Source organism: Crocosphaera sp. UHCC 0190 (genome assembly GCF_034932065.1).
Classification (GTDB): Bacteria; Cyanobacteriota; Cyanobacteriia; order Cyanobacteriales; family Microcystaceae; genus UHCC-0190.
Window position 1 is genome coordinate 115,344 of sequence record NZ_JAYGHP010000003.1, and the last position, 56,438, is coordinate 171,781.

The window sequence follows — 56,438 nt, forward strand, 5'->3', positions numbered from 1 at the left end:
ATGAGTTTTCTCAGTGGTTCAGCAAATTTTGATTATCTTTCTATCCACTTAGAACAGCTTTCTCTCAATACTCGCTTAATTTTGTTGACCTTACTTTTAGTCGGGTTTGGTATCAAAATTCCCTTAGTTCCTTTACATACTTGGTTGCCTGATGCCTACACAGAAGCATCTCCCGCCGTAACTATATTATTGGGAGGAATTTTAGCCAAATTAGGAACTTATGGTTTAATTCGTTTCGGTTTACAACTATTTCCTGAAGCTTGGTCATTAATAGCCCCTGGTTTAGCCATTATTGGCACTATTAGCGTCCTCTATGGGGCCTTAAGTGCGATCGCCCAAAAAGACATCAAACGCATGGTTGCCTATAGTTCGATCGGACACATGGGTTATATTCTCGTAGCAGCCGCAGCAGGGACAGAATTAAGCATTTTAGGGGCCGTAACCCAAATGATTAGTCATGGCTTAATTTTAGCCCTTCTGTTCTATTTAGTGGGCATTGTGGAACGCAAAGCAGGAACCCGTGACCTGGATATTCTCAATGGGTTAATGAACCCTATTCGCGGCTTACCTCTTACCAGTGCCTTGTTAATTTTAGCAGGGATGGGCAGCGCAGGTATTCCTGGTTTAGTGGGATTTATTGCAGAATACATGGTATTTCAAGGCAGTTTTACGGCTTTTCCTATTCCCACCTTACTTTGCATCATTGCATCAGGTTTAACGGCGGTTTACTTCGTCATTCTTTTAAATCGTACCTGTTTTGGCAAACTGGACAACCAACGGGCCTATTATCCCAAAGTCTTGGCCTCAGAGAATATTCCCGCTTTAATTCTAACTGCAACTATCATCTTTTTAGGAGTTCAACCTAATTATTTAGTCCGTTGGATCGAACCGACAACTAATACAATGGTTGCTCATTTATCGACGATTGAACAGTCGCAAATTGCAGTTAAACCTTAATTATTACGAGCTTAACGGGCTTAATATTATTAAGCCCCTACAACTTTTGTTATATATTTGGTGGGCAATGCCCACCCTACAGGATAATTGACAATGACAAGCACTTTAAACTTTACCAAACTTCCCCCATCTACCCATGAATTTGCTGAGGTAATTCACCGCTTAGAAGCTGGTGGTTCAATGTTACCTGATACCCCAGAGAACTTAATGCAAATTATCGGCATATATAAAGCCTATGCAGTGCCAATGGACTTCTATTGGCGGGATCTTTTATATATTGCTGAACGGGTATTTTTAGACCCCCTTCCCTTCTTTAAATATTTCTTACCTCAAGAGTATTTAGATCTCCATAATCATTATGCTGGAGATGACGCAGATTTGAGAATTTGGCGAGGAGTAGCAACAGCCCATCCTGAATTATTAGAGTTTATGGAAAAGGGCAAAACTGGTAAACTACCAAAACTTTTTCATCATCTTAATCATGACCGCATTAACATGGAATTTGCGGAAGCTTGTATGCGGGCCATGTTATGGCATGGTCGAGATATGGGATGGGGTAAATTTGATGCTTATCTTGATAGTGAGGAATACAAAACAAACGCAGATAGAGCAATTAAAGCCTATTTTAAAAAGAATCCTGCTATGTTAGGACTGTATAAATTATTCCCTGATATGTTCTTGGAACAGGTTCGTCAACTTTCCTATTATTCTAATTTAGGACTATTTTGGGAAGTGATGGCCCCTGTGTTTTTTGAGATGTCAGATATTTATGATGAGGGAGGTTTTAAAGGGGTTCCTGATGCCATGAATTTTCTAGTTAATGGTATTTTTGCTATTGCGGGTCGTCCTATTTATCATCATGTTTATATTGAGGGGAAATGTTACGAAATTATTCCTAAATCTAAGGGGTTTACTTGGTTATATGAGGCAGCGTTACCCTACGTTGAAGCGGTATTTTATCGCACTGCTCCCTTCCGAGGAACTAAGTCTTATAATGCTCAAGCAAAACAAGTTCCTGAACAGCAAAAAGACTTTCATTATGGCATTTTATACGCTGATGTTTTCCCCGTCGGAACTGCCGGAATACCTCCCACATTGTTAATGGATGATATGTATCATTTTTTGCCAGATTACTTGATAGAATACTATCAAAAACATTGTCGTGGGGAAGATGATGTCTTGATCCAATTAGGGATTACTTTTCAGCGATCAATGTATAATGTAACTTCTGCTGTTATTCAAGCATTGAGAACTGCTTTGTTATATCCTTTAGATGATCCTAACCCCAAACATTTGCAGAAAAACCGTCAATTTTTTGAATCACAAATTGATAGATTTAAACGTCCCGAAGCCCGTTTAAGGGATGTTCAAAACCAAGAATACCGTTAACTGTAGGGTGGGCAATGCCCACCTTTTTAAAATTTCATAAAATGATATCGTCTAAAAAAGTGATTAAAATCACAGCCTGATAAAAAATCAAAGAATTATAATATTAGTAGCCTAATTAGGTATAATTGATTCTACATATAACCGACTCTTAATCAGTCAAAATGATGACCAAAACACAAGCAATTGAATTTGCTAAACAATTTAACTGGACAGGTGCTGATGCTGAAAGAGCATTTAATGGTTTGAATTTAACGGAAGCTAATGAACAAGATATTTTAATAGCATTAGCTCAATTTTCAGGACAAGAATTATTAAATCGGCAGCGACTTCAAGCTGCACAAAGAGCCCAAGTTACTAGAAAGAAAAGTGAGATCAAACAAATAGAAACTGAATATCAACAACAAATTGAAGAAAGTCAGCAAAAAATTCAGGAAATGCGAAGTGTTTTTATTCCTGTTATTGCTCGTCTTTACAATATTTCCCAACAATTCGGATTACAAGATCCTTGGATTGAAGCTATGTTAGAAACCTATGAACAACATCATAAAGAAGCTTCATGACGCTTCTAAAATCATGAAAAAAGAACAATATACCACACGAATACAGTTAAAAGGCTATGGTGCTAGTCAATATCAAAGTAGACTAATTACTAAAAAATTGACACCGATAGATATAGAAAAAAGGACTTATATTTATGATTTGTCTGATGTTATTACTTCAATAAAACAATACTTAGAACGTCCTAAAATTCAGTCACAAACTCGCCGAAAACTTGAATCTATTTTAAAAGTTTTATTAGAACGCTTAGGAAATGTTGTGACTGTGCCATTTATTCGAGGAAACGACCCGCAACTAAGCCAAGTGAGTAAACAATTATTTGATAAAATAGCTGATGTTGATCGCTATTTTTCAGAACTTAATGCAAATATAGCCACGATAAAAGGTAAATATACACCATGAATAATAATCCAGAAATTCCCTTAGAAGAATTGACAGAAAAACTATTGAGAACTAATCTAAAACTAGATAAATGGTTAGATAAATCACAAGATAAACTTGATGATCTTCAAGAAAAATATGCTCCCAGAACTGAGTTTAACCGTTGGCGTAATTCTCAAGAAGGGCAAGAATGGAAAAAGCAAAAATATCGTCAACAAAATAAATTATGTCCAATTTGCAAAGAGACTATTACTAATTTAAAAGGTTCTCATATTGACCATATTAAACCACTTGTTCCTTATTCTTATTTAGCTTTAGATACTAATAATATGCAAGTTACTCATGCAGAGTGTAACAAGTCAAAAGGCAGAAAAATTGATTAATTAGGTTATTTTCTTAATCTTCTAACTGATCTAACAATTCTGCTAGATATCCTGCGACTGCTTCATAAAGATTTTGCAGTAATTCCTCAAAATTATCCCCTTGTGTCGCACAACCAGGTAAAGCAGGAACTTCTGCCCAATATCCCCCTTCTTCTGCTTCATGGACAATAATTTGTAGTTTCATTTTTTGAATTATCTGGCAATTAGTTTATAACTTCAGTATATATAAGTATAATAGTTTTTGCCTAAAATATGCCATTAAATCTATTTTTTTGACTTTTATACATTGGACTTTACCTCAATTTAGAAACTATCTTATCTGTTGATTTTAAATTAAAATGTTGAATTTTTTTAGAAGCATTTAAAACTTCAATTCCAATGACATTTCTGGCAGAATCATAGTCTAAAATAATGCCTGGACTCACAGAATCACTTTCTTCAATTTCTGCATCACTCCAACTAATTCTTAATACATCAACCTCACTATCATATTTAGCTTCCATTGTCTAATCTCCAGTATTTTTTGATTTTGCTAGTAACGTAAACAGTCACAATTATGTTATGTTGGACCAAATCATTGATATAAGCCCTTAGTAAATAGGTTTTGTCATTGTTTGCTTTAAATGTACCTTGATAGACTTTTAATCCATCTTCTTCTAAAATTTGTTCAGGATACTCTAAAATGAGTTCTAAAATATGAATAGGAATTCTTCGCTTTTGTAGTTCCCCCTGTGCGTGTTGACTAAGACTAAATTGCATCTTAACTCTTTATATTATATATTATATATTATATTACTCGGCTTGGATATATTCCGGTGATCGCTACTGAATTGAAAAGGGCATAATGGTATTATGCCCCTACATGATTTATATTGGTTTTAACCTGGTTAAACTCTATTTTTACCCCATCAAAATGACATTATCAATCACATGAATAACCCCGTTATCTGCTTCAATATTTTCCATGATAACGGTTGCATTTTTCACTTCAAAGCCATCCGAACAATCAATAGAAATAGGAGAACCTTCAACAGAAGTGACCGTCTCAACTTTTGCTAAATCAGCCTTCATTAATTTACCGGAAACCACATGATAACAGAGGATTCTAGACAGTTGAGGAATATTTTGTAATAAAGTGGTAATAGTGCCTGGAGGTAGTTTAGCAAAAGCTGCATCTGTTGGGGCAAAAACCGTAAAAGGCCCAGGACTTTTTAGGGTATCTACTAAGTTAGCGGCACTCACAGCAGCCACTAAGGTTTTAAAGTTATCATTATTAACGGCAATATCAACGATATCAGGCATATTTTTAAGAGATAAATGTCAACAACGTTTTAAATTATAGCCTAATTATAGCCAGAAAATTTATCAGATCTAAGATTGAAAAAACATTCTTTAGGGTCAATTCATGAATTAACCCTACCAAAACACTCAATATTTAGAGGCGTTGCGTAAGTCCTGACCTTTTACCTTACTGAATAATATCATAACCAAACAAATTGGCATTCACTTCAGTTAAGATAATATCCCCTAAACCATATTCTACCCAACGACGATCAACCATCGCTGCAACATCAGGATCAGACTCTAAGGGTTCTCCCCATTCATGATTAGTTTCAGGATACATTTTTGTAGTTGCATCAATGCCCATTCTTCCCCCTAACCCAACTTTTTCACTAGCAAAATCTAGGGTATCAAAAGGCGTTTCTGGTAAGATAAAAACATCTCTTGAAGGGTCAACTTTAGAACTTATAGCCCAAACAACTTGACGGGGATCACGAATATTAATATCCTTGTCAACTACGATCACAAATTTGGTATAAGTAAACTGAGGTAAGGCACTCCAAAAAGCTAAAGCGGCCCGTCTTGCTTGTCCTGGATAAGCTTTATCAATGGAAATAATCGCTGCTTTATAACTTAATGCTTCCATTGGTAAGAAAAAGTCCGTAATTTCAGAGACTTGTTGTCTTAAAATGGGAGTATAAATGCGGTTTAAAGCAATGGCCATCATCGCTTCTTCTTTGGGAGGACGACCACTAAAAGTAGTTAAATAAAGGGGATCTTTGCGATGAGTAATACAATGAAAACGTACCAAAGGAGAATCTTCTAAACCGCCATAATAACCCATGTGATCCCCAAAGGGGCCATCTGGTAATACTTCACCAGGGGTAATAGTTCCTTCCAAGATAAATTCTGCATCTGCTGGTACTTCTAAATCAAGGGTTTTACACTTGGTTAATTGTACTCCAGACCCCCCATATAAACCCGCAAATAACCATTCTGATAAATCTACCGGAATAGGGGTAGCTGCTGCCATAATAATCAAAGGATCAACACCGAGGGCGATCGCAATTTCTAATTTTTTGCCCTTTTCTGCTGCTTTTCGTAAATGTCTGGCCCCTCCTCTCACGGATAACCAATGCACCGTCATAGTATTATTAGATTGCAACTGTAAGCGATAAACTCCCACATTAGGGGTTCCGGTTTCACAGTCTCTTGTAATTACCAGTCCTAAAGTGATAATTTTGCCCGCATCTCCAGGATAAGGACGAATTAGAGGTAAAGTATTAAGATCAATTTCATCCCCTTCTATGACTATTTGTTGACAGGGAGGAAGAAAACTTTTTCCTGGTTTCGCTTTGACTACATCAAAAAGAACTTTACCAAAATCAATGGCCTGAGAGATCTTTTTCGGGGGTTTGGGTTGTTGCAACATGGCTAATTTTTCCCCCAAAGTTTCTAATTCTTGGGGTTGTTCCATGTTCATGGCCCAACATATTCGTTCAACGGTTCCCATTAAATTGATAGCGACGGGAAACTTGGCCCCTTTGACATTTTCAAAGAGTAAGGCCGGGCCTCCTGCTTGTAACATTCGGTTGGATATTTCGGCAATTTCTAAGTCAGGATCGACTAAACTACTGATGCGTCGTAGTTGTCCCCTTTGTTCGAGTTGTTTGATAAATCCCCGTAAATCTCTGGCCATGATACAAAATGTAAAGTTTGTTATTTACCTATTGTTACTTATTTTGGGGAGGTGTGGGGAGAGAGGGTTTACTGGAGACATGAATTTCATTTATATAAGATTTCAAAGTAGGGGCGAACGGCCGTTCGCCCCTAAAATTATTGGGAAAAAGGATAATATTGTGATGTATCTAATCTCTATTCCAATTCTGTAGGGACATAATACCATTTTGAAACAGTCTCAAAGCATCAGGAATATTTAAGGTTAAAACCTTAAGAACTTTATTAATATTTTGGTAACTATTACTAATTATATATGTTATGCCAAACCCTCCTTCTCCTAATTTCTCAGAGACACGATATAACCCTTCTAATAGTAATTCTGAGCCACAAGTTTGACAATATAAATGATGATTATCTGGATTATCGGGTTGAGTGCAGTTAGGGTTGATACATAGAGACATGACAGAATAGATAGAATCAAAAAATTTACTTCAATCTTAGAGCAATTTCCCTAAATTGTGTATAAATTTATATGTCAAAAATCCTTGCTTTTTCTTGACTTGACATGGTATTATATAGATAATGGAAAAGGTGTGCGCTTATAACCTCTGTTCTAGGGCAATATAAGTTAATAATAGAAACAGTTTCTCTTACTGAAAATGTCTAATATACCTCAATCTAAATTATCCCATCTTAATGAACAAGGAGAGGCCCAAATGGTTGATGTCTCTACCAAAAATGTTACCCGTCGTCAAGCAGTTGCAGGGGGACAAGTACGAATGAAAAAAGCAACTTTTGACGCAATAGAAGCAGGAAATAACCCTAAAGGAGATGTCTTAGGTACTGCCAAATTAGCAGGAATTATGGCGGCAAAACAAACAGCAAATTTGATTCCTTTATGTCATCCTTTACCCCTGCATAAAATAGAAGTAAAGTTAACACCCGATCAAAATTTACCAGGGTATCAAATAGAAGCAACGGTTATCACGAAAGCAGAAACAGGGGTAGAAATGGAAGCATTAACTGCTGTTTCTGTTGCTGCTTTGACACTTTATGATATGGCAAAAGCATTAGAAAAATCGATGCAAATTGAAAATATCCGTTTAATTAGTAAAACAGGGGGAAAATCTGGAGACTATAATAGTTGATCAGCCGTTATAATAGAGTTTGAAATCATTGGTTAAACATCATACCTATCTAAAGAAATGATAACCCATCTATCCTCTCTCTATGACACTGATTTTTATGCTTGGACGCAAACACAAGTTAACTTAATAAAAACACAAGAATGGCACAAATTAGATAGTCTCAATTTAATTGAGGAAATTGAAGCTTTGGGAAGAAAAGAACGCAAAGAATTAAGAAATCGATTAGCTATCTTATTAGGACATTTATTAAAATGGCAATTTCAATCAAACAAACGTAGTAGTAGTTGGTTAAGTACAATTCGAGAACAACGAATTCAAATTAGGCTATTATTGCAAGATAGTCCCAGTTTAAAATCCTATCTAGATGATGTTTTTTTGACTGCCTATGAATTAGGGTTAGCTTTAGCAATTAGAGAAACTCGTTTAGGGGAAAACATTTTTCCCGAAATTTGTCCTTATACTTTAGAACAAGCTGTCAACCCTGAATTTTTTCCTGCACCGACAATATTGGAGTCATAAAAGTGTAATTTATCTGATAAAATAGTAGATGAAACTTGTTTAAATTATCCCTATGCCTCCTCGTTGGCCCCGTAAACCTGATCGCGCTGATCCTGAATTCCGTCGTTTTGATGATCGTATAAATTTTGCCGTCCATGTCGCCATCTTTCTCGCTTGTAATTCTGGTGTGTGGTTTGTCCATAATATTAAACAAGCAGACTGGCTTTGGATTACCTGGTTTTCAGGAATTTGGGCTACCATATTATTAGGGCATTTAATCTATATTGCCGCGATCGCTAACTACTCAGAAAAGTCCCATGGCTAATTCTAATACAACCCAAGCAATTGAAAAACTCGCTGCTGAAATTGGCGAAAATATCTACATAGATGTGGCAAAATGGCATCTTTATTTATCAGATGCTCATTTACATACTACTGTTGCAGAAAAAGTCTATCCCTTGATAGAAAATGAAGAACTAAACGAAGATGCTATTATTAGTATTCTCCGTCAAATTAAGGTATCATTGGGAGCAGGAAGAATCGAGGTTTCTCTTTTGGACTTGTTACCGATGCAATGTCAAGTAAATTTAATTGATTTACTCGAAGATTATCAAAAAAATCGGTAATTAGGCGATGAAATTATCTTCACTAAAATTCTTAAGTTTAGGGTTAATTTTCGTACAAATTGCTATTGTTTCACCCAGAATATTAGCCCAAACTTCATCCCCTAACTCGGCAGAAATTCAAGCAAAAAATGCCCGTCAATGGCGAAAAATGACTGAAGATGAAAAGTCTCAAGCGTTGAATTTTAATCAAGATTTAAACCCTAAAGTAACCAAATAAGCAACCCCAGAAATTAAAATAATTGTCGCCCCAGAAGTAACATTTGCATAGTAAGATATTCCTAATCCTAGAGTAGTGAAAACCATTCCTAAAACACTTGCTAACAACATAATTTGTTTGATATCCCTAAGAAATTGTCCGGCGATCGCAGCAGGGATAGTTAATAAAGCAATCACTAAAATTAATCCAACAACCTGCATCACCATCACCACTGTTAAGGCGATAGCTCCTACCAGTAACAAATATAAACTATCCACAGGAACATTACGAGTCAAGGCAAAAACTGGATCAAAAGAGATGGCTAATAATTCCTTATAAAATAAAACCACAATGACTATAATAATGATATCTAAAACAAAAATAATCTTTAAATTTTCAGGAGAAACCGTTAAAATACTGCCAAATAAATAACTCATTAAATCAGCTTTATAACCAGGAGTTAAATCAATTAAAATAATCCCAATGGCCATCCCAACTGCCCACATAACCCCAATAATACTATCTGCTCTTTGTTGAGTTTTACGGACAACTAAACCCATACCCACAGCAGAAATTAAAGCAAAAATAATCGCCCCAATAATCGGATTAATCTGAAAAAAATAACCTAAACCAATCCCCCCATAAGCAGCGTGGGCAATACCACCACTAATAAAAACAATGCGATTAACAACTACAAAAGTGCCAATAATACCGCAAGCAATACTGACTAATACCCCGGCCAAAAGGGCATTTCTCATAAAATCAAATTGTAGTAATTCAAAGATTTTTTCCAGCATTAATTAACTATAAACTATAAACTATTCATCCTGATGTAAGGGACAAGTATGTTGAGAAAGTACCCGATGAGGAACACCATGAGCAATGAGATCTACAGGACATTGATAGGTTTTTTCAATTGCTTCTGTACTGAGGGGAGGATCACCATGAAAAAAGAGACGATGGTTAAGACATCCTACGGTTTTAACATAGGCAGAAATTGCCCCAATATCATGAGAAATCATCAAAATGGTAATCCATTCATTGAGTTCTTTTAATAACTCATAAATACTGGTTTGTCTTTGGGGGTCAACACTGGCCGTCGGTTCATCTAATAATAATATACGGGGTTCTGATGCTAAGGCACGAGCAATATAAACCCGTTGACGCTGGCCCCCGGAAAGCTCTCCAATGGGGCGATCGCGTAATTTGAGCATTCCTACCTGATCTAAGGTACGATTGACCACATCTTCGTCTTTGGGGGTGTAACGTTGCAATAAACGGCGTTTTCCTAGTCTTCCCATCCGCACCACATCCGCAACCCGCACCGGAAATTCTCGATCCAATTCTAATAATTGAGGAACATAACCGATACAACCTCTCCCTTTGGCAATATTATGACCGAAAATGTTAACAGTTCCTTGATAGGGTTTAATCAGTCCTAATAAGACTTTAAATAGGGTCGTTTTTCCTCCACCATTGGGGCCAATTAATCCTACAAAGTCCCCTTCATATATGGTGAGGTTAATATCTTCTAAAATTGGGGTTTTGTTATATTTTGCCCAAATATGATTGAGTGTGATGGCTTCAGTTTTCATTTAGCAAACCCTAATTAAGAGCTTTTGCAAAGGTTTTAGAAACTTCCAGTAAATTATTAGACCAATCAGGAGCTACGGGACTAATTAATAAGACTTCTCCTCCAATTTCTTTGGCAATTACTTTGGCTGATTGACTACTTAATTCTGGTTGAGCAAAGACAATTTTAATGTTTTCTTTCTTGGCTTCCTTAATTAATTTTCCTAATTCGGCTGCACTGGGTTCTTGTCCCCCAACTTCAATGGGAACTTGGGTTAAATTATATTCTTGGGCAAAGTAACCCCAAGCGGGATGAAAAACAATAAATTTTCGTTGTTTTACGTTGACTAAGTTTTCTTTTATCTTAGCATCTAATTGGTCAATTTCTTGCAGAAAATGATTAAGATTAGTTTCATATTCTGTTTGATTTTTGGGATCGAGTTTAACTAAGGTTTCATAAATATGTTGTGCTTGAATTTTGACTAACCGAGGTGATAACCAAACATGAGGATCAAGGGTCATTTCTGGCTCGTCTTCTGATTTTTCATGGCCATGATTATCATGGTGATCGTGGGGGATCATGCTTAATTTTTCAATCCCTTTTGTCGAATCAACAATTAACAGTTTAGGATTAGTTTGAGTAACTTTATCCAACAAAATTCTCTCAAAAGGAATACCAATACCAATATAAGCTTTTGCCTTACTTAATGCTTGTAATTGTTGGGGTTTTGGTTCATAATTATCCGGTTCAGTCCCTGGTTCAACCATCACATTAATTTTAACGTGATCGCCCCCAATTTTCTTAACAAAATATTCTTGAGGAACCACACTAACAGTAATGTTTAATATCTCCTCATTGGGGACAGTAGCTGTGGTTTCCTTTGGAGGTGTTTGACTGGTAGGGTTATCAGGAGAGCTACACCCCGTTATCAGATTAACCCCTAATAAGAAAGAAAGGACAAGACTGGGTAATTTTTTCATGGCGGTTGCCTCCGTTAATCTTCTGTTGGGGTCAATAATCATCATTATCATTAATTTAAGCAAAAAAGGAACAGATAGGCCTAGGCCTATCTGTTAACAAAGAAAAATTGCGTTAAAACAGCTTAAAATTCCATTTCAGCCGCTTGAACACGCTCGATTTGTTTCTTCTTAATTACTAAGAGGATTTGCGCTAACATAATCCCACCTAAGAAGAGCATTAACCCTTTTATACGGGTAGGACTTTGTAGGACCACTTCCGTATCTTTTTGACCAAAACCGCCCATATTAGGGTTACTGGTTAAAAATTGTCCCGCTTCAACGGTTTCCCCTTCAGAGACAATTAACTCTGGGCCAGCAGGAATGGTTTCTACCACTTCTTGATCATCAGCCGTCGTAATGGTAACACCATAACCACCGCCTTCTTCTTCGCTAATTTGGGTAATAGTTCCCCCTTGAGACGCTTTGAAGGCGTTGTTATTACTCAGTAATCCGGTGGGATAAATTTGACCGCGGCCACGGTTTGCCCCTAAATGAACCGAATACTTACCAAACTTAACATTTTTGTTGGTCGCAGGGTCAGGAGAAAGCACAGGGAAAACAATTTCCTGATATTGATCTCCAGGTAAAGGGCCAACAATCACCACATTCTCTTGATCTTCGCGGTAAGGTTGGAAATAAAGCCCCTCTACTTCTTCCTTCATCTCTTCAGGAATGCGATCAGGAGGCGCAATTTTAAACCCGTCAGGTAACATCAGAACAGCCCCTACATTGAGGCCGCCTTTTGATCCATCCCCTAACACTTGTTGCGCGTCGAGATCGTAGGGAATTTTGACAATTGCTTCAAATACCGTATCAGGCAAAACAGACTGAGGAATTTCTACTTCAGCGGCCTTTTGTGCCAGATGGCAGTTAGCACAAACAATACGTCCTGTTGCTTCTCTGGGGGTTGCTGGGGCTGTTTCTTGGGCCCAGAAAGGATAAGCTGCTGCGGTTTGAGGGAAGGCCAAAGCATTGCCCAGGAAAAGGGCAACAGTAGCAAACGCCAACAGCAGCGATCGCAAGAAACCTTGCTTACTCTTAGACCAAATTGCCGAAAAATCGGATGTTCTCATTGCTCAGTCAAATTATGTAAATCTTAAACAGTAGGATGGACGAGGGAAATTAAGCCCACCAGGGATTTTCGTCGGTGCGGAAGTCGGTTTCTGTCCACTTAGTGAACACAACTTTATCATCCTCAGTTACATCAGCATGGGCCAACTCTAAGGACAAGGGCGCAGGGCCACGAACCACTTTACCTTGGGCATTGTATTGGGAACCGTGACAGGGACAGATAAATTTATCTTCACTGGCATTCCAGGGAACCACACAGCCTAAGTGAGTACAAACTGCGCTGATACCGTAGTTAGCAATGGTGTTGTCCCCTTCAACCACTAGGTAGGTGGGATCACCTTTTAACCCTTGGGCCAAAACGCGATCGCCCACACTATGGCTGGCTAAAAACTTAGTGGCAATGACATCGTTACCGAGGGCATCTTTAGCAGTAACACCACCACCAGCCGCACCACTAGAAGGGGGGATAAAATACTTCACCACGGGATACAAGGCACCGGCGGCGACCCCTGTAATTGTCCCAAAGGTGAGTAAGTTCATGAATTGACGACGGCCCATATCAGGGACATCTGATGAACCAGATACTTGTGTCATAACGATTTATGGATGGATCTAGGTTAGTTTGCAGATTGAGAAATCAATCAAGAGCAATAATTTTGTACGGCTTTAAAAGAATATGATGACAACCGCGTTTTGGACAAGGACAGGGCCAAAAGCGACAGTCTAGATGATGTTCTTTTTAGCACGAGCTTATGAGTCCACCTTAAATTATTGCAGAAATCCGTTAACAATATATAAGGACTTTGCTCATTTTGTTGATCTGACTTTTGGTAGAAGTCTTTAACAGGAAACCACTAACCAGGAAAAGCCTTGATCTTTTGGCTTTTTTAGGAAGAACGCTGGGCTATTAATTTTTGCATGGTTTCTCTAAATTCGGCAATTTGTTCGGGTTGGGGTTCCGTTTGTTGCCAGCTTTCCCGTTGACTGAGATGTTCTATCCAAGTGCTTAATTTTGGGTATGGAGTCAGAGAAACGCCGATCATAGGCAGAAAACCCACCATCGTACCGGCCACAATATCCCCTAATGTGAGGGTCTTTCCTACTATGTAGGGCTGATCGCCTATAGATTTCTCAAAAAAGCTCAAAACCGTAGCAACTTTTTCCTGCGCTTTGGTTTGGGATGATTCATCTAGGGTCGTAAATCCCATACTTTGACGAAGTAAAGGGGTTGTGGCAGGTAATAACTCGTTTAAGGTGATTAAGTTAATCATTTTTACTGTCCCTAATCCTTGGGGATCATTGGGAACCAGGGAAGGGGTGGGATATTTGGCTTCGAGGTAGTCTAAAATTGCCAAGGATTCAAAAAGGCTAAAATCTTCGTCTACTAAGACAGGGATGTGATGGAAGGGGTTTAAGGCTAAAAATTCTGGTGTTAATTGATCGCCGTTGAGTTTCATGGGGACTGACTCAAAATCAAGCCCTTTTTCCAGCAAAGCAATCCAGACACGGCGAGAATTAAAAGAAATGGGTAAATGATAAAGTTTCAGCATGGTTTTGTTATTTGGACTCATTCTTGTTACTCCGTACCTAAACACCATTACAACAAATTGTGATTGACTATTGATAACCTAATTGTCTGTCAACTAATTTCTTTCTCGTTTCCTGTTCCCTGTTGCAAAGGGAGTTGACACTGCGATAACACCCCATTTAAGGGTCATGAAGTATGGTATCGTTGATATTGCCGTAATGCGCGTCAATGATTAATACAAGAAAAAACGCCACAGTCTGCTTTCTGGCAGTCAGTGGACGTTAAATCAATGCTTGAGTTAGGGGAATTTTCATGGGGTTATCTCCCAACCTCCCTTACTAATAGAGACGAAGGAGGGATAACCTAGACAAACCTGAGCAAGCAACAGTCTCCCACGGGTGAACCGCGTGAGTACCAAGACAAAATCAATGATTTTCAGGAGAACAATGGTGAAACGATTCATTCTGATGGCGATCGCTGCTATCTTTTTCTTCTTACAATTTCCCATCAATAATGCCAACGCTTTAGAGTTGACTGAGAAAACTCGGACAATTACGTTAAACGAAGCAGGTAAAAGTGTTACCCTTAGTTCCCAACAGGTGTTTAATGGTGAAAAAATTTTTAATGCCAGTTGCACCAAATGTCACTTACAAGGGAAAACAAAAACTAATAATAATGTTAGTTTGGGATTGTCAGATTTAGGTAAAGCTGAGCCTCCCCGTAACAATTTATTAGCCTTGATTGATTACATGAAATACCCCACCAGTTATGATGGGGAAGATGACTACACTGAATTACACCCCAATGTTAGTCGTCCTGATATCTTTCCTGAGTTGAGAAACCTCACAGAAGATGATGTTTATGATGTTTCTGCTTATATGCTCATCGCACCCAAATTAGATGAAAGATGGGGCGGGACAATTTACTTCTAATTCTTGGAATAGAGGCAATTTGAGTTCACTTTCAAAATAATCTCTCTAGGTAGTCTGGGGGGATTTTTTTTACTTTAAAAATAATTTGGCCATGAAAAAACTGGCAATGGATTTAGCATCAATTAATTCTCCGGCTAAAATGGCTTGTTCAAACTCCTCAAAACTCATTAAAATAACTTCTATATCTTCATCTTCATCCTGTTGTGGAGGATGTTCTAATTTTTCTAAATCTTGCGCTAAAAAACTATAAATATATTCATCAGAATAGCCAGGTGCTAGGGGAAATTTGCCTAAATAATTCCAGGTTTTTGCTCGATATCCTGTTTCTTCTTCTATCTCCCGTTGAATGGTAAGAGACGCATCTTCATTCGGTTCCAGGGTTCCCGCCGGAAACTCCAAAATTCGTCCTTCAATGGCAAAACGATATTGTTTAACTAATACCAGTTTACCATCTTCTGTAATGGGAACTGCTAAGGCCCCCCCAGGATGACGAATACATTCCCAGTCTCCCTCAACCCCATTCGGTAAACGCAAAGTGTGGACATCAAAATTAAATTTTCTACCTCGATAAAAGAGACGTTGTTGTAAATAGTTTGGAGATTCTTTTTCAAAAGACATAAATCTAATTTAGGGGTTAGGTTGATAAAAATTAACTCCTTCACAGTTTACATCTTTCAGGTGTTCTTTGAGCCTTTTTTTTGTGATAGGATGTATCCAAGTTGGGGCAATTTCAACCAGAGGAACTAATACAAATGCTCGGACTAACATCTGAGGATGGGGAATTTGTAGGGTGGGAGTAGTCAACCGTAAATCACCATACAATAATATATCTAAATCAAGAGTTCTCGGCCCCCATTTTTCTCGACGAATACGCCCGAATTTTTTCTCTATCTTGAGTAGGTTTTGCAACAATTTTTCTGGGTTTAACTCAGTTTCCAGGATAGCACAAGCATTCAAATAGTCGGGCTGTGGTGGCCCAATTGGGGCGGTTTTATACCAATGAGAATGAGAGAGTAAGGTGAGGGCAAAATCTTGGGATAAAAGGGTAATTGTTTGTTCTAATATGCTTAACGAATCTCCTAAATTACTACCTAAAGCAATGGCACATTTTGTCATAATTATTAGTTTTAAAATTGTGTTTCTTGTAGGGATAATTCATGAATTATCCCTACTATAATGATTAATTGTCCACCCGTTTCATTCTGTGAAAACATAATTTTTCCCAACCATCCTCAAGTAAAGTATAAAGGACAGGCACCACAATTAAACTTAAGAGAGATGAGGTTATTAACCCCCCAATAATAGCAACGGCCATAGGTTGTCTTAATTCTGCCCCGGCCCCTAATCCAATGGCAATGGGTAACATCCCTAAAATGGTTGAAGCAGTCGTCATAATAATGGGACGCAAACGTACCTCTCCCGTTTCTAAAATTGCTTGACGGCGACTCATTCCTTTTTCCCGTAATTGATTGGTATAATCCATTAAAAGAATGGCATTTTTATCCAATAAACCTAACAGAAAAATCAAGCCAATTAACGAGATCATGCCAAAATCACTTTGAGTAATTAATAAGGCAAACATTGCCCCCACAAGACATAAGGGTAATGATAATAATACCACAAAAGATTCTAAGAAACGGCCAAAGGTGACATATAAAATCACCATCATACAAAGAATTGCCAAAGATAAAGCTATACCAAATTCCTTAAAAATATTGCGAACTTGTGCTGATGCCCCTTGAATATCAAAAGTAACATCTTTAGGTAAAATATCTTCAGTGATTGCTATCACTTTATTTGTAATATCTCCTAACCCAGTTTCTTCCGATAAATTGGCTGTGACATAGATCACTCTTTGCCGTTGAAAATGTTCAACAATGGAATAATTTCCATCTCCAGAAGTCTTAATATCAACTAATCCTGGCAAAGTTTCCAGACGAGTTTTTAAGAGATTTGCTGTTTTTTCTAAACTCTCTAAATTGTCACTCAATAAAGCAACTTTTAAGGGACTATCATCCCCCGTTTCAATGAATAAAATATCCTCAACACTAATACTACCTCCCTTTAATTTAGGTAGCTTTTCTCGCAACTCATCCTGTATTTTACTGGTAGTTAATGTGCGCTCTCCTTTCAATTGAATATAAATCCTACCCTTAAGGGGATTTCCATGATATCCTGCCACCAGGTAAGCAGATTCCACATTAGGATCTTCTAAAGCAATAGTTTCTAATTTTTCCCCAACTCGTCGAGTTTTTCGCAACAAAAAACGTTCAGGAGATTGAGTCAAATCACTAAATAAAGAAGTGCTTGAATCTTCAGTTTCTGGGGCTTCATTGGCAGTTCGTAAACGATTTGGTACTTTCGGAGTAGGTAAGGTATAAATAATATTAAATTCCCCCCGATCCAGTTTAGGAACAAAGCCTTTAGGAATAAAAGGAATTAACCCTACCCCCACAATAAAACTCACCAAAGCAATACCAATAACTAGCTTACGATGACTTAAAGACCAATCTAAAAGACGACGATAGGGACGGGCTAAAAAGAAGGTTTTTTTCGGTTGATCGGCCTTTCTTTTACTGCCTTTTATCCAATAAATTGCTAAAACAGGAGATAAAGTCCGGGCCACTAATAAAGAAATCAGTACCGCAGCAGCTACCGTAACCCCAAAGGGTTTAAAAAAGTGTCCTAAATTGCCTCCAATAAAGGCAATAGGAATAAAAACAGCAGCCAAGGTAAAGGTTGAAGCCATCACCGTTAGGCCAACTTCATCGGTTCCTTTAATCGCTGCTTCACGGGGTGTCATTCCCTCATCAATATGACGGCTAATATTTTCTACATCTACAATCGCATCATCAACAATAATGCCAATAACTAAGGCTAACCCCAACAGAGTAATAGTTTCTAGATTAAATCCGGCGATCGCCATCACAATAAATGTCCCTAACAATGACATGGGAATGGCGAGGGCGGTGATCAAAGTGGCTTGAACATTGCCTAAAAAGGGAAAAATCACTAAAACAGCGAGAACAATGGCCCCAAGTAAGGCTTCTATGGTGGCGTGACTCGCTTCTTCAATATAATTCGCTTGAGTTTCCGCCAGAATTAACTGAACATCCGGCAAACTTTGCCGTAAATTGGCGATCGCCTTTTCTGCCTCCGCCACAATATCCAAAGTATTAGCATCAGCCTGTTTGACGATTTGTATGGCTAAAACATCTGCTTGGTTAAACCGGGCCAAAGTAGGGGGGTTAGTGTTGGGCATATTCCCCTGACTGCTATCTCGAAATAACCCATCCCCTAATAAGTCAACCCGTCTTACCCCTGGTAATGCTTTTAAGGGGGGAATAATTTTTTCTTCGGCAATTTCAGCTAAAATCTCAAAGGGTTGGGTTTGGCTAAGAATGGCATAAGTAACAGCCACAGATTCGTTGATGTTAAAGGGAGTCACTTCAACCTTAATCTCAGGGGGTAAAGTCGTTTGTTTTAAGGACTTTTGCACCACCTGGGTAGATTGATCAACGTTTAAACCTGCGTCAAAGGCAACAGTAATGATGCTTTGGCCCGGATAGGTTGAGGAGAATAATTCCGCATTAGGCAGCGATCGCAGGGAATTTTCTAAGGGTTTGGTAACTTGTTGTTCCGTTGCTAAGGTAGTGTCAAAGGGCGAACTGGCCTGGACAATAACCACAGGGAAAGTAATTTCGGGGAAAAGGGCATATTTGAGGGAACTAAAGGCCAATAGTCCCGCCACCGCCACTGCGATCGCCACAAAGATCGTTACTCGTGAGTATTTTATGGCTAAACGAGAAATATTAAGGTGTTCTCGCCAAGATTGTTTCATAAAGATTTGTAGATTTACCCGTATATATATCGTTTATAGCAAGGGTGTCTCAGAACAGCTATTAAAAAAGTCTTTCAGCTTGCTATTGAGGATGAGGGATAGCAAGGGATCACTCATCCGATTTTGTCTTCTCTTAATTTTCAAAGAGAAGGTTATCTAAAATTTTGTCAAAACAGGTTTCTCCGTAGGCTCTTAAGGTTCGAGTAGCGGCAGCATCCCCACTCCGATGCTTAGTTAAGAGGGCAGAAAACGCCTGGGTTGAGTATTTTTTCTTGAGTGAGTTGACGGTACAAGTGCATCCCTGTTGTGCTTCCGACTTGCTTAGTCCGGCTTTTTGGGCTTCGGGAACACAATTGCGATCATAAAAGTCTTTAAAGGGATCGGCGGCCATGCTTGCCTGTTGGGCCAAGGTAACTGTACCAAGTCCCATCAAAACAACAGCTAGGGTTGTTAGGGCTTTATGCGTCTTCTTCATGCTATATTCAGGGCGTGGGGAACAGAACAAAATCAGTTTATTATCGGCACGCCTCATCTCCAGTTTTAGTCTATCTTTACTTTTTGTCCAGTGAAGATGATGATTATGGCAGTTGTTCTAACTGCACAGCTTGGTTTGACAGGCAAGATCCCCTTAAACCTTCTTAAGATAAATTTGAGATTTGTTGTAATTTTCGGGCTTTCTTCTTAGACAAATCTTTGCTATAATTGGAAAGCTGTGTAAATGGCGGCATAGCCAAGTGGTAAGGCAGAGGTCTGCAAAACCTTCACCCCCAGTTCAAATCTGGGTGCCGCCTTGATTTTTTTGGTGTACAGTTGGCTGTAATGGTCTATTTGCTGTTGGTGGGGTTAACTTTTTAGTTGGCTTCTGGGGTGTTACAGCAGTTAAGGGAAGTTGAACCCAATTTTGCTAAAGATACAAGTCAACAGCGTTTAATGTTAGTTTTTGACATTTGCAAGGGAATACTTAACTTCTGATTGCCCAAGGACGTTTTTTGAGTTCTGCAAAGGTTTCTACATCTTCACTTAATTCCGCTTTAAAAACAGTGCCATCTAACGCCCAACCAGGCATTTCTGGCAAGATAGGCAACCATTGTTTTTCTTCATCATCTAAAAGACCATTTAGATAAACAAAAATCTGACTGTTATCTTCAGAAATTTTTAAAACTTGGCCACGAACAATATAAGTTGATTTTGTTCTTTCCTGTTTCCATTCTTCTAGTCCTGTGGGTGTTCCAGTTCTAGAAATTTCTATTTACGTTTACATATAGTATTTGGAGGACACTGACTTATTGGTTTATGTGTTGTATTCGGAGTAACTCCATTAAAAACATAAAATAGGTTGCCTAAAGGAACAGTCGGAACTGAAATTTTAATAATTGGTGTTGTTACTGATGACCAACTTTCATCATCATAATTCAATTTGGCTACCCAAGTATTTCCTAAAAAGCCACTATCTTTAGTATTCTCAATTTTTGCTCTAGATAATACTGCTCTTGCAATAGTAGGAAAACGTACTGAATTATTATTGATAGTCCCAGAAACAATACAAACATCTTGAGCAGCATCAATTCCTACTGCACCTTCTGGTAACTGCCAGACTTCGTGAATTTGACAACTATCGGTTAATAATTTGCGAGCTTCCGATAAACCATGAGTCGTATTTGTTAAAAAAGATTGCGGTAAGATAAAAGCAAATTGAGAACCATTTTCTAACCAACTTAACGCTTTTCTGATAAAAGTTGCAGCCCGTTGAGTATTGCCATCTTCTGCGAAAGGTGGATTAGCAATAATAATACGAGGTTTAATACCAAGATTTTATTTATTTAACTGTTCATAATCTTGATGAGTGTAATGATTAGGAAAAGGAAATGATATATTTTTTTCTAAAGATTCTTGAGCTAAAAGATAACGTAATTTTGTGACTAAATCTGCATATTTATCTAGATCATTACCAGCGATATGATTCGCTAAATATTGTGTTCTTGCTTTAATTTCTTCAGGAATATCACTCATTCTGGCAAGTCGAGAAGTTGCTGCTAATAAAAGACTACCTGAACCTGCTGCGGGATCAAAAATTACTCGTTCTTCTGGTCGTATTCTTTCAAGAGGTAACAACTCTAGCATTTTTTCTGCTATTGCTACTGGAGTATAATGTCTTTGTAAATCACTCCAATCTTTCCCTCCCAAATTATTAGGTAATTCTTTAATTGCCCGTTCGTAAAGTAAACCAACATCTCGATGATCTACCAACGTTTCTCAACTACAATTAGTTAGTAATCTAGAGAGATTACTAACTAATTGTACAATGTCTATAAAAAAACCTTGAAACAAGTAACATTTAACACCAACCATCAACCCAAAGAGCGGGAAACTTAAACCTTGCGCCACAATTCGGACATTCCGACAACAAGGTTAACTCATGCTGTAAACAAAACTGAGTCGTCTTCAACTGCCATTCAATCTTATGACAAGCCACTTCCCCATAACAAGCATCACTATAAATTTTATTGTTTAACATAAAAATCAAATTTCTTGCCATAGTCTAGCATCAACAAATAGAGATAAATGCTTTGTATTCGTCGTTACAATGACCACCGAATAACCCTTTAAAGCTTCATATCTTGCTTGTGCAGCGAGGATAACATCACCATCTAAAGAGTGATTATCCGCAGTTGGTTTACCCTGATTTCTTGCATTAGCCCAAAATTGAGCAGCTAATAAGATAACTTCCGTATTTAATGGTAAATATGTAATAATTTGCTTTAATTCATCTAATCTCTTTAAACCTTGAGATTTATTAGCTCTTAATAACTCCCTTCTAATTTCATAATCAACAATTTCTGGTAAAATAAAATGCTCTCCTTTATTGAGCAATCTTTTAAACCATTGCTGACAATTTTTAGCCTCAGAAGAAGAAGCTTTAGGGTTACTAATAATTCCGACAATTCCCGTATCTAATAAAATTATTCTTTCTGCCATTAGTTCAAGATAAAACCTCTTGTAAATAGGCTAAAGTTTCGGTTTGTTCTTGTTCACTTCCTTTATTTTCCCATTTATTTAATAACTCAAGAATTGCTTTATTCTCTTGGATTTGATCGCCTTTTTTTTTCTCTAGTGAATTTAACTTAATATCACTGCTATTATTAGCAATTGCTTGTCGAAACGTTTGAATCAGACGCAATAAATTTTCCTGTTGTTCTGTAGGAATTAAATTGATCTCTTGGATAATTTTGTCAAAAATTACTGTTTCTTTCTGAGGAGATTGATTAATCATATTCGCTTGTCATCATAAATTCCTAACTTACATTTTAACACTTAATCTGTTAATGTTATTAGGGAACATATATAAAAAAACAAACCAAACCAAGCCCGCATAATTACTCGCGGGCTTTTTACTATGGGAGGTTGGGAACAAGACGGAAAAAGGTTACACTCCTAATTAGGCTGTGGGTGGGATGGTGGGAATGATTAACTATTGCTTATAGCCAATTAATTCTCGCTTAGCACCAATTAAGTAAAAAGTTTGCATTGAATTATCACTAAACCCATAATCATGCTTATCGCAAACCATTTCTGTCTCCCCGTTATAGAAAGTATATCTATCTTGAAGAACACATAATTTAATAGCTTCAACCCCTTCCGATAACAAATGGGGGCGTTCAACGGTTTGATCCCGATCAACTTCTACATAAGTGTACCAATTATCAGGATAGGTCATACATTCCCCTGGTTGAACAAACCACCATCCTTGTGTCACCCAAACCTCATTCTTATTCACATAAGCCCCAGAAACCCGAACAATTTCATTACGATAATTACAAAGTTCTGCCCCTTGGGCCATCTGAGGGGAAAAAGCCAACTCTCCCACTCCAGCGGTAACTGTTACCAACGAAAACAATAATAGGGAATTCTTCATCACATTTCCTCCTCAACACTAACACTATAATGAGCCTTTCCGTAAGCAAATTTTAGCAAGAAAAAACGGGAAACTTACCTTTCTTTACTTTTTATTATGTTTAAAATAGGCTTCCATCACTTGACGAACCATGGGGCCGGCAACGGAACCCCCACCACCACCAGTATGTTCTCCAAAAGCCACGACGACAATTTCCGGGTTATCAAAGGGGGCATACCCACCAAACCAAGTGTGAGTCTCTCCTGGAGGGGCTTCAGCCGTGCCACTTTTGCCAGCTACAGGGGGTAAGTCAGGGGAATTAAGGGCTTTTCCCGTTCCCTCAGCTACCACCGCCCTGAGTCCTTGTCGTAGGGTTTGTAGAGTGGTAGGCTTAAGATTCATCGACGTGCGCCACTTTTCTACGTCTTTGGGGTCTTCAAAGAAATGGGGTTTCACCCGATAGCCCCCATTAGCAGGAACAGCAAACATCACCGCCACTTGTAGGGGGCTTGCCTGAGTAAACCCTTGCCCAATGGACATATTAACGGTATCACCGTCCGTCCATTCCCAATTGTAATTTTTGCGTTTCCAAGCATCATCGGCAATTAAACCTGGTGACTCCTCATCTAACTCAATGCCTGTTGTTTTGCCAAACCCATAGAGACGGGCATATTTAATTAAGGTTGGGCCACCCACTCCCCGGCCAATTTGCCCATGAAAGGTATTACTACTCCAGGCCATAGCCCGCACATAACCCATAGGGCCAAACCCGGCCCGGTTCCATTCTCCAAAGGCAGTCCCCCCCACATTCAAATAGGCAAAGGTATTTAAGATGGTATTGGGGGGATATTTGCCCGACTCCATGCCAGCAGTAGCTGTTACAACCTTAAAGGTAGAAGCAGGAGGAAAGCCTCGTAAAGCACGATTAACGAAGGGGTTGCCTTTGCTTTGTAATTTTTGCCAGATTTTTGGGGTAATTTGGGTAGAGAAAACATTAGGGTCAAAGGTGGGGTTACTGACCATAGCTAACACTCCCCCAGTTTTGGGGTTGATGGCAACAATGGCCCCAATTTTGTCCCCTAGGGCTGCTTCAGCCGCTTTTTGGGCATCTAAGTCTAGGGTAAGGGTGACATCTTTCCCCGGTTGACCGACTTTTTGGCCTAAGACTTTCATGACTTTTCCGGCCCCATCAACTTCGAGTTGAATACCGCCCCATTCTCCTCTTAATTGCTGTTCATAGGCCGCTTCTACCCCCATTTTACCGACGATATCCCCTAAACGATAGCCTTCAGCACGGCGTTTTTCCAGTTGTTCGGCGTTGAGTTCTCCGGTATAGCCTAAAACATGGGCCCCCATCTGTTTGTTAGGATAGTCTCTGACGGTTTCAATATCGACTTCTAAGCCGTTTAATTCGGTTTTAAATTCTTCTAGGGCCGTAATTTGGGCCGGGTTTAAACTGCGGGCAATTCTAATTAGGGTTGAGGCGTTATATCCTGCTTGTTTGATTTTACTTTCAATACTGTCTTCGGGGATGGAGAGGAGTTGGGAGAGATATTTGCGGTTTTGGGGCCAGTCTGGTTGGTTGACGACAATGGGCCAAAGATAAGCGGCATGGGTGAGACGGGTTGAAGCTAAAACGCGCCCTTTGCGGTCAAAAATGTTACCTCGGACGGGGGGTTTGGGGACGATACGAATACGGTTGTTTTCCGCTTTTTCTCGATATTGTTGCCCCTGTAGGATTTGTAAGAAGGCCAGGCGGGCCCCAATAGCTCCCAAGAGGATGAAACTAACCAATAACATGATAAATATGGGTTGACGTTTCTGCCCGATGGTGCGATTGGTTTTTTGCTGTCGGGTGTCGTAAGACCCATAACTATCGGTGGTGATAGAATTTTGCCATTTAGACTGAGAACGTTGGGTTAGCCGCATATCGTCTGTTAAATGAGAATCAAGGTACTAGGATAACTTTTTTGTGACTGTCTTCGCTTTATTTTATAAATAGGGTCTGATAGCAATTGAAAATTTATATTTTGTTATATTTTTGGCTAAGAAACTGTCATGAATTATATTAATACAATCCACTAAAAACTGCTATTAAGCGATCACCTACTCCATTAATCATTTTTATTTATCTAAAAGTAAATTATTTATCAAATATTTCAATGATCTGTATTCCTTCACATAACTTAATTTTGATCCCATTTTTCCTGAATTTGCCCAAATTCCCCCCCAAATAAACTTTTGGTTATTTTCAGAATCTGCTATACTAATGTTAGTTGGTGGGCGTGTGTCTAAAAATCCCGTAACTTACCTCAAACCCTATATATCTCGTTACTTGTTCCTCTACTCCCTTTCTTCCCTTCTAAAAATTTGGCCTTTAATCCCAGTTTTTTTGTTAGTACATAAATACTGATGTGAAGTTGTTTTAAACTGAGCTTGACAAATCAGGTAGGATTAGGTAGAAGAATGAAGAAACTTTTTGCCGTTGTTGTGGCTACGGTTCCCGAATATTACCAGTATAAGCAGAAACATCCTGAACATGACCAGGATCAACTGACTTGGTTCCGTGAACAGCAGGAAAAAGGGATTTTGCTTTGCTGTGGCCCCTTTTTCCCCCATGATGGTACAGGACTTTGGATCATCCAAGCGGAAAGTGCGGAGATGGCCCAAACTATTGTGAATAGCAGTCCTCGCGTCCGAGATGGGATGTTAGCGGATTCAGCCAGAGTGGTTGAGTGGGAAGTTCATATCGGAGGGGAGAGACTTATCTAATACCAATTCTCCAAAATCCGACTACAGATGGGTATGGTGTAGGGGTAAACGGCCGTTTACCCCTACAAAGATGTGTAACTTACATTTAGGAAATTGGTATAAGGTTTTTTAGGCACCAAGACTTATAAGGGTTTAGTGGCTACGATAGTGCGATGACGATGATCGCTGGGGACAGTGGTTTGATAGTTAAAGCCTAACTCAATGAGGGACTGTTCTACATTGAAGGTATAGTAATCATCACTCCAGGGTTCTGTGCTTTTCATCAACATAAATAGGGCAGGTGGTAGATTTTGAATTACCGTTGACCCTGGATTATTATCGACGATGCCGAAAACACCCCCAGGACGCAAAATACGCTTTACTTCTTTAAAGATAGCTTTACTGGCATGACGGGGCAACTCATGGAGTACAAATTGCAGGGTGATGACATCAAAAGAATTATCGGCAAACTCGGTTTTTTCCGCCAAACCATGTATCCATTGAGCAATTTCTGCTTTTTCGTCCGTTACTTTGGCAACTGCTAACATATAAGGGGATAAATCTAGTCCTATGGTCTGTATAGGCTGATTATCTTGTCTTTTTAGATAGTAACGATGGAGTTCTTTGGTAGAAATGCCCACAGAACAACCCACATCAAGTATGTTCCGAACAATGGGAGGACTATAAGGGTCTAATATTTGATGAAAACTCCCTCTTAAACGGGACTGGGCCACGTACCAAGGCAAATTTTCCCCTTTCCAGACGCGAATGCCTAAAGACTGGGTAGCGGGAACTGCTTCAAATGCGGCCTGCCAACATAAGTTTCCTTCATCATAAGCATGAAAGGGAACGAGGTAATAGTCGGGATAATTGACGTTAGGGTTGGTGATTTGTGGGAGTAACGCTTTTGCGGGAGATTTTTCTAAGGTTTGACAGCTTTCTTGCCAAGCAATGCCATTTTTCTCCGCTGTATTGATGATAACTTGCCTGGCTTGGTGTTTCATCAAGCGATAGACAGGTTTGGTTTGAATCATCAAATTGACAAAGCGCGAAAGGAGATCATCGCCCGCCCAGTCTGGTTTAAGCTTATCGGACATGATGAGAAAGGGGTTAAAAAGTTGAGGATATTGTTTAATATATCACTCCTTGGTAATACAGTTAAGTCTAGTTGACCTCTGATTTCATCATGACCCACCAGAGAGCGAGTTGTTCGATAGAGGCAATCACCAGTTCTGAATCAAGTTCTAAGGGGTTAGAAGTGCCATAATGGGCCAAATACCAAGCATATCGAGTTTCGGGACTGGGAAGAAATTTATCGTCACCACAAAGGGGCTTAATCGGGATAACAATCTGATTAACGATTACATTTGAACAAGCACGAGAAGCTAAGGTTAAAGGCATGGCAATTCACGCTGATCATCTACAATACTAAGTTGAGTCTTCCCAGTTTAAGACGCAAAAGTAAACCCTGAAGTGACTTGAACCAGAAAACTTTATGTTAGCTAAAGATGTCTAAAGAAAATATAAAAATTACTTGTATGAATTCTCTTCTCTCCTATTTACCTGAAAATACCCAGAAAGGGTTAAAATTTGTCGATAGTCGTTGGCAAGCTTTACGGCATAATTCTCTAGAGATACCGACTGTAATTATTCAAAATTCTGAACTTTTAAAGGAGTTTGATACTGATATCATTATGGCCGGAGGAACTCTCGGTATTTTAATCGCTACTACTTTACAAAATCAAGGATGGCGAGTTACTTTAATGGAAAAAGGTATCCTAAAGGGAAGAGAGCAGGAATGGAATATTTCTCGTCAAGAATTAGAGGTGCTTGTAGATCTAAATTTGTTATCAACAGCAGAATTAGAACAGGCGATCACAACAGAATATAATCCTGCTAGAATTAGTTTTCATCAAGGATATGAACTCTGGGTTAAGGATGTGCTAAATATTGGCATTGATCCGGTTTTTTTATTGGAAACCCTCAAACATAAATTTTTAAACGCAGGGGGAACATTATTAGAAAAAACCCTCTTTAATTCAGCCAGTATTCATCCTGATGGGGTGAGGGTTCAAGCAGGAGAAATCAGCATAAAAACTCGACTACTTATTGATGGGATGGGACACTTTTCTCCCATTGTTCAACAAGCAAGACAAGGACAGAAACCTGATGGGGTTTGTTTAGTTGTTGGTAGCTGTGCCAAGGGATATACAAATAATGAAACAGGGGATTTAATTGCTTCCTTTACTCCCATTTTCAATCAATGTCAATATTTTTGGGAAGCCTTTCCTGCTAAGGACGGAAGGACAACTTATTTGTTTACTTATGTTGATGCTCATCCTGATCGTTTTAGCTTAGAATTCTGGATGGAAGAATATTTAAGACTGTTACCAGAATACCAGAATATTGAATTAGATCAGTTACAATTTGAGCGATTTTTATTCGGTTTTTTCCCTGCTTATCAGGATAGTCCTTTAAAAATGCCTTGGGATAGAATTTTACCCATTGGTGATAGTGCAGGGGGACAATCTCCTGTTAGTTTTGGTGGATTTGGGTCCATGATTCGTCATTTAAAACGGTTAACTTCTGGGATAGATGAGGCGTTAAAGGTTGATAGTTTAGATAAACAATCTTTATCATTATTACAACCCTATCAACCGAATATTTCTGTAAATTGGTTATTTCAAAAGACCATGAGTGTGGGAATCAATCAAAAGGTTTCTCCCAATCAAATTAATGACTTAATGAGTGGGGTATTTCAAGTTATGGATAAACTAGGAGATGATGTATTAAAACCATTTTTACAAGATGTAATCCAGTTTCCTGCTTTAATGAAAACCTTACCTTTAGTAAACCCTAAGTTAGTCTTTCCTATTCTTCCCCAAGTGGGAATTAAACCGTTATTAAACTGGAGTATACATTATCTAAATTTAGCTTTATATAGTGGGTTATACCCGTTAGGAAAATTAGCTCAACCCATCAGCAAAAACCTTTCACCTATTCAACAATATTATTATCATCGTTGGTTAGATGCTTGGCAATATGGTGCGGGGCAAGATTATCATTAATCTTTCAGTACAATTATTCGTGAGTTTAGAGAGCTTAAAGGAAAAGATTTATGAAAATTTTAGATTATCCACCATTTATGTATTGTATTTTGGTAGGTGAACAATTCAAAAAATTAAATATGATTTCACAATAATGACAAAAAAATAAACTAATAAAAACAAAATACTGACGATAAAAATCTTACTAAATATGCAATCTTTTTTACAAGCGACTAACCTGCCAGATCATCAAATAAACTTAGCAAAAGCTGCTTTAATTTACGCGAAATATGAATATCTACAGTTAGATATTGACGAATATCTTAATGGGTTAGATACCATCACAGGGAAAATAAAAGAACGTTTACCAGAAACTCTATATCCGCTTCAAGTGATTAAAACAATTAATCAATATTTATTTGAAGAGTTAGGATTTCAAGGCAATGACAAAGATTATTATGACCCCCGTAACAGTTATCTGAATGAAGTCATTAAGAGACGCACCGGAATTCCTATTACTTTAGCGGTGGTTTATTTGGAAATTGCTAAAAGGCTAAATTTCCCCATGGTAGGAATTGGACTGCCAGGACATTTTATCATTCGTCCTGACTTTGAAGATGTAGGGATTTTTGTGGATGTTTTTAATCAAGGGGAGATTCTATTTGAGGAAGACTGTGAATTAAGAATGCAAAATATCTATCAACAACCAATTAAACTAGAACCCCATTTTTTAACCCCTGTTAGTAATCAACAGATATTAGGAAGAATGTTGACAAATTTAAAATATATATACTTAAATAGTCAGGAATATCCGAAAATGCTGAGAATCATTGAATTGTTACTGCTACTCTTTCCTAACCATCCGATAGAAATCCGTGATCGTGGTTTATTATATTATCAACTTCGACAATGGGAAAAAGCAACCTCTGACTTAGAATTATATTTATCCATTTTACCCACCGCACAAGATGAGGAAACTATCCGTCAACTTTTACAAAAAATGCGCTAAACTGATTAATACTTCCCCTAATTTAGAACCATTTTTAAAAGCTGTGTTTATAAGCATTGTCATTCCAACTTACAACCGCAAACCAATTTTAGAAAAATGTCTTCGTGCCTTAGAAAAACAGCAGTTAACTGATGCTAAAATTAGTGATTATGAAGTGGTTTTGGTGGATGATGGTTCCACAGATGGGACTTTAGAATGGTTGGCTAAACATCACGATGAGTTTCCTCATGTTTGTCCTTTTGCTCAAAATCATCTTGGCCCCGCAGCCGCTAGAAATTTAGGCGTAGAAAAGGCAAAAGGTGATATAATAATTTTCATAGACAGCGATCTTGTTGTAACTGAAAAGTTTTTGCAATCCCATGCTGATGCTTTGGCTAGTGGTGAGGAGGAATTAGGTCATGATCGCCTTTTTACTTATGGCTGGGTAATTAATACTTGTAATTTTGAAAATCCCACTTCGGAATCCTACAAAATTACTGATTTTTCTGCTGCTTACTTTGCGACGGGGAATGTAGCGATCGCTCGCAAATGGTTAGAGAAAGTTGGTTTATTTGATACAGGGTTTCAACTGTATGGATGGGAAGATTTAGAATTAGGGGTAAGATTAAAACAACTCGGACTAAAGTTAATTAAATGTCCCGAAGCAGTAGGCTATCATTGGCATCCTCCTTTTAATTTAGCACAAATTCCTAACTTAATTGATAGAGAGATTCAGCGAGGAAGAATGGGGGTGTTATTTTATCAAAAACATCCTACCTTTGAAGTGCGTCTGATGATTCAGATGACATTATTACATCGTATTTTGTGGGGAGTTTTATCATTAGGTGGCACATTAAATGAGCGTACCCTTGCTCCTATTTTACAATGGTTAATCGATCAAGGAAAGCCCCAATTAGCCCTAGAAATTGCCAGAATTTTTCTAAATTGGTATAACGTAAAAGGGGTTTATGCTGCTTATGATGAATTTGTTAAGGGATAAGATATTCTTGCAGAATATATATAATAACAAAACAAAACTCTGAATATTTTCCTTCTAAATCAAGTTTATTAAACCCCTCAATTAACAATTGAATTTCTCTTTAAACCCCCGAAAAGATTTCATCGTTAAACCTTTAACTTTCATAGCGCAACCAGGCAAAAACAAAGAGACTGAAAAAGTCTAAACCGAGGGACGCACCCTAGAGCAAGTCCCCTGAGAATAGGTTGATTCTATCAAGTCCCCGTAATTTTACTAATATTTCTTAACAACAGTGAAAAGATTTCTAACAAATCCGTTAAACTGTGGCCCAATTTAGGGATCATAGAGATATTGCTGAGAGTAATGTCAGGATTTGTTGAAAGAAAATGACCCAACTGGCGATCGCGTGTTAATAAAGACAGCGATTCTGGGAATATTGAAAATAACCGAACCCAAAACTTTTGGAGACAATATTTATGAGTATTGGTATTGGAATCGTTATAGGTTTAATTATTGGTGCGATCGCCACTTATTTTTTAAGTGCCTCTGCTGCTCAAAGGAAGCTACACAGTGCAGAAAGTAAGTTAGAACGGACAGAAAAAGCTCTAGCAGAAGCTGAGACGCAATTGCAAGAAGGACAGCAAGCTCCCTCACAACTGCAAGAAATTGAACAACTACATCAAAGTAAGCTCCGGCAAATGGAGCAAATGTATCAAGCCAAAGCCGAAGAACTGGCCCAGGCACAAGGTACAATCGGACAATTAGAGTTATTAGCGTCTCGTATTCAAGAAATCGAACAACTAGAAGCCCAAGTCAGAGAAACAGAACAAATTTATCAAACCCGCATTCAAGAAACGGAACAATCTTATCAAACCCGTATCCAACAAATTGAGCAAGCTTATCAAGGCCAAATTCGAGAATTACAGCAAGCTCAAGGGAATTCTCAAAATTTAGAAGACACCCAAGCCAGGATTCAAGAAATAGAACAAGCGTATCAGACGCAAATTCAGGAATTACAGCAAGCTCATCAACAGGCGATCGCCGATTTAGCCCAAGCTCATCTAACCCAGCTAGAAGAGATAGATCACGCACATCAAACTCAACTGAGAGAAATTGAATCTACTTATCAAACCCAAATTCTCGAACTACAACAAGCTCATGAAGAAGAGATTCAAAGCTTGGAAAAACCAACAGTGATCTCTAATGAATCTCCTGCAGAAACCATGGGTGTAGAAGAAAGCATGATGGGAGTAGGGGGATTAGCTAATTTAGAGGAATTAGCTACCTCTGAAGAAACCAGCTTAGACAGGGAAAAATCAGAACATTTCTTCTCAAATGAAACCGAGGAGTTAGCAGAATTTGAAAATAGATCAGAGACTGATAACTTTTTAGAAGAAATTAGTATGACGGAAACCGAAATCGAAACTGATAACTTCTTAGAAGAAATTAGTATGACAGTAACGGAAACCGAAACCGAAACTGATAACTTCTTAGAAGAAATTAGTATGACAGTAACGGAAACCGAAACTGATAACTTCTTAGAAGAAATTAGTATGACAGTAACGGAAACCGAAACTGATAACTTCTTAGAAGAAATTAGTATGACGGAAACCGAAACTGAAACTGATAACTTCTTAGAAGAAATTAGTATGACAGTAACGGAAACTGAAAGCGAAACTGATAACTTCTTAGAAGAAATTAGTATGACGGAAACCAAAACCGAAACTGATAACTTCTTAGAAGAATTAACTATCGCCGAAGGAACAATAGTAAACGAATCCGAATCAAATCCTGATATTGAGTTATTATCAGCACTTCAAGACGAAGAAATAGAAAAACTTGAGTTAGATAATCCTATCGAGGACAATCATCAAGCCATCAATGGTTTATTTCAAGAGGAAGAAAGCAAACCTGACTTAGACTTCTTGGAGATGATGCCAACCGAAGAAGAAACAACAGGCAGTTTAGAAGTTTCTGCCGCGGCCAACGAAAAAGATCCCTTTGCTGATATTTTTGGCTCAGACGATGAAAAGAACCCTGTCGATCCTAACGATCCCTTTGCTGAGCTTTTAGGTGAGGGTGGTGATCAACCGGATGAGGAATTTCTCAACTTCTTACAAGCAGATGAACCCGTTAATTTGAAGGCAAATGAGTCCATAAAACCAGGAGAAAGTGCAGACTGGGATGATTTATTTGATGATAATACCATTCAAAATGGGCATTTAGATGATTCCTTTCTGATGGAAGAAATGCTCGAATCAGCGAAAACTCACACATCTTCCTAAAGTTTTCTGATCAGCTTAAGTACGGGAGAGCCAAAGGCAAAAAATCGGGAGCAAATTATTGTATCCCGATTTTTTAATGGAGCTTGCCAAAAAAGAAGCTAAAATTTTTCCTGATATCTCTTGGCATCATGACAAATTAACGCTATCATTAACCAGCCCTGATTTGAGTAAGGGATTTTGCTAACTGGAAAAATGGGAATAATCAACCCCAGTATCAACCGAAAAGGGATACTGAAAATTTTAGCTAGGTGATCGATCTTCTCCAAAAGCTCAGGGTCTAGGATAGAGAAACTACTGTCGGTTATCAACCCATGTCCTCACCGCCTGATATCATGACTGCCGTGCCTATTCCCCGCCAGCCTACTCCCAAAACAGACACAATGACTCGTAGCCCCAAAGCAGAGTCAACCCCCGTTTTTGCCCTAAAAGAACTGGTTGCCAGCTTATATCGAGAGCAAAATAAAATTCAAAATTTGTTAAGTTCTCTAGGATTTGCCCTACGAAGCTTTAACAACCTTAATCAATTTTTAGAACTGACTCCCTTAATGGCAGCCAGGGTGACAGATGCTGATGGCAGTGCCTTGGTGTTATATAAAACCCAAGGTCAAGTTTCCTTAGAACAATTACATTGCCAAGATCATCAAACCGCCCAAGCCATTAGACAGGCCATTACCCAAATTATTGATCAAACGAATCATCAGCTTGTTCCCCCCGCTTTACCCCTTTCCTTAGATGAACAAATTCGTCAAGCACTGGGAACAAGAATTCGGCTGTATAGTACGCCGATCCTGGTGAAAAATATTGAACGGGGAAGAATTTACGTCTTTAGTACCGATCCAGAATATATCTGGACACAAACTAGACGGAAATTGCTTCAGTTAGTAGCCGATCAAACCGCTGTTGCGATCGCCAATAATGAATTAACCGTAGAACTTCGTTCCAAAGAAAGACAAGATCGAGAACTGGAAATTGCTTCAGAAATTCAATTGCGTTTGTTGCCTCGTCAATGCCCGATCATTCAAGGGGTAGAATTAGCCGCCCGTTGTCAAACCGCCAACCGAGTCGGGGGTGACTATTATGATTTTATTGCCACTAATTACGATCAGCTACGTCAAGATCAAGAAATTAAGAAGGGCGATCCTACTACCTGTGTGCCTTGGAGCATTGTGATCGGTGATGTCATGGGAAAAGGGGTTCCTGCGGGCTTAATTATGACCATGACGAGGGGAATGTTGAGGGCCGAAGTCTTAAACCGTCACTCTCCCGCCCAGATTCTGCAACATCTCAATCGGGTGATGTATGCTGATTTAGACAATTCTCACCGCTTTGTCACTCTCTTTTATTCAGAATATAATCCCCAAACGCGGATTCTCTCCTATAGTAATGCCGCTCATAATCCCCCTTTCTTGTGGCAAGGAACTAGCCAAACCATCACTAAACTGGATACAGAAGGGATGTTAATTGGTTTAGATCCCGATTCTGAGTATGAAGATGGCCGCGTTCAATTAACCCCCGGTGATATCATCCTCTACTATACCGATGGCTTTACCGATGCGGTTAATCAAAAAGGTCAACGCTTTGATGAAGAAAATCTGATACGAGTCTTTGAAGAAGGATGTCAAAAATATGAGCATCCTCAAAACATTCTTGAATATTTATTTAAGGAAATCGAGGCATTTATTGGTTCAGGCAATAATAACAGTGATGACATGACCTTAGTGGTTATGCAGATAAAATCATCGCCCTAAGCGATTACTTTAGGAAAGTCCTCATGCTCTTGTTTGATCCGAGTATCCATCTCGCCATGCCTCATCTCGTTTCCTGGCCAGACAATGTATCCTTACTTAGTAACCCTTGGGTTGAGTTAGGTCACTTGTTCGCCCAAAGAATTGAAGATCCAGATATCATCGGCAAATTTCAGAAGTCCTGGAGAAACTTCATTGAATCGGGACAAGTTTGGGCTTTAGGGATTGGATTTGTGATTGGCTATATGTTTCGGTCGTTTACTGCCTAATAACTTAAGTAAACCAGATTATTAATTGCGAAAAAGGTTAACCGTGATAGAAAAAAAGACTTGGAGCGATCGTTTTGAAGGTAGCTTGCACCCCGCTATTGTTGAATTTAACGCAAGCATTAGCTTTGATATCGAACTGATTGAATACGATTTGACGGGTTCGATCGCTCATGGCAAAATGCTGGCCAAAACAGGTATTATCTCCGAGCAAGAAGCCCAACAATTGGTCAATGGGTTAGAACAAATTCGTCAAGAATACCGCGCCGGTAACTTTAATCCCGGTATTGACCAAGAAGATGTTCATTTTGCCGTTGAGCGACGGTTGACGGAAATTGTTGGGGATGTGGGGAAAAAACTCCATACAGCGCGATCCCGTAACGATCAGGTGGGAACGGATATCCGCCTCTATTTACGGGATCAAATCACCCAAATTCGTGGCTACATTCGGGAATTTCAGCAAGTTTTACTGAATCATGCTCAAGAAAATGTGGAAACTCTGATTCCTGGTTATACTCATCTACAACGGGCCCAACCCATTAGCCTCGCTCATTATCTCTTAGCCTATTTTCAGATGGCACAAAGAGACTGGGAACGATTAGGGGAAATTTATCAGCGTACCAATATATCCCCTTTGGGATGTGGGGCCTTGGCCGGAACCACTTTTCCCATTGATCGCCATTACAGCGCGGAATTATTGGGTTTCCAGGAGGTTTATGGCAATAGTTTAGATGGGGTGAGTGATCGGGATTTTGCCATTGAATTTCTCAATGCGGCCAGTTTAATTATGGTGCATCTCAGTCGCTTGAGTGAGGAGATGATTCTTTGGTCTTCCCAAGAATTCGGGTTTATCAGTTTAACTGATAGTTGTGCCACTGGATCAAGTATTATGCCCCAAAAGAAAAATCCTGATGTTCCTGAGTTAGTAAGGGGCAAAGCGGGGCGTGTTTTTGGACATTTACAGGGGATGTTGGTCTTAATGAAGGGATTACCCCTAGCCTATAATAAAGACCTCCAAGAAGACAAGGAAGCTATCTTTGATGGGGTAAAAACCGTTAAAGCTTGCTTAGAAGCGATGACCATTTTATTAGGAGAAGGGATTAAGTTTCGTCATGAAAGATTAGCCCAAGCAGTAGCCGAAGACTTTTCTAATGCGACGGATGTGGCTGATTATTTAGCAGCAAGAGGAGTTCCTTTCCGTGAGGCTTATAATTTAGTGGGAAAGGTGGTTAAAAGTAGCTTAGCGGCAGGTAAATTACTCAAAGATTTAACCCTGGAAGAGTGGCAGGAATTACATCCTAAATTTGAGGCCGATATTTATGAAGCGATCGCCCCTAAACAGGTGGTAGCTGCCCGTAACAGCTATGGTGGAACGGGGTTTGAGCAAATTCGTCAAGCCATTGAAAGAGCAAAAACTCAACTTGAAGGATAATTTTAATAGACTAGGGGCCAACGGTTGTTGGCCCTTGACCCTAATCTCCCCCTTCCCTCAGACTCTTGCTATAATTAACCGCGCTGGCCTTTCAATTATTTTATTAGTCAAATATTAGTCAAAATGGGTCAATTGTGGCGATATATTAAGACTGTGATGGGGATTATTTTTCGACATCCCATTACAGGGGCAACTATCATTCCTATCTTACCGGATGGGCGTATTGTTTTGATTCGACGACAAGATACGGGAAAATGGGGACTACCAGGGGGAATTGTTGATTGGGGTGAAGATCTGCTGACGACTATTCCACGAGAGTTAAAAGAAGAAACGGGGTTAGAATTGGTGAAAATTTGTCGGTTGGTTGGGGTTTATTCGTCCCCTAATCGTGATCCGAGAATTCATTCAATTTCTGTTTTAGTAGAAGCGGAAGTGACGGGAATCATGGCAGCAATAGATAAGTTAGAAGTGCTAGAAGTTGAAGCCTTTTCCCGCGATCAATTACCTTTGGGTAATCTTAGCCATGATCATGACCGCCAGTTAAGGGATTATTTACAAGGATTAACAGTTTTGGCTTAAAACTCCGCTTGTTTCCACCTATTTCTATGTGAGGAGACCACTGGGAACTTTAATTTCCCTTAAAAATAGGACTGACATCACCCATGATCCCTGGTTATTCTTAAAGAGATCATCAACAACTTTTGAGAATAAGACAATGAAGATTATGGGTGTTACTGTCGATCTAAACCTCTGGGCAACTTTAGCCTTAGATACCTGTCCAGATTGTGAAAATCATGGACTTACCCTTAACAGTCAAGCAGAATTAGCTGCTATTTTAGCTTGTCCAAAATGCGGCGCAACCTATTGGATTTCCCCGATTAGAAATAGAGGAGCCTGGAAAATTAACACAATTGATCAGCAACTTTTTTAATAGAAAATTACCCAAAAAGAGCAGATAAAACCTAGAGCCATTAGGGGATTAATTTGACATAAACCTATCAAAATTAATACCCAAGCAACACTCTTAAAGGTAACTCGCTTTTCTTTGTCTAGATCCATCATGATTGTAACCAATTCCTTAATTGTAGAGTTTGCTTAAGCTATTCCATACTGCCTAGTCTCCCCACAGCAACTCAACTGACAACTGCGATCAAGTTTCTCTTTTAATCAACTCTGACCATCTTCAATACCCTCAAAACCAAAGAAGATAGTCTGGCTTATTGATAGTATTCCCCATCAAGAGCGTAAAGCGATCGCCTTAACTAATTAATTTCCAGCTTTTCCAGCATGAAAGACAAGCGAAGGGATCGGCATCCGAAAAATCCTCTAAGCTTCAGGATTAATCAGGCACAATTTAATTGAAAATTGTTGATTTTCTTGAATTTATATAAACTAGATTTTTGACACTCCCCGACCTAAAGGTACGGGGATTCTTCAATCAATGACCCGTCTTGCTGTCCCAGGACGAACCAACAACAGTAGAGGACAAATCTCCTGAAGCGTTCGGATCTAAGATCCAGGTTCCGACGTGACCCGTCGTACCCAAGGCTCGATTAAGAATATTAATAGCTGCGTTTTCATCACGATCTAATTGACACCCGCAAGCACAAATATGGGTTCTTGTAGATAAGGATTTTTTAACAACAGCACCACAATTAGAGCAATTTTGAGAAGTATATGCAGAGTTAACAGCAACAGTTACCATCCCCATTTTTACCCCAAAATATTCTAACCATTTTCTGAATTGATACCAACCAGCATCAACCCCCCAACCCCCCTTAGTAATGGGGGTTGGGGGGTGCTAAACAATGGTTTTTAACTAAGTTTTTAATCCTCAAATCTTCATAGGCGACCAAATCGTTAGATTGGATTACGCAACGGGCTAGTCTCTTAGCGTGTTCTTCACGTTGCCTACTTATTTTAAGGTGTTTACGACCAAGCTTATTAATGGCTTTTTTTCGGTTGATTGAGCCTTTCTTTTTACGAGAAACCCGACGTTGATAAAATCTTAGTCGTTCTTCCCCAGCTTGGTATTGATGTTTTTTTCCTTTGACTTTGAACTCGTAGACTATCATTTGACGCAAGACTTGTGAGCGTAAACTCAGTATAACATAAAATATTGAGACTGTGCGCCGTAAACGGCGGGGCTTGAACCCCTGATTTTTCGGTCATGGTTAAGAAACTAAATCTCTGGAGATCCCATCTATATCTCTAGAGCTAAATTTAAGTTATATTCCTATGGGTAACTATCATCCTGAGCCGCCTTTCTCCAGTGAGTTTGAACCAAATGCTCCCACTTTTGAACCCGCTAACCCAGAAGCGATTAACCCTGAGATCCTGACGGACGATGTGGTAGAGGAAACTATGTCATTAACGGAAGCGATCCCCTTGTCTATCGTAAAGGATCAGGATTCTCCCCTTAATCGAGACTGGTTTAACTTGGCCCGGAAACTACGGGGGCAAAATCGGGAATTACTCGATACTATTGTTAAATTAGAGCAGGCTTTGGCTATTTCTCGGCAACAACTTCAAGAGCAGATTCAGCGATCGCGTCAGACTGAGTCTCTCACCAGTGAACAAACCAGCCAACTCCAGACGACTCAGGCCCAAAATAGCAACCTACTCGAACAACTTCAATTATCTCAGCAAGAGGCCCAACGTCAACAATTTCAGATTCAAACCTTACAGCAACAGTTTAGAACCCTTCAAGAAACCTTTGCCCAACTCGAACGGGAATGCGCTTTACTCAAAGAAGAATCTCAAGATAAGACTAATCAGCTAATGGTGACTCAACGGCAGGTCAATGAATTACAGACCCGTCTCCAACGACAGCAGCGTTACACCCTACAGTATAAAGCCGCCTTGGATGAATGTTTAAGCAATTGTGCCAGAAAAGCCAAGACCCAAGCTGTCCCAACACCAACTGATTCTGTTGCTCCCTTGACTCCTAAAATTCTTCCGATTCAACCCTGGTCTGGTCAACCGGAAACCCCTGTTGAACAAGAATTATCTCAGTCTCAGTCGTCTAACCCAAAATCTTCAACGGATGCTATCGATCAAACCCTAGAACAGTTATTTTCTCTGACAGCCGATTCGTCTAAAATCGTTGAAAATCAAGAAGCTGTTGAAGCCAACTCATCTGCTGATGCTACCTCTCAAGAAATGGACTCACAGGTGGTTGATCATCCCCCTTCCTCCAGCAGTATTGTCTCATCCCCTCAATCATTAATCATTCATAGTCCAGTTCCCTTTAGTTTTAGTATTGATCGCAGTAAGAAGGAAGAAGCGGCCAAAGCTAAGGTTGATTTACCTGGTTTTTTGCCCCGACTATCAAAATAAAAAATATGTTAATAAGGAGCGAGGGACGAAGTTTCGTCCCTCAGTCAAAGGTTTAGCGTTCGCCTCTTTTATCTCGGTCTTGACGACGGCGATCGCGCCATTCTACAGTTGTTAGATAGAGAATACCGCCACTCACTAAAATGAGCAAGGCGAAGGCAGTGAGAAAGAGTATGTTGAGGATAGTTGATGTTTCCACGAGTCTAGAAGCCGTTCCGTCCCCAAACAACCATAGCAATAGACCAAGTAAATAAGGCTAAAATGCTAACCCAACCAAGAGCTAAAATATCCATAGCGATTTATGTCTAAAAAATGACGTGAGTGTTTCAAAACTACAGGAACTATGATACTTCTATTTGGTGAGCTTGTGGATAGTTGGGTTAATTGTTGTGTCAGATTTAGAACGCCTTGAATCGGTAAAAGCAGGATGTCTAGGTGCGATCGCCTTTACTGTCTCCTATCTTGTCACCTGGGGACTGAATTACGCTTTTTGGGCAAATAATTCTTTTGATCTTCTTTCTCTGGGATTAAAAATGGCGATCGCCTTAATTAGTGGCTTTCTATTTGCTGTTACTTATCGTTACATCATTCGTAATGATAATAATAGTCATCTTAAGGATGGTGCCGTGTTTGCTTTTGGGTTAGTACGGGGTTTAGTTCCGGTAGAAATGTCTACTAATTTTCTTGATAGTTTGGGACAATTAAGTTTATTAGGTATTGAAAGTATTGTCTGTTTTACGATTGCTCGTTTAACTCTAGATTTTGCCTTTCATCGTCGTTGGATTAAACCTTTTAATAGTTAAATTATGGATCTTCACGTTACCATTCAAGGACAAGGTTATCCAATTCTTTGTTTACATGGCCATCCTGGTTCTGGTCATAGTTTATCGGTGTTTACAGACCATCTTTCTCAACGGTTTTTAACCATATCTCCTGATTTAAGGGGTTATGGAAAAAGTCGTTATCAAAATCAGTTTGAAATGTTAGATCATCTCACAGATTTAATCAATTTATTAGATAATCAAAAAATTGAGAAATGTTTGTTATTAGGATGGTCTTTGGGAGGAATTTTAGCCTTAGAATTAGTTTTACGTTACCCGAAAAGGTTTACAGGATTAATTTTAATTGCTTCTGCTGCTCGTCCTTGGAGTAATCATCCTAGGGTAACGTCTCAAGCATTAATTTATGCAGGAATTGCTGGTGTTTTAAATTATTTTAACCCAGGTTGGCAATGGAATATTGAAACTTTTGGTAAGCGATCACTATTTCGTTATTTGATAGGTCAACAGACTTCTTTAGCTTATCAATATTTAGCTAAGTATGGCGTTAAAGCTTATTTAAAAACTTCTAAACAAGCTAATAAAGCTTTATCTAATGCCCTAAAATCTGGTTATAATCGTCTTGACGATTTACCTCAAATTGAGATTCCTTGTTTAGTTTTAGCGGGTTCAGAAGATCGTCATATTACGGCAATATCTAGTCAAGAAACTGCCAAAAAAATCAGCAATTCTCATTATATTTGTTATCCTGATACGGCTCATCTTTTTCCTTGGGAAATTCCTCAACAGGTTCTTACCGATATTGATAGCTGGTTGGCTAAGAATTGTACGATATCTCATTTCAGTTTAAATTCATAATTTGTTGACATAATTTAAGTTGGTTGAATAATTATTAACATTTAACGACATCAACCATTAAAAATATTGAATTATGTCTCTTAAATTGTATGATTTCCACAAAACATGACTTAAAGGCAGAAAAATCATGACAAGAAGAAATAGAGGTTTATTAGCTGACTTTCAAGACTTTATTATGCGGGGTAATGTCATTGACTTGGCACTAGCTGTTATCATTGGGGGAGCTTTTGGCAAAATTATCAATTCTCTTGTAGAGGATATTATTACACCTGTTATTCTTAATCCAGCGATGAAAGCTAGTGGAGTTGAGAAATTAAGTGAATTGTCAATTGCTGGGATTCAATATGGTTTATTTCTCGCTGCTATTCTCAACTTTTTAGTCATTGCTTTTTGTTTATTTTTGATAATTCGCTCTTTTGAAATGGCGAAAAAAAGATTAATTCGTCAAGAGGAAGCTATTGCAGAAGAACAGGTATCTCAAATCATAACTGATCAAGAAAGATTAATAACAGCAATGGAAAGATTAGCTGACACAATTGAAAGACAAAATCAATCTTCTTAAAAGGGAATGGGGAATAGGCAATAGGGAAAAATTAGAGTGTATCTTGTGAGTCTGAGAAACGCTATATATTATCAGGTAAATAATTAGTATCAAGGGTATTATTTATGCTAAAAGGGGAAGTTTTTGGGAAAATTTCAATAGATAACCCTGTTTCATCAGTAGCTAATTCTCTTGCATCTTGATAACATTCTGAAAAGACTTCACCATAATAGTTTTTTAGACTGGGACTGGTTTTAAATGCTTCTTTTAATCTTTTTCGATGTTCTCTAATTGTAAATAACCAGCTATTAGTTCGTTTTTCTGGTTGATATTGATATTTAAGAAGGTGCATCAGAAGAATTCTTAAATTACTGGTGACAGCTTTTTTCTCACTTCTTCCCATGTCTTCCATTTCTTCAATTAAATTATCTAAATCAATTGCATTGAATTTTTTATGCTGTAACAATTTAATGGTTTCTTGAACCCATAAATAATAATCTTTATCATATAAATCATTTTTTTGTTGGCTTTCTGATTCTACAATGTCTGATGTCATTTTTGGGCTTCCTCAATACACTATTACCCATTCTCTTTTTCACAAGAAAGTTCTAGTAAATTCTCAATTTTCTTAATATTAATATCCCCGGCAAGATAGCCAATACCACGATGTAAATGGAGTCTAAATTGATGAATTAGGGTTTCTTTCTCGGTTCCTAATCCATCTTGATAACAACGTTGTTTCAAAGCGATTAATAAAATATCTGCCATTTCTCCCCCAAAAACTCGCCAGGTCATTTCTACGTTACTGTCCAGAATAATTGGAACAGGAGAGGGAATACTAGGTTCCATTAAGGAACGACAAAACCCCCAACGACACAAGATATTCCACTGTTCTATTTTAGTATATCTTTTGAGTTTAATTAGTTGCTCTTTTGCCGTTTGTGAGAGACGTATTTGTTTAATGGGAGATTCCATTTTAATTAATAGTTAATCGTGATTAAAAAGTTAAACAATTTGAGCAAGTAAGAATATTTTAATCAGGATTTACCCATTCCCTTTTAATCTGGTATGGTTGTAAATCCTGAAGACGTTAATCAAACTGAGGCATTAAACGTAAAACTCCCATAGCCAAGCCTTCAGCATCGAGAGATTTTGCTTCAAAGACAGCTAACATATCCTGTAACTGAGGATTTCCGCGAGAACCCCCTGTTACTCCCATCGCCACAATTAACCCACAATAGCCCCCCGTTTGTTGACAGCGACGCTCCCATTTTTTACGAGCTTGGGTATGTTCGGGATCATCTTCCATAAATTCACCAAAAATGAATAAGGAACCGTTTCCTGCTTGTAAAATCCCTAAATCGTACATCATTTCTTCCCAAGGATCTTCCCCTGGGTTAAAACAAATTGCCTTGAGATCTCCCGCATCTTGTAGAGTTTGAATCATCTGTTTCGCTTTTGGTCGAGAGGTTTGCACCAAAATAACAGGGAGTCCTTCCCCTTTAGCGATCGCCCCTTGAGAGTGATAATAAGTTTTAGGATTATGTTGTAGACTTTCAATAATTTCCCAAGGGATCATGCCCAAACTCAAAAAAGCATTCTCAGGAATTAAATCATCGTGGATGGGTAATTGAACGTTACCGTCATCTTCATCGTCCTCATCCTCCATCTCTTCCAACATTTCCATAAATTCAGCCGTTAACTCAGGAAGAGTTGATACTTTTAGGGAAATCGACTCAGCTTCTTGAGTTTCTGAGGAGAGAGAAAAACGATAGGATTTTTGGATGTCTCCGATGGGATCATGATGCAAAGCTCTTTGATTGCGATCAAAGAAACGTAGAAAAGCTTGGAGAGAATAATAAACAATTTTAGCCTCATCCTCATCTAAAAAGGGCCGAATACCCTCATAAGGATGAATACTACCAAATTGAGGCCGCATTTCTTCTTCTTCCCCTTCCTCTGTCTCCTCCCAGTCAAAGGGATAATCATCCTCATGCTCATCCTCATCAGAGAAGTCGTCTTCGGATTCAAAATTTAAAAACCAACAGTCTTGTGCTAAAAAAGCTTGTTCTAGCTGATTGGTTGATTTTTCGCTTAATGCTGCTTGACGAAACTTTTTCAGGGACTCCAGAGAACGATAGAGGATTAAGCCATATTCTTGTCCAGACATCCCCATCACACAAATATAGATGGTATCAACTTCCCAACGATTGATTTCCACCGCAATAATGTCATGATCAGCCAACAAATCCCAAGGGGCCGCCTCTTCAACCTGCCTCGCCATCTCCAGCAGTAACGGTTCATAGTCTGGGGGAAGCACTGGGGGGCGAGTTTGTTCAACCTCGTCAAAACTACGAAACAGTTGGTCAATTAAGGGGAGATTTGGCACATAATCAATAGCAATGTCCAAACTTTGTAAGGCTCCCCGCAGGAAAAATTGTAATTCGCGGTTACGCACCACAATTTTTTGGGGGCGGGCTGGTTGGGCTGGACTGTGGGGATTTTCCATGGCCCGTAATAGGGTCCGCACGACGGCTTCGGGGCCAGCATCAGTGGGGGTAATATCCATCGCTCTCACCACCCCTTCCGAGCCATCCACCCAAATAATACATTCTTCTTCTGGGGGATTTTTTGAATCTGACATACCTCGAAGACCAGCGACAGAACGGCGATCGCCTTCCCAGACACTAGGAATCTGGGGGATTTTTTGAAGCCGACGTTTTGTGGTTTGAGGCAAATTATTCATACAACTCATGTTAGATGGAGTGAACCGATTTGGCACAGCAAAACCCAGTCCTGTGCAATCGTTAAATTGAGTAGCTTAGGGGCATACACCCAAAGTCTTCAACGCAACAGTCAGGAAGAGTTGCCCAAAGGTTATTATCTAGATTATATCCCTTTCTCAACTTTCCCTAAATCAAACTAACCTGGGTTTGGCCCCAGGAATTTGAGGATTAAACCACTTGATAAATAAAGCTTAAGGTTGACCAAGTGCGAAGAGCGAGGGCATAACTATCGGGGTTTGTGTCTAATAGTTCGCTCTTGACGGCACTGGCCGCATTTAAGTCTTGTAACAAGGATTGAGCAATTTCTAAGGGATTTTCTAAGGTCAGAATTTGGGCAGTATTGGCTTTAAATCCTGGGGATTTTTGCAAGGCCTTGAGGGTTTGTGCAAAAGGAGAAAGTGACGCAATCACTAAAATTTGCTCCCATCCTGGGGTTTGCGAAACTGTCCAAGTCAATCTGCTGGCGGGGGAGGGAACGATTTTTGTTACATCAGGGGCAATGACTGCCATGTTTTCTTCTTCTGTTTCTATGGCACTGAAGGGAGGAATATAAGCGATCGCTTGACCCCGACTATCGATCCCGACTATCACATAATAAAGGGACTTGTCCCCTCGATTTTCGAGACGATATTGTAAACGGCTGCCCCGTGAAACTTGGAGCAACCCGTTGGCCTCCGAAGCAACAGCCGTCAAAATTTCCTGTGATAGATGAAGGCTAGGGTTAGCTCCCGCCGTTCTGGTAGTTTGGCGTTGTACTAAGGGCTGGGGGTTAGGATCAAGCCCTTCCAGGGTGACAAGCCAGGGCAGTTGGGAGGAGCCTTCATTGAGGGTTAAGCCCCATAATTTCGCAGCTAATAGTCGTTCCAGGGTGGGATGTAACCGTTCAACGGCTGATTTAATGGCTTCTCCTGACTTGCCAAGAGTATTGGGCAGCAGAACGCCTCCAGGCAGAAATAAGCCATATTGTTCTAGGGTGGTTGAGTCTGAGTCTGAGCCTTCTGGGGGGGGAGTTGATGAGGATTTCACCCCTAAAACGCAGTCAGCCGCTTGTTCTCCGCTAGTAATCACCGAGGAAACAATGGTAATGGCAGAAAAGGCACTGGTCGCATCAACCCGTTCAATTCGCTGTAATCCTTGATCTAAAGCAACAGTTAGCCCTAGGGTTCGGGGCAAACAGCGGATGGTTTCTTGGAGAAGTTGCCCGACTTCTAGGGGGTATTGGGGGGCCTGCTCAGGATTAAGATAACGGACTTTGCCTTTTAATCCTTCACGAGAACGCAGTTGCAACACCACTGAGGGGGTAGACAGAAGGCGGAAACAGGAATTTAGCCCGTAGTGTCGCAAAATGGGGGCCTGTATTCCTGTGAGTTTTACGCTGGCAGTGCTGGGATCTTCAATGCCATTGATTACGGCTTCGGCCCCTTGATTAATGGTGGGCAGTAGGTAATAGGTAAAGAGAGGTTGTTTGGGGTTGTTGCCTTTTTCGGGTTGTTGTTGTTCCCCCAGAAGCGGGATAATTTGTTCTCTGGTTTTGTTTAAAGTAACATTGACTTGACTGGCGGGGCTGACTTCCCACAAGTATTGGGTAAGGGCGTAGGTAAATAGGCCCGCACTAAATCCATTGCCTTTAATTTCGGCGGCGACTTGCTCATTTCCAGCAGCACATAGCACAATACCAGGCATGGACAAAGCTTGATCCTTAGGAGTATTTTTTTTGAGTTGACTTTTCAGTTGAGTTTGAAAGGCTAGTTCTTCTGGGTTAATTTGTAGGCTAGCATAGGGGAAGGAACGCACCCGTAAATTACTTGGCAGAGTTGGGCTGACAGGATGATAACTGGTGTCTAAGACGAGGGTCAGTTTTTCTGTGGCCAGTGATCGCCCTAATAAGATTAAGGTGTCTTCGAGAATATTATCCGTGGTCGGGGTTCCTTGGTTCAAAAGTATCCCATCCCTAGGAATCAATCCCCTTACTTGTCCCTCAGTGACAGTGAGAGCCACTTCAGGGGACACTTTAACCTGATTCCCATAGCCGCTAAAGTGGAAGATAACTACGTCTCCGGCTTTAGCTTGGGTCACTAAATGTTCTAAAAAGGCGGTTTCGATACCTTCACGGGTGGCCTGTTTTCCCGTCAAGGTAAGAATATCTTGAGGTTGAAACCCAAAGCGATAGATCAATAATTCTCTTTGTCGTTCGACATCCGTTAGACATCCTTTGAGGTCAAAATCCTCGGCATAATCATTAATTCCTACCAATAAGGCCAGTTTACGGTGGGTGGGTTCTGCTAGGGTTTGATAGTATTGGTCTAATTTATTTCTGTTGTTTAGCCATCCCAGGCTCCCTTGACCGACCCCCCAGGTGAGTAAGGTCTGTAAAAAAGTCCGCCGATCCCATTTCATGGTTCCTGTCTGCTCTCTTGGGAAGATACCCTAATAGTCTAATGTTTCCAGGGAGTTAGGGTGAAAAATCTGCGGTTATTTTCTGCCTAACTCCCTGATTTACTGTTTTAGCCCTGCATGGCTTTGATCAATTCTGCTGCCACTTCTGGCCGAGAAAATTCTGGAGGGGGCATTTCTCCCCGTCGTAGCATTTCCCTGACTTTGGTGCCTGATAGATGAATTCGTTCTTCTTTCTCACTGGGACTGGTTTTGGTGGTGGCCATTTGTTGAGTCCGTTTACAATAGAAAGCGTGTTCAAACTTCATTGGCACAATGCCCAAGGCATCTGGGGCAAATTCATCAAAGATATATTGAGCATCGTAGGTTCCATAATAATCCCCCACACCAGCATGATCCCGTCCGACGATAAAGTGGGTACAGCCATAATTTTTACGAATTAGGGCATGAAAAATGGCTTCTCTGGGGCCGGCATAGCGCATGGCTGAGGGATTAATGGCTAAAATTACCCGATCTTTGGGGAAATAACCATCCATCATGATTTCATAACAACGCATCCGCACATCAGCCGGAATATCGTCGCTTTTGGTGGCACCAACTAAGGGGTGCAAAAACAGGCCATCAACGATTTCTAAGGCGCATTTTTGAATATATTCATGGGCCCGATGAATGGGGTTACGGGTTTGAAATCCGACAACGGTTGCCCATCCTCTCTCTTTAAATAATTGCCGAGATTGGGCGGGATCAATTTGATATTTAGGAAATAAGGGATGCTCATCTCGCTGTAATAACCATACTGGCCCGGCTAAATTAACTGCCCCTTGCTCATGAACGACTTTAACCCCTGGATGTTTGATGTCATCGGTTCGGTAAACGTTAACAGCTTCGTGGGTTTTGTTGTAGTGATATTTCTGAGTTAATTCTAAAACTCCAATAAAGTTACCTTCGGGATCATCCAATCTTACCCAATTCCCTTCTTTAAGGGAGTCAGCCACGTCTTCGCTAACAGATAAGGTAACAGGAATTGCCCAAGGTATGCCATTGGTCAAGTGCATTTGTTCGACTACGGTTTCATAGTCGGCCCGTTCCATAAACCCTTTGAGGGGACTAAACCCTCCAATGGCGATCATTACCAGATCAGAGGTTGCTCGCTCGTCTAGAGTAATTCTGGGCAATTGATCCCCTTGGGCTAGAAATTCTTGCCGTTCAGCAGGGGTGGCGATACGATTAATTAATTGACCGCCATGGGGTGCAATTCCATCTATTGGTGTGTTCATAATATTTTGTGATAGCTGCCAGGATTTATCGTACCAGGGACTGAGAACCTTTGGGTTAACTGTTTGGTTTTTATCTTCGTAAATTTCGATATGATTAATTTAGCATGGTGTCCTAACCCCTTAATGGACTCCATTCTGGTTTTCAGTTGTTCCCCATTTCAGGAAAAGTCTCCAACATGAATGTGATGGTCGTTGATGATGAACAAGATATAACCCTCTTGTTTAAGCAAAAGTTTAGAAAAGAAATCAAACAAAAAAAACTTGATTTTTCTTTTGTATTTTCCGCAGAGGATGCCTTAACTTCTCTCCAGGAAAATGATAATCATTTAATTCTTATTTTGGCGGATATTAATATGCCAGGCATGAATGGGTTAGAGTTATTAAAGATTATTAAACAAGAGTATCCCCAAATTAAAGTATTTATGATCACGGCCTATGGGGATGAAATTAATTATCAAACTGCCCTCGAATATGGGGCAGATGATTATCTGACTAAACCTCTTCAATTTGAGCATTTGAAAGAGAAAATTCATCATTTAATTTAAGATTTTCTAAATAAATATTATGGAAGTTCCCAAAATTTTGGTTGTTGATGATGAATCCGATCTTGAATTATTAATCAGACAAAAATTCAGGAAAAAATTGCGTCAAAAACAGGTTGAGTTTGTCTTTGCTCATAATGGAATAGAAGCGATAGAAAAAATACAAACTCATGGGGACATTGATATTGTTCTCACGGATATTTATATGCCAGAAATGGATGGTTTAACACTTTTAAGTAAGCTCACAGAAATTGATCCAATTATCAAAGCGATTATTATCTCAGCTTATGGTGATCTTGATAATATTCGGGCAGCTATGAACCGAGGAGCTTTTGATTTTTTGACTAAACCAATTGATTTTAAAGATTTAGAAATTACCACGAATAAAACCCTTAATCATGTCCAGCAAATGAAAGCCGCTTTAGCACAAGAAAAAGCCGCTAGAGAGGCCCAAGAACAATTATTAAAAGATCTCACACAAGAAGTTAATAAACGTCAAAAAGTTGAAGAAGCTTTACGTCTCAATGAGCAACAATTGACCCAATTTTTAGCGGCTGTTCCCGTCGGAATTTTTATTATTGATGGTCAAGGTTATCCCTATTATGCGAATGAACAAGCACAACAAATATTCGGACAACAACTTCTCAAGAATTTAAACCTTGAAGAATTACACAAAATCTATCAACCTTATTGCTTAACGACAGGAAAAAAATATCCAATTCATGACCTGCCAATTTTTCGCGCTTTACAAGGACAAAATCATACTATTTCTGATCTAGAAATTCGTCATGAAAATAGCCGAATTCCCTTAGAAGTTTTGGCGAGGCCAATTTACGACCAAGAAGGAAATATTGCCTATGCGATCGCTGCTTTTCAAGATATTACTCAACGGCAACAAGCGGAGGCCGAACGACTTCATTTTATCCAAGAATTAGCGCAAAAAAATCTTGATTTACAACAAACAAAAGAGCAATTATCTCAATACAGTCAAACTTTAGAAAAAAACGTCAAAGAAAGGACTCAAGAACTAACAGAAACCTTAGAAATACTCAAAGCAACTCAAGCAGAATTAGTCATTGAAAATGCTTTATTAAGAACAGAAGAAAAGTTATCAACTTATGATTATCAAGTGGGGGGTAGTTTGCCGATGGATGCCCCGACTTATGTGGTTCGTTCGGCTGATCGTTATCTCTATAAAGCCTTAAAATCAGGAGAATTTTGTTATATTTTAAATGCACGACAAATGGGTAAATCTAGTTTAAGGGTGCAAATAATGAAACGATTACAAGCAGAAAAATTTGCTTGTGCTGCCATTGATTTATCAGAAATTGGCAATCGGAAACTTACCATAGAACAATGGTATGCAGGATTTATTTATATGTTAATTAGTAATTTAGATTTAATTGATAAAATTGATTTTAGAAATTGGTGGAAAGCTCATGATTTTTTATCTCCTCTCCAACGCTTAGGTGAATTTATACAAACGGTTGTTTTAAAACATATTTCTGAAAAAATTATTATTTTTATTGATGAAATTGACAGTGTTTTAAGTCTTGATTTTGCTATTGATGACTTTTTTATTTTTCTGAGAACCTGTTATAATAAAAGAGTAGATAATCCCGATTATAAACGTCTAACTTTTGCTTTGTTGGGGGTTGTAAGTCCATCTCAATTACTCCAAGATAAACAAAGAACACCCTTTAATATTGGTCAAGCTATTCCATTACAAGGGTTTCAACTTCATGAAGCACAACCTTTATTACAAGGTTTAAAATCAAAGGTAAGTCGTCCCCAAGCGGTTTTAAAATCGGTTTTATATTGGACGAATGGCCAACCCTTTTTAACTCAAAAGCTTTGTCAATTAATTCGTAATTCTCAGGAAGAAATTCCCGAAAACAAAGAAAGTCAATGGGTAGAAAAATTAGTGCGATCGCAAATTATAGAAAATTGGGAATCTCAAGATGAACCCGAACATTTAAGAACCATTCGTGACCGAATTTTACAAAGTCCTATAAATCGTACTGAATTATTAAAACGCTATCAAAATATTTTACAGCAACCAGACTGTTTAACCTTGGATGAAGAAGAAGAAAGAGAATTAATTTTATCGGGTTTAGTGATTAAAAATAACCAATGTCTGACTATTCATAACCCTATTTATACAGAAATTTTTGATAAGAATTGGATTGAGAGATATTTATAATATAGACAAGATAGGGAGATTTTTGATATTAAGTAAGGTGGGCATTGCCCACCCTACAAGGAATGAATAATTATCCATTATCCATTGTCAATTATTAATCACTTTCTCCGCCAAGAAACTTGGGGTAAAATCTGTTCTTTATCCACTCGCTCAATATATTTTGTCGCAAAATTCAACAAAGAATCAAGGAGAGAATCAGAGAGATAATGAGGTTGTAACCCTAAGTCTAATAACTTAGTATTCTTAGCGTTGAAATAGTGTTCTTCTAACTCAACTCTGGGATTTTCTAAGTGATTAATGTCTACATTTAATCCTAAAGAGTTACCCGCTTTCTTCACCATCAAGGCTAAATCCCCAATACTGAATAATTCAGTAAACTGGTTAAAGACGCGGAATTGTCCGGTATCAGCAGGGTTTGCGATCGCTAATTCCACACAGCGCACTGTATCCCGAATATCTAAAAATCCTCTGGTTTGGCCACCTTTACCATAAACTGTTAAAGGATGACCAATCGCTGCTTGAATACAGAAACGGTTTAAAGCTGTGCCAAATACCCCATCATAGTCGAGACGGTTAATTAGCATTTCATCCATGCCCGTTTCTTCCGTTAACACCCCATAAACCACCCCTTGGTTTAAATCAGTGGCCCGGAGTCCCCAAATTTTACAAGCAAAATGGATATTATGACTATCATGTACCTTACTTAAATGATAGAAACTGCCAGGCTGTTTGGGATAGGGTAAGGTATCTGTCCGTCCATTGTGTTCAATGGTAATATACCCTTCTTCAATATCAATATTGGGAGTCCCATATTCTCCCATGGTTCCCAGTTTAACCAGGTGACAGTCGGGAAAATCTTCTTTCATGGCGTAGAGAATATTCAGCGTCCCTACCACATTATTTACCTGGGTAAAAACTGCGTGTTCTCTGTCTATCATGGAATAGGGAGCGGAACGTTGTTCCCCAAAATGGACGATGGCCCCAGGCTCAAACTCATGTAACGCTTGACTTAAGAAGCTATAGTCTGTAATATCTCCCACAAACAGATCAATGGTTTTCCCTGTTAAACCTTGCCAACGTTGAATGCGCTTCTGAATGGGGGCAATGGGCGTTAAAGTATCTACCCCTAATTGTGAGTCCCAATATCGCCGACTCAAATTGTCGAGAATACCAACTTCATAGCCTTTGTTGGAAAGATGTAGGGCGGTTGCCCAACCGCAATAACCGTCACCGCCAATAACCAGAACTTTCATACTGACTCAATAAATAACTTTGTCAATTTTTGGTAAATGTACCAGATCTTGGTACTTCCTAGACCAATAGTTTTGTGCCTAATAGGTCAGTCTATCATCTTCTAAGGAACGGTTTACGATGAATCTTTAGATTGGTGTTTATTTCATGCTCCAAGCGGCGATCGCCAAACTTCCCCAACCAATGAGAAAGGCCGCTCCACCAATGGGAGTAACGGCTCCTAACCATTTTATCCCTGTTAAACTGAGGGCGTAAAGACTGCCAGAAAAGATCAAAATACCGATAATAAAGGCATATCCGGCACTGATCATGGTCATTGGTGGGGTTTCTAAGCGGGTTAAAAATAGGGCAACTAATAGTAAGGCTAGGGCATGATACATCTGATATTTTGTCCCTGTCTCAAAGATTTCTAAAGCGCGATCGCTTAATGTATCTTTTAAAGCATGACTAGCAAAGGCTCCCCCCGCAACGGATAAACCTGCTAAAACTGATCCTATTAAGAGAAAAATTCTCACCATTTAATTATTCCTAATCATTGATTATTCAAGTTAATTTTAAGTTTCATTGACTAAATCAGAAAAATAATCTTCTGCCAGAATAACATTATTATTGATAAACTGTTGTCGAGATTCAGGAGACAGAAAGATATTTGTATTTTTACTTTGTTCTAATTGTCTTTTCATATTATTCATAGCAAAAGACTTCGTATATTCATTAGGTAATCCATAGGTAAAGAAAATAGATAATCTTTCACCAAATAGCTTGTCATAGATATTTTTAAGATGTTTTTTAGATTGATCAGGAGGAATTTTAAATATTTTATTAAGGGCTTTTTGTAATAATTGATTGGGTTTTTGCCAAGAGGGATAAGGAATAATATCTCGTTGGCCTGTATGAGTTAATCTCACATCAAAAACAATAATATCTCCAGCTTTTGTCGGTATATAAAATTCTTCTCCATCATCAATTTTAGGCAATTCATGAGAACCTTTTCTAACTGTTAATCCTCCTTTATTATTATCATGATCTTGTAAATATATAGCTACTTTATACACTTTACAAGCTTCTTCATTATAGGTAGGATAACCAAAGTATCCTCCTTCCATCACCGTCAGACCATCATCTTTATGCCATGCTGATAAAGTTCGACTATGAATGTCACAATGACTGGTAAACATAATATTATTTTGACCCAGTAATTCACTCATTACTGCTAAAATTTTAGGATGATAAAATATCCAGTTAACATCAGGAACTTGAACAGCAGCATTCGGTTGTGTTAAACCAGAAGCAAAGGGTACACCTTGAAGCAGAAAATAATTTCTAACAGTTTCTCTTAGTCTTTTTATTTCATTTGCAGAAAGAATATTTTTAACAATTACATAACCGTTAGTTTCAATGATTTGGGTGATATTGTCTTTTGTTGTTATCATAATTAATTTAACCTACTGTTGCTACAATAATAAAATTACTCTTAGTCTTTCTTGATCTTTAATAAAATTTTAATCGATTTTGTTTTATCAGCTTTTCCTAAGATAATTTTTCATTCTTCTTGCTATTTTTCTAATAAATGAATGTTCATTTTTTAAGGCATCTTGTTTTATTTTTATCTCTTTTTGTTCAGAATATTTTTTAAAATATTTATTTTGATCAATTGTAATTAAGTTATGCTTTCTATCTATCCGTTCAAGAAATTTTTGAGGAGCATAGTCTTCTGCTATTTTCCTAAAAAAATTTGGCGAATATTTTTCTTGATGATAGCAATAATTAATAATGTTATTAATCATCATGTCTATATCAGAGGCAACAAATTCCGGGGGTAGCATTTCTCTGGTGCCAACGCTATCAAAACAAAATACAGGTAAATTACAAGCTAAAGCTTCAAATGCAACAATAGGAGAGGGATCGTCACGACTGGTTAATAAAAAGATATCATAATCAGGAAATTGAGTTGGTAAGTTATCTACAAAACCCAGAAAATGGCAATTATCTGGAATATCAAGAGAGAATTTACTCACTTCTTCCTCTGATGCTCCAAACCAATAACCATCAAAATTTAAGTCACTACTATTTTGAGATAATTCTTGACATATTTTACAAAAATAATCAGTTCCTTTTCTAAAACAAGTCTCTATATTTGCAACACTTCCCGAACCCAATAGCTTAATATTATTTGACAGATTTGATTGATTTTTTGGAATATAATCATCTAGATCAATAGCTTCAGTTACAATCAGAACATCTTCATAGTTTCTTTTAAAAATGTACATAATTAGCTGTTTTGCTTGAGAGAAAGGAACCCAATGCTTAACATAGCTTTCTTGGAGCATTTGATTGATTTTTTCCCATTGCTGATCTGTAAAACTAGCAAAATGCTGATTAAGTTGCCAAGCCATTTCATGCCAATAGATAATAACTGATAGATTATTTTTTTTTGCATACTTTAAGGCATAAATTGCATTATCACTTAATAAAGAACAACATCCATTAAATAATAAAGTTACATTTTGATTTTCAGTTTTTTCCCTTAACTCCTGTTTAAATTGTTTTGGAGATGAATGAACAAATATATAGTCTGCATAGGGATAAACAGCTTTAGGACTAAGAAAAACATTATAAACTGTCGTACAGGGACTAATACTTCTATCTTTGGGATGATGAGAAATCAGTAAATATTTAGGTTTGACTGATTGACGAATATCATTCATAGGAGTTAACCAAAAAATTGACGATTTAATCTCTACTAAGTAATGACTTTATTATATATTTCTAGTGTCTTTTTGGCTATGTGTGTCCAATTAAGATAATTCTCAGCAAAGTCTCGTGCCGCGTTGCTTCTTCTAAGTTGTTCTTCGTGATTTTCTGCCAGGGTTAAAATCGCCCTCACAAATCCATCTATATCCCCAACAGGTAATAATTCAGCAAAGTCTTCCCTTGTATAATCTTGTAACCCTCCAACATCATTGGAAATGACAGGAAGACCACAGGATATTGCTTCTACCAAAGCATTATTAGCGGTACAATCTAATATCGGTAAGACCAACATTGTTGCTCTTTGATAAAGTTTCCTAAGATGTGTATCTGAAACTCCACCATACCAGTGTACCTGTTCATGACGAGCCATCCTAATTAATAAAGCGTCGCTCGCACTACGTCTATCTTGAGGCATGATAATATCAAAATGAATGTCTGAATTTTTGCTAATAACTTTATCAATAACAATCGCTAAAGTTTCTAAATCCCGAAGATGTTTACCAGAAAAAATACAGCGAATAGAGTCTTTTTTATTAACAGAATCTTCTAAGGGACAAAAGAACTCTGTATCTACACCATGAGGAACAAAAAATACTCGCTCAGGTAAATATTGTTCAAAATAAGCAACTTCTCGACTACCAACTACAATTAATGCGTCTAAATTAGCAATACTTTTAGGATGTTTATGGACTAAACGCCACCATCCTGCGGGTTGATGGGATGTCCCAATAATTTTACAGGATAATTTTTCTCGCCAATTGGGTAAGATTCCCAGTTGATTTTCTACATAAGTAATATGGATTAAATCAGGATGCCATTGTAAACTTTTTAATAAAACTTTGACCTCTGCTGCTGTACTATCTAAAGCGTACATAGGACTAGCTTTCGCTTTTTTCCCCATGCTTTTTACTATTGAGCGTAACAATTGATTATGAGGTTGTCCAGGGTTTTGCCAAACACTTTGATAGGTTTCAGATGGCAAAATTTTTGACATATAGTCACACAACTGATCGTAACCGCTATGATTACCCATCCAGCCAAAACGTCGCCTTAGCCACAGAATTTTATGATTCATATTTTTTAACACTAACTAATTAGTAAATCAAAATTTTTCGAGGCCCTTTCTTTAATTTCTGGTAATCTCTCTTTAATTCTTGTCTTAATTTCATCTCTTTGTTTCCAAGAATTTCGGACAGCTTGACAAGCAAGTTCAGGATTTAAAAAGTCTTGCACAGAAATCAATAACCCTTCCTCAAATTTATCTTCCCCAA

65 protein-coding genes, 1 tRNA gene and 1 pseudogene (2 of these 67 cut by a window edge) are annotated in these 56,438 nt (G+C 38.7%); 28 read left to right on the top strand and 39 right to left on the bottom strand.

Features of this window, described 5'->3' with window-relative positions; genetic code table 11:
• The 5 genes from VB715_RS05960 to VB715_RS05980 form a co-directional block, all read left to right on the top strand.
• Positions 1–957, top strand: partial view of an NADH-quinone oxidoreductase subunit M gene (locus VB715_RS05960; RefSeq protein ID WP_323300287.1) — the 3' portion only. 537 nt of this gene lie to the left of the window's left edge; the window shows 957 of its 1,494 coding nt (coding positions 538–1,494); its start codon lies beyond the left edge, outside the window; it ends in the stop codon at positions 955–957.
• A 93-nt stretch (positions 958–1,050) separates the two neighbouring features.
• Complete coding sequence (locus VB715_RS05965) at positions 1,051–2,346, top strand: CO2 hydration protein (protein WP_323300288.1); 1,296 nt, start codon at positions 1,051–1,053, stop codon at positions 2,344–2,346.
• A 161-nt stretch (positions 2,347–2,507) separates the two neighbouring features.
• The gene (locus tag VB715_RS05970) at positions 2,508–2,906 is read left to right on the top strand and encodes a hypothetical protein (protein WP_323300289.1); all 399 of its coding nucleotides are present in this window, start codon (positions 2,508–2,510) and stop codon (positions 2,904–2,906) included.
• 13 nt (positions 2,907–2,919) lie between these two features.
• Positions 2,920–3,306: a hypothetical protein gene (locus VB715_RS05975; protein ID WP_323300290.1), complete on the top strand. Its 387-nt coding sequence runs from the start codon at positions 2,920–2,922 to the stop codon at positions 3,304–3,306.
• The gene (locus VB715_RS05980; RefSeq protein ID WP_323300291.1) at positions 3,303–3,668 is read left to right on the top strand and encodes an HNH endonuclease signature motif containing protein; all 366 of its coding nucleotides are present in this window, start codon (positions 3,303–3,305) and stop codon (positions 3,666–3,668) included. Before VB715_RS05975 ends, VB715_RS05980 begins: the two co-directional genes overlap by 4 nt.
• A gap of 13 nt (positions 3,669–3,681) precedes the next feature.
• Here VB715_RS05980 and VB715_RS05985 read toward each other — a convergent pair whose 3' ends face one another.
• The 6 genes from VB715_RS05985 to VB715_RS06010 all read right to left on the bottom strand — a co-directional run bounded on the left by VB715_RS05985 (position 3,682) and on the right by VB715_RS06010 (position 7,090).
• Positions 3,682–3,852 (bottom strand): type II toxin-antitoxin system HicB family antitoxin, encoded by a 171-nt coding sequence (locus tag VB715_RS05985; RefSeq protein ID WP_323290229.1) that lies wholly within the window; start codon positions 3,850–3,852, stop codon positions 3,682–3,684.
• A 109-nt stretch (positions 3,853–3,961) separates the two neighbouring features.
• Positions 3,962–4,171, bottom strand: coding sequence for a DUF2283 domain-containing protein (locus tag VB715_RS05990; protein ID WP_323290228.1), 210 nt, complete (start codon positions 4,169–4,171; stop codon positions 3,962–3,964).
• Positions 4,161–4,427, bottom strand: coding sequence for a DUF4258 domain-containing protein (locus VB715_RS05995; protein ID WP_323300292.1), 267 nt, complete (start codon positions 4,425–4,427; stop codon positions 4,161–4,163). The genes VB715_RS05990 and VB715_RS05995 overlap by 11 nt, the downstream gene beginning before the upstream one ends.
• Positions 4,428–4,568: 141 nt before the next feature.
• Positions 4,569–4,970, bottom strand: a complete 402-nt coding sequence (locus VB715_RS06000; protein WP_323300293.1) for a fasciclin domain-containing protein — start codon at positions 4,968–4,970, stop codon at positions 4,569–4,571.
• Positions 4,971–5,136: 166 nt separating this feature from the next.
• A complete protein-coding gene (locus tag VB715_RS06005) occupies positions 5,137–6,648 on the bottom strand; it encodes a UbiD family decarboxylase (RefSeq protein WP_323300294.1) in 1,512 nt (503 codons plus the stop codon).
• Between the two features lie 169 nt (positions 6,649–6,817).
• Positions 6,818–7,090: a 4-Cys prefix domain-containing protein gene (locus tag VB715_RS06010; RefSeq protein WP_323300295.1), complete on the bottom strand. Its 273-nt coding sequence runs from the start codon at positions 7,088–7,090 to the stop codon at positions 6,818–6,820.
• A gap of 198 nt (positions 7,091–7,288) precedes the next feature.
• Between VB715_RS06010 and moaC the strand changes: the two genes are divergently transcribed.
• Genes moaC through VB715_RS06035 form a run of 5 tightly spaced genes read left to right on the top strand, consistent with a single transcriptional unit; the run spans position 7,289 to position 9,118 of the window.
• Positions 7,289–7,777 (top strand): cyclic pyranopterin monophosphate synthase MoaC, encoded by a 489-nt coding sequence (moaC, locus tag VB715_RS06015; protein ID WP_323300296.1) that lies wholly within the window; start codon positions 7,289–7,291, stop codon positions 7,775–7,777.
• 57 nt (positions 7,778–7,834) lie between these two features.
• Positions 7,835–8,296 carry a DUF29 domain-containing protein gene (locus tag VB715_RS06020; protein ID WP_323300297.1) on the top strand — a complete coding sequence of 154 codons (462 nt, stop codon included), beginning with the start codon at positions 7,835–7,837 and terminating at the stop codon, positions 8,294–8,296.
• A gap of 52 nt (positions 8,297–8,348) precedes the next feature.
• Complete coding sequence (locus tag VB715_RS06025; RefSeq protein ID WP_323292032.1) at positions 8,349–8,600, top strand: hypothetical protein; 252 nt, start codon at positions 8,349–8,351, stop codon at positions 8,598–8,600.
• Entirely contained in the window at positions 8,593–8,901 is a 309-nt protein-coding gene (locus tag VB715_RS06030; protein ID WP_323300298.1) for a DUF3181 family protein, read from the top strand. The genes VB715_RS06025 and VB715_RS06030 overlap by 8 nt, the downstream gene beginning before the upstream one ends.
• A gap of 7 nt (positions 8,902–8,908) precedes the next feature.
• Entirely contained in the window at positions 8,909–9,118 is a 210-nt protein-coding gene (locus VB715_RS06035) for a hypothetical protein (RefSeq protein WP_323300299.1), read from the top strand.
• Here VB715_RS06035 and VB715_RS06040 read toward each other — a convergent pair.
• The 6 genes from VB715_RS06040 to VB715_RS06065 form a co-directional block, all read right to left on the bottom strand.
• On the bottom strand, positions 9,088–9,882 hold the full coding sequence (locus VB715_RS06040; RefSeq protein ID WP_323300574.1) for a metal ABC transporter permease: 795 nt from the start codon (positions 9,880–9,882) through the stop codon (positions 9,088–9,090). The genes VB715_RS06035 and VB715_RS06040 overlap by 31 nt on opposite strands.
• Before the next feature lie 33 nt (positions 9,883–9,915).
• Positions 9,916–10,692, bottom strand: a complete 777-nt coding sequence (locus VB715_RS06045; protein ID WP_323300300.1) for a metal ABC transporter ATP-binding protein — start codon at positions 10,690–10,692, stop codon at positions 9,916–9,918.
• Between the two features lie 10 nt (positions 10,693–10,702).
• Positions 10,703–11,650 (bottom strand): metal ABC transporter solute-binding protein, Zn/Mn family, encoded by a 948-nt coding sequence (locus VB715_RS06050; protein ID WP_323300301.1) that lies wholly within the window; start codon positions 11,648–11,650, stop codon positions 10,703–10,705.
• A gap of 122 nt (positions 11,651–11,772) precedes the next feature.
• On the bottom strand, positions 11,773–12,762 hold the full coding sequence (gene petA / locus VB715_RS06055; RefSeq protein ID WP_323300302.1) for a cytochrome f: 990 nt from the start codon (positions 12,760–12,762) through the stop codon (positions 11,773–11,775).
• A gap of 49 nt (positions 12,763–12,811) precedes the next feature.
• Positions 12,812–13,354: a cytochrome b6-f complex iron-sulfur subunit gene (petC, locus tag VB715_RS06060; RefSeq protein WP_323300303.1), complete on the bottom strand. Its 543-nt coding sequence runs from the start codon at positions 13,352–13,354 to the stop codon at positions 12,812–12,814.
• 293 nt (positions 13,355–13,647) lie between these two features.
• Positions 13,648–14,331: a glutathione S-transferase family protein gene (locus VB715_RS06065; RefSeq protein ID WP_323300304.1), complete on the bottom strand. Its 684-nt coding sequence runs from the start codon at positions 14,329–14,331 to the stop codon at positions 13,648–13,650.
• Between the two features lie 406 nt (positions 14,332–14,737).
• Between VB715_RS06065 and psbV the strand changes: the two genes are divergently transcribed.
• Positions 14,738–15,220, top strand: coding sequence for a photosystem II cytochrome c-550 (gene psbV, locus VB715_RS06070; protein WP_323300575.1), 483 nt, complete (start codon positions 14,738–14,740; stop codon positions 15,218–15,220).
• Between the two features lie 69 nt (positions 15,221–15,289).
• On the opposite strand, the gene VB715_RS06075 is transcribed toward psbV, so the two are convergent.
• The 4 genes from VB715_RS06075 to VB715_RS06090 all read right to left on the bottom strand — a co-directional run bounded on the left by VB715_RS06075 (position 15,290) and on the right by VB715_RS06090 (position 19,536).
• Complete coding sequence (locus VB715_RS06075) at positions 15,290–15,838, bottom strand: NUDIX hydrolase (RefSeq protein ID WP_323300305.1); 549 nt, start codon at positions 15,836–15,838, stop codon at positions 15,290–15,292.
• Between the two features lie 9 nt (positions 15,839–15,847).
• Positions 15,848–16,336: a 2-amino-4-hydroxy-6-hydroxymethyldihydropteridine diphosphokinase gene (gene folK / locus VB715_RS06080; protein WP_323300306.1), complete on the bottom strand. Its 489-nt coding sequence runs from the start codon at positions 16,334–16,336 to the stop codon at positions 15,848–15,850.
• 64 nt (positions 16,337–16,400) lie between these two features.
• Positions 16,401–19,061 (bottom strand): efflux RND transporter permease subunit, encoded by a 2,661-nt coding sequence (locus VB715_RS06085; RefSeq protein WP_323300307.1) that lies wholly within the window; start codon positions 19,059–19,061, stop codon positions 16,401–16,403.
• A 133-nt stretch (positions 19,062–19,194) separates the two neighbouring features.
• Positions 19,195–19,536, bottom strand: coding sequence for a hypothetical protein (locus tag VB715_RS06090; protein WP_323300308.1), 342 nt, complete (start codon positions 19,534–19,536; stop codon positions 19,195–19,197).
• Between the two features lie 245 nt (positions 19,537–19,781).
• Between VB715_RS06090 and VB715_RS06095 the strand changes: the two genes are divergently transcribed.
• Positions 19,782–19,852 (top strand) — tRNA-Cys (locus VB715_RS06095).
• Between the two features lie 454 nt (positions 19,853–20,306).
• On the opposite strand, the gene VB715_RS21955 is transcribed toward VB715_RS06095, so the two are convergent.
• The 7 genes from VB715_RS21955 to mrdA form a co-directional block, all read right to left on the bottom strand.
• Entirely contained in the window at positions 20,307–20,864 is a 558-nt protein-coding gene (locus VB715_RS21955; RefSeq protein ID WP_416336912.1) for an Eco57I restriction-modification methylase domain-containing protein, read from the bottom strand.
• A gap of 9 nt (positions 20,865–20,873) precedes the next feature.
• On the bottom strand, positions 20,874–21,308 hold the full coding sequence (locus tag VB715_RS06100) for an N-6 DNA methylase (RefSeq protein WP_323300309.1): 435 nt from the start codon (positions 21,306–21,308) through the stop codon (positions 20,874–20,876).
• Between the two features lie 88 nt (positions 21,309–21,396).
• On the bottom strand, positions 21,397–21,576 hold the full coding sequence (locus tag VB715_RS06105) for a hypothetical protein (protein WP_323300310.1): 180 nt from the start codon (positions 21,574–21,576) through the stop codon (positions 21,397–21,399).
• A 5-nt stretch (positions 21,577–21,581) separates the two neighbouring features.
• Positions 21,582–22,037 (bottom strand): PIN domain-containing protein, encoded by a 456-nt coding sequence (locus VB715_RS06110; protein WP_323300311.1) that lies wholly within the window; start codon positions 22,035–22,037, stop codon positions 21,582–21,584.
• Between the two features lie 4 nt (positions 22,038–22,041).
• Positions 22,042–22,332, bottom strand: coding sequence for a hypothetical protein (locus VB715_RS06115; protein ID WP_323300312.1), 291 nt, complete (start codon positions 22,330–22,332; stop codon positions 22,042–22,044).
• Between the two features lie 198 nt (positions 22,333–22,530).
• Entirely contained in the window at positions 22,531–22,974 is a 444-nt protein-coding gene (locus VB715_RS06120; RefSeq protein WP_323300313.1) for a DUF1036 domain-containing protein, read from the bottom strand.
• 84 nt (positions 22,975–23,058) lie between these two features.
• Positions 23,059–24,882: a penicillin-binding protein 2 gene (mrdA, locus tag VB715_RS06125; RefSeq protein WP_323300314.1), complete on the bottom strand. Its 1,824-nt coding sequence runs from the start codon at positions 24,880–24,882 to the stop codon at positions 23,059–23,061.
• 537 nt (positions 24,883–25,419) lie between these two features.
• Between mrdA and VB715_RS06130 the strand changes: the two genes are divergently transcribed.
• Complete coding sequence (locus VB715_RS06130) at positions 25,420–25,725, top strand: YciI family protein (protein ID WP_323300315.1); 306 nt, start codon at positions 25,420–25,422, stop codon at positions 25,723–25,725.
• A 122-nt stretch (positions 25,726–25,847) separates the two neighbouring features.
• Here the strand turns inward: VB715_RS06130 and VB715_RS06135 are convergent, their stop codons facing one another.
• On the bottom strand, positions 25,848–26,801 hold the full coding sequence (locus VB715_RS06135; RefSeq protein ID WP_323300316.1) for a class I SAM-dependent methyltransferase: 954 nt from the start codon (positions 26,799–26,801) through the stop codon (positions 25,848–25,850).
• A gap of 67 nt (positions 26,802–26,868) precedes the next feature.
• Positions 26,869–27,105, bottom strand: a complete 237-nt coding sequence (locus VB715_RS06140) for a hypothetical protein (RefSeq protein WP_323300317.1) — start codon at positions 27,103–27,105, stop codon at positions 26,869–26,871.
• Positions 27,106–27,242: 137 nt separating this feature from the next.
• Here VB715_RS06140 and VB715_RS06145 point away from each other — a divergent pair, with 137 nt between their 5' ends.
• The 9 genes from VB715_RS06145 to VB715_RS06185 all read left to right on the top strand — a co-directional run bounded on the left by VB715_RS06145 (position 27,243) and on the right by VB715_RS06185 (position 37,377).
• A complete protein-coding gene (locus VB715_RS06145; protein WP_323300318.1) occupies positions 27,243–28,772 on the top strand; it encodes an FAD-binding oxidoreductase in 1,530 nt (509 codons plus the stop codon).
• Positions 28,773–28,962: 190 nt separating this feature from the next.
• Positions 28,963–29,760, top strand: coding sequence for a transglutaminase-like domain-containing protein (locus tag VB715_RS06150; protein ID WP_323300319.1), 798 nt, complete (start codon positions 28,963–28,965; stop codon positions 29,758–29,760).
• Positions 29,761–29,803: 43 nt separating this feature from the next.
• Entirely contained in the window at positions 29,804–30,739 is a 936-nt protein-coding gene (locus tag VB715_RS06155) for a glycosyltransferase family 2 protein (protein ID WP_323300320.1), read from the top strand.
• A 455-nt stretch (positions 30,740–31,194) separates the two neighbouring features.
• Positions 31,195–33,003, top strand: a complete 1,809-nt coding sequence (locus VB715_RS06160) for a hypothetical protein (RefSeq protein ID WP_323300321.1) — start codon at positions 31,195–31,197, stop codon at positions 33,001–33,003.
• A gap of 332 nt (positions 33,004–33,335) precedes the next feature.
• Positions 33,336–34,751 carry a PP2C family protein-serine/threonine phosphatase gene (locus VB715_RS06165; RefSeq protein ID WP_416336913.1) on the top strand — a complete coding sequence of 472 codons (1,416 nt, stop codon included), beginning with the start codon at positions 33,336–33,338 and terminating at the stop codon, positions 34,749–34,751.
• A 23-nt stretch (positions 34,752–34,774) separates the two neighbouring features.
• A complete protein-coding gene (locus VB715_RS06170) occupies positions 34,775–35,017 on the top strand; it encodes a hypothetical protein (protein ID WP_323300322.1) in 243 nt (80 codons plus the stop codon).
• Between the two features lie 43 nt (positions 35,018–35,060).
• The gene (gene argH, locus VB715_RS06175; protein ID WP_323300323.1) at positions 35,061–36,446 is read left to right on the top strand and encodes an argininosuccinate lyase; all 1,386 of its coding nucleotides are present in this window, start codon (positions 35,061–35,063) and stop codon (positions 36,444–36,446) included.
• Positions 36,447–36,569: 123 nt separating this feature from the next.
• Positions 36,570–37,025, top strand: a complete 456-nt coding sequence (locus VB715_RS06180) for an NUDIX hydrolase (protein WP_323300324.1) — start codon at positions 36,570–36,572, stop codon at positions 37,023–37,025.
• A 136-nt stretch (positions 37,026–37,161) separates the two neighbouring features.
• On the top strand, positions 37,162–37,377 hold the full coding sequence (locus VB715_RS06185; RefSeq protein WP_323300325.1) for a hypothetical protein: 216 nt from the start codon (positions 37,162–37,164) through the stop codon (positions 37,375–37,377).
• Positions 37,378–37,861: 484 nt separating this feature from the next.
• Here VB715_RS06185 and VB715_RS06190 read toward each other — a convergent pair.
• Positions 37,862–38,470: pseudogene (locus VB715_RS06190) on the bottom strand (RNA-guided endonuclease InsQ/TnpB family protein); the annotation flags it as partial.
• 214 nt (positions 38,471–38,684) lie between these two features.
• On the opposite strand from VB715_RS06190, the gene VB715_RS06195 reads away from it, so the two are divergent.
• On the top strand, positions 38,685–39,785 hold the full coding sequence (locus VB715_RS06195) for a hypothetical protein (protein ID WP_323300326.1): 1,101 nt from the start codon (positions 38,685–38,687) through the stop codon (positions 39,783–39,785).
• A 52-nt stretch (positions 39,786–39,837) separates the two neighbouring features.
• Here VB715_RS06195 and VB715_RS06200 read toward each other — a convergent pair whose 3' ends face one another.
• Positions 39,838–39,981 (bottom strand): hypothetical protein, encoded by a 144-nt coding sequence (locus tag VB715_RS06200; protein WP_323300327.1) that lies wholly within the window; start codon positions 39,979–39,981, stop codon positions 39,838–39,840.
• A 4-nt stretch (positions 39,982–39,985) separates the two neighbouring features.
• The gene (petN, locus tag VB715_RS06205; protein ID WP_323289469.1) at positions 39,986–40,075 is read right to left on the bottom strand and encodes a cytochrome b6-f complex subunit PetN; all 90 of its coding nucleotides are present in this window, start codon (positions 40,073–40,075) and stop codon (positions 39,986–39,988) included.
• Between the two features lie 96 nt (positions 40,076–40,171).
• On the opposite strand from petN, the gene VB715_RS06210 reads away from it, so the two are divergent.
• From VB715_RS06210 to mscL, 3 genes are all read left to right on the top strand, one after another.
• Positions 40,172–40,585, top strand: coding sequence for a hypothetical protein (locus tag VB715_RS06210; protein WP_323300328.1), 414 nt, complete (start codon positions 40,172–40,174; stop codon positions 40,583–40,585).
• Between the two features lie 3 nt (positions 40,586–40,588).
• Positions 40,589–41,419, top strand: coding sequence for an alpha/beta hydrolase (locus VB715_RS06215; protein ID WP_323300329.1), 831 nt, complete (start codon positions 40,589–40,591; stop codon positions 41,417–41,419).
• 127 nt (positions 41,420–41,546) lie between these two features.
• Positions 41,547–41,981 (top strand): large conductance mechanosensitive channel protein MscL, encoded by a 435-nt coding sequence (gene mscL / locus VB715_RS06220; RefSeq protein ID WP_323300330.1) that lies wholly within the window; start codon positions 41,547–41,549, stop codon positions 41,979–41,981.
• Positions 41,982–42,042: 61 nt separating this feature from the next.
• Here mscL and VB715_RS06225 read toward each other — a convergent pair whose 3' ends face one another.
• From VB715_RS06225 to sat, 5 genes are all read right to left on the bottom strand, one after another.
• Positions 42,043–42,516, bottom strand: a complete 474-nt coding sequence (locus VB715_RS06225) for a DUF29 domain-containing protein (protein WP_323300331.1) — start codon at positions 42,514–42,516, stop codon at positions 42,043–42,045.
• 23 nt (positions 42,517–42,539) lie between these two features.
• Positions 42,540–42,935, bottom strand: coding sequence for a DNA sulfur modification protein DndE (dndE, locus tag VB715_RS06230; RefSeq protein ID WP_323300332.1), 396 nt, complete (start codon positions 42,933–42,935; stop codon positions 42,540–42,542).
• A 115-nt stretch (positions 42,936–43,050) separates the two neighbouring features.
• Positions 43,051–44,706 (bottom strand): DUF6930 domain-containing protein, encoded by a 1,656-nt coding sequence (locus VB715_RS06235; RefSeq protein WP_323300333.1) that lies wholly within the window; start codon positions 44,704–44,706, stop codon positions 43,051–43,053.
• Between the two features lie 208 nt (positions 44,707–44,914).
• Positions 44,915–47,143 (bottom strand): caspase family protein, encoded by a 2,229-nt coding sequence (locus VB715_RS06240; protein WP_323300334.1) that lies wholly within the window; start codon positions 47,141–47,143, stop codon positions 44,915–44,917.
• A 107-nt stretch (positions 47,144–47,250) separates the two neighbouring features.
• The gene (gene sat / locus VB715_RS06245; RefSeq protein ID WP_323300335.1) at positions 47,251–48,417 is read right to left on the bottom strand and encodes a sulfate adenylyltransferase; all 1,167 of its coding nucleotides are present in this window, start codon (positions 48,415–48,417) and stop codon (positions 47,251–47,253) included.
• A 176-nt stretch (positions 48,418–48,593) separates the two neighbouring features.
• Between sat and VB715_RS06250 the strand changes: the two genes are divergently transcribed.
• Positions 48,594–48,962: a response regulator gene (locus tag VB715_RS06250; protein WP_323300336.1), complete on the top strand. Its 369-nt coding sequence runs from the start codon at positions 48,594–48,596 to the stop codon at positions 48,960–48,962.
• 19 nt (positions 48,963–48,981) lie between these two features.
• Positions 48,982–51,162: an AAA-like domain-containing protein gene (locus VB715_RS06255; protein WP_323300337.1), complete on the top strand. Its 2,181-nt coding sequence runs from the start codon at positions 48,982–48,984 to the stop codon at positions 51,160–51,162.
• 98 nt (positions 51,163–51,260) lie between these two features.
• Here the strand turns inward: VB715_RS06255 and VB715_RS06260 are convergent, their stop codons facing one another.
• From VB715_RS06260 to VB715_RS06285, 6 genes are all read right to left on the bottom strand, one after another.
• Positions 51,261–52,415: a UDP-sulfoquinovose synthase gene (locus VB715_RS06260; protein WP_323300338.1), complete on the bottom strand. Its 1,155-nt coding sequence runs from the start codon at positions 52,413–52,415 to the stop codon at positions 51,261–51,263.
• A 138-nt stretch (positions 52,416–52,553) separates the two neighbouring features.
• On the bottom strand, positions 52,554–52,931 hold the full coding sequence (locus VB715_RS06265; RefSeq protein ID WP_323300339.1) for a DUF423 domain-containing protein: 378 nt from the start codon (positions 52,929–52,931) through the stop codon (positions 52,554–52,556).
• A 36-nt stretch (positions 52,932–52,967) separates the two neighbouring features.
• Positions 52,968–53,846 carry a phytanoyl-CoA dioxygenase family protein gene (locus VB715_RS06270; protein ID WP_323300340.1) on the bottom strand — a complete coding sequence of 293 codons (879 nt, stop codon included), beginning with the start codon at positions 53,844–53,846 and terminating at the stop codon, positions 52,968–52,970.
• A gap of 87 nt (positions 53,847–53,933) precedes the next feature.
• Complete coding sequence (locus VB715_RS06275; RefSeq protein WP_323300341.1) at positions 53,934–55,121, bottom strand: glycosyltransferase family 4 protein; 1,188 nt, start codon at positions 55,119–55,121, stop codon at positions 53,934–53,936.
• Positions 55,122–55,156: 35 nt separating this feature from the next.
• Positions 55,157–56,242, bottom strand: coding sequence for a glycosyltransferase family 4 protein (locus tag VB715_RS06280; RefSeq protein WP_323300342.1), 1,086 nt, complete (start codon positions 56,240–56,242; stop codon positions 55,157–55,159).
• A gap of 11 nt (positions 56,243–56,253) precedes the next feature.
• Positions 56,254–56,438, bottom strand: the end of a protein-coding gene (locus VB715_RS06285) for a polysaccharide pyruvyl transferase family protein (RefSeq protein WP_323300343.1). The gene runs 1,048 nt beyond the window's last position; 185 of the gene's 1,233 nt are visible here — the last part of the coding sequence; its start codon lies off the right edge, out of view — the gene reads right to left on this strand; its stop codon occupies positions 56,254–56,256.

Excerpts from the sequence above, each read along its gene's own strand:
- VB715_RS05965 (WP_323300288.1), top strand. The coding sequence starts at position 1,051 with ATGACAAGCACTTTAAACTTTACCAAACTTCCCCCATCTACCCATGAA.
- VB715_RS05970 (WP_323300289.1), top strand. The coding sequence starts at position 2,508 with ATGATGACCAAAACACAAGCAATTGAATTTGCTAAACAATTTAACTGG.
- VB715_RS05975 (WP_323300290.1), top strand. The coding sequence starts at position 2,920 with ATGAAAAAAGAACAATATACCACACGAATACAGTTAAAAGGCTATGGT.
- VB715_RS05980 (WP_323300291.1), top strand. The coding sequence starts at position 3,303 with ATGAATAATAATCCAGAAATTCCCTTAGAAGAATTGACAGAAAAACTA.
- VB715_RS05985 (WP_323290229.1), bottom strand. The coding sequence starts at position 3,852 with ATGAAACTACAAATTATTGTCCATGAAGCAGAAGAAGGGGGATATTGG.
- VB715_RS05990 (WP_323290228.1), bottom strand. The coding sequence starts at position 4,171 with ATGGAAGCTAAATATGATAGTGAGGTTGATGTATTAAGAATTAGTTGG.
- VB715_RS05995 (WP_323300292.1), bottom strand. The coding sequence starts at position 4,427 with ATGCAATTTAGTCTTAGTCAACACGCACAGGGGGAACTACAAAAGCGA.
- VB715_RS06000 (WP_323300293.1), bottom strand. The coding sequence starts at position 4,970 with ATGCCTGATATCGTTGATATTGCCGTTAATAATGATAACTTTAAAACC.
- VB715_RS06005 (WP_323300294.1), bottom strand. The coding sequence starts at position 6,648 with ATGGCCAGAGATTTACGGGGATTTATCAAACAACTCGAACAAAGGGGA.
- VB715_RS06010 (WP_323300295.1), bottom strand. The coding sequence starts at position 7,090 with ATGTCTCTATGTATCAACCCTAACTGCACTCAACCCGATAATCCAGAT.
- moaC (WP_323300296.1), top strand. The coding sequence starts at position 7,289 with ATGTCTAATATACCTCAATCTAAATTATCCCATCTTAATGAACAAGGA.
- VB715_RS06020 (WP_323300297.1), top strand. The coding sequence starts at position 7,835 with ATGATAACCCATCTATCCTCTCTCTATGACACTGATTTTTATGCTTGG.
- VB715_RS06025 (WP_323292032.1), top strand. The coding sequence starts at position 8,349 with ATGCCTCCTCGTTGGCCCCGTAAACCTGATCGCGCTGATCCTGAATTC.
- VB715_RS06030 (WP_323300298.1), top strand. The coding sequence starts at position 8,593 with ATGGCTAATTCTAATACAACCCAAGCAATTGAAAAACTCGCTGCTGAA.
- VB715_RS06035 (WP_323300299.1), top strand. The coding sequence starts at position 8,909 with ATGAAATTATCTTCACTAAAATTCTTAAGTTTAGGGTTAATTTTCGTA.
- VB715_RS06045 (WP_323300300.1), bottom strand. The coding sequence starts at position 10,692 with ATGAAAACTGAAGCCATCACACTCAATCATATTTGGGCAAAATATAAC.
- VB715_RS06050 (WP_323300301.1), bottom strand. The coding sequence starts at position 11,650 with ATGAAAAAATTACCCAGTCTTGTCCTTTCTTTCTTATTAGGGGTTAAT.
- petA (WP_323300302.1), bottom strand. The coding sequence starts at position 12,762 with ATGAGAACATCCGATTTTTCGGCAATTTGGTCTAAGAGTAAGCAAGGT.
- petC (WP_323300303.1), bottom strand. The coding sequence starts at position 13,354 with ATGACACAAGTATCTGGTTCATCAGATGTCCCTGATATGGGCCGTCGT.
- VB715_RS06065 (WP_323300304.1), bottom strand. The coding sequence starts at position 14,331 with ATGAGTCCAAATAACAAAACCATGCTGAAACTTTATCATTTACCCATT.
- VB715_RS06075 (WP_323300305.1), bottom strand. The coding sequence starts at position 15,838 with ATGTCTTTTGAAAAAGAATCTCCAAACTATTTACAACAACGTCTCTTT.
- folK (WP_323300306.1), bottom strand. The coding sequence starts at position 16,336 with ATGACAAAATGTGCCATTGCTTTAGGTAGTAATTTAGGAGATTCGTTA.
- VB715_RS06085 (WP_323300307.1), bottom strand. The coding sequence starts at position 19,061 with ATGAAACAATCTTGGCGAGAACACCTTAATATTTCTCGTTTAGCCATA.
- VB715_RS06090 (WP_323300308.1), bottom strand. The coding sequence starts at position 19,536 with ATGAAGAAGACGCATAAAGCCCTAACAACCCTAGCTGTTGTTTTGATG.
- VB715_RS06105 (WP_323300310.1), bottom strand. The coding sequence starts at position 21,576 with ATGTTAAACAATAAAATTTATAGTGATGCTTGTTATGGGGAAGTGGCT.
- VB715_RS06110 (WP_323300311.1), bottom strand. The coding sequence starts at position 22,037 with ATGGCAGAAAGAATAATTTTATTAGATACGGGAATTGTCGGAATTATT.
- VB715_RS06115 (WP_323300312.1), bottom strand. The coding sequence starts at position 22,332 with ATGATTAATCAATCTCCTCAGAAAGAAACAGTAATTTTTGACAAAATT.
- VB715_RS06120 (WP_323300313.1), bottom strand. The coding sequence starts at position 22,974 with ATGAAGAATTCCCTATTATTGTTTTCGTTGGTAACAGTTACCGCTGGA.
- mrdA (WP_323300314.1), bottom strand. The coding sequence starts at position 24,882 with ATGCGGCTAACCCAACGTTCTCAGTCTAAATGGCAAAATTCTATCACC.
- VB715_RS06130 (WP_323300315.1), top strand. The coding sequence starts at position 25,420 with ATGAAGAAACTTTTTGCCGTTGTTGTGGCTACGGTTCCCGAATATTAC.
- VB715_RS06135 (WP_323300316.1), bottom strand. The coding sequence starts at position 26,801 with ATGTCCGATAAGCTTAAACCAGACTGGGCGGGCGATGATCTCCTTTCG.
- VB715_RS06140 (WP_323300317.1), bottom strand. The coding sequence starts at position 27,105 with ATGCCTTTAACCTTAGCTTCTCGTGCTTGTTCAAATGTAATCGTTAAT.
- VB715_RS06145 (WP_323300318.1), top strand. The coding sequence starts at position 27,243 with ATGAATTCTCTTCTCTCCTATTTACCTGAAAATACCCAGAAAGGGTTA.
- VB715_RS06150 (WP_323300319.1), top strand. The coding sequence starts at position 28,963 with ATGCAATCTTTTTTACAAGCGACTAACCTGCCAGATCATCAAATAAAC.
- VB715_RS06160 (WP_323300321.1), top strand. The coding sequence starts at position 31,195 with ATGAGTATTGGTATTGGAATCGTTATAGGTTTAATTATTGGTGCGATC.
- VB715_RS06165 (WP_416336913.1), top strand. The coding sequence starts at position 33,336 with ATGACTGCCGTGCCTATTCCCCGCCAGCCTACTCCCAAAACAGACACA.
- VB715_RS06170 (WP_323300322.1), top strand. The coding sequence starts at position 34,775 with ATGCTCTTGTTTGATCCGAGTATCCATCTCGCCATGCCTCATCTCGTT.
- VB715_RS06180 (WP_323300324.1), top strand. The coding sequence starts at position 36,570 with ATGGGTCAATTGTGGCGATATATTAAGACTGTGATGGGGATTATTTTT.
- VB715_RS06185 (WP_323300325.1), top strand. The coding sequence starts at position 37,162 with ATGAAGATTATGGGTGTTACTGTCGATCTAAACCTCTGGGCAACTTTA.
- VB715_RS06195 (WP_323300326.1), top strand. The coding sequence starts at position 38,685 with ATGGGTAACTATCATCCTGAGCCGCCTTTCTCCAGTGAGTTTGAACCA.
- petN (WP_323289469.1), bottom strand. The coding sequence starts at position 40,075 with ATGGATATTTTAGCTCTTGGTTGGGTTAGCATTTTAGCCTTATTTACT.
- VB715_RS06215 (WP_323300329.1), top strand. The coding sequence starts at position 40,589 with ATGGATCTTCACGTTACCATTCAAGGACAAGGTTATCCAATTCTTTGT.
- mscL (WP_323300330.1), top strand. The coding sequence starts at position 41,547 with ATGACAAGAAGAAATAGAGGTTTATTAGCTGACTTTCAAGACTTTATT.
- VB715_RS06225 (WP_323300331.1), bottom strand. The coding sequence starts at position 42,516 with ATGACATCAGACATTGTAGAATCAGAAAGCCAACAAAAAAATGATTTA.
- dndE (WP_323300332.1), bottom strand. The coding sequence starts at position 42,935 with ATGGAATCTCCCATTAAACAAATACGTCTCTCACAAACGGCAAAAGAG.
- VB715_RS06235 (WP_323300333.1), bottom strand. The coding sequence starts at position 44,706 with ATGAATAATTTGCCTCAAACCACAAAACGTCGGCTTCAAAAAATCCCC.
- VB715_RS06240 (WP_323300334.1), bottom strand. The coding sequence starts at position 47,143 with ATGAAATGGGATCGGCGGACTTTTTTACAGACCTTACTCACCTGGGGG.
- sat (WP_323300335.1), bottom strand. The coding sequence starts at position 48,417 with ATGAACACACCAATAGATGGAATTGCACCCCATGGCGGTCAATTAATT.
- VB715_RS06250 (WP_323300336.1), top strand. The coding sequence starts at position 48,594 with ATGAATGTGATGGTCGTTGATGATGAACAAGATATAACCCTCTTGTTT.
- VB715_RS06255 (WP_323300337.1), top strand. The coding sequence starts at position 48,982 with ATGGAAGTTCCCAAAATTTTGGTTGTTGATGATGAATCCGATCTTGAA.
- VB715_RS06260 (WP_323300338.1), bottom strand. The coding sequence starts at position 52,415 with ATGAAAGTTCTGGTTATTGGCGGTGACGGTTATTGCGGTTGGGCAACC.
- VB715_RS06265 (WP_323300339.1), bottom strand. The coding sequence starts at position 52,931 with ATGGTGAGAATTTTTCTCTTAATAGGATCAGTTTTAGCAGGTTTATCC.
- VB715_RS06270 (WP_323300340.1), bottom strand. The coding sequence starts at position 53,846 with ATGATAACAACAAAAGACAATATCACCCAAATCATTGAAACTAACGGT.
- VB715_RS06275 (WP_323300341.1), bottom strand. The coding sequence starts at position 55,121 with ATGAATGATATTCGTCAATCAGTCAAACCTAAATATTTACTGATTTCT.
- VB715_RS06280 (WP_323300342.1), bottom strand. The coding sequence starts at position 56,242 with ATGAATCATAAAATTCTGTGGCTAAGGCGACGTTTTGGCTGGATGGGT.